General features: G+C 54.4%; 49 protein-coding genes and 2 pseudogenes (2 of these 51 only partly in view). 21 read left to right on the forward strand and 30 right to left on the reverse strand.

Annotated elements, in window-relative coordinates:
- From QN378_RS01310 to gcl, 5 genes are all read right to left on the reverse strand, one after another.
- A protein-coding gene (locus QN378_RS01310; RefSeq protein WP_323547242.1) for an HWE histidine kinase domain-containing protein crosses the window boundary here: on the reverse strand, positions 1–2,199 show its 5' portion. Its footprint begins 318 nt before the window's first position; only the first 2,199 of its 2,517 coding nucleotides appear in the window; it begins with the start codon at positions 2,197–2,199; its stop codon lies off the left edge, out of view.
- Between the two features lie 162 nt (positions 2,200–2,361).
- Entirely contained in the window at positions 2,362–3,198 is an 837-nt protein-coding gene (locus QN378_RS01315; RefSeq protein WP_323547240.1) for an aldo/keto reductase, read from the reverse strand.
- Positions 3,199–3,288: 90 nt separating this feature from the next.
- Complete coding sequence (locus QN378_RS01320) at positions 3,289–4,191, reverse strand: 2-hydroxy-3-oxopropionate reductase (RefSeq protein ID WP_323547238.1); 903 nt, start codon at positions 4,189–4,191, stop codon at positions 3,289–3,291.
- A gap of 84 nt (positions 4,192–4,275) precedes the next feature.
- Positions 4,276–5,058 (reverse strand): hydroxypyruvate isomerase, encoded by a 783-nt coding sequence (hyi, locus tag QN378_RS01325; protein ID WP_323547236.1) that lies wholly within the window; start codon positions 5,056–5,058, stop codon positions 4,276–4,278.
- A 40-nt stretch (positions 5,059–5,098) separates the two neighbouring features.
- Positions 5,099–6,874: a glyoxylate carboligase gene (gene gcl / locus QN378_RS01330; protein WP_322203897.1), complete on the reverse strand. Its 1,776-nt coding sequence runs from the start codon at positions 6,872–6,874 to the stop codon at positions 5,099–5,101.
- A gap of 108 nt (positions 6,875–6,982) precedes the next feature.
- Between gcl and QN378_RS01335 the strand changes: the two genes are divergently transcribed.
- Entirely contained in the window at positions 6,983–7,891 is a 909-nt protein-coding gene (locus QN378_RS01335; RefSeq protein ID WP_323547233.1) for a LysR family transcriptional regulator, read from the forward strand.
- Between the two features lie 41 nt (positions 7,892–7,932).
- Here QN378_RS01335 and QN378_RS01340 read toward each other — a convergent pair whose 3' ends face one another.
- The 3 genes from QN378_RS01340 to QN378_RS01350 form a co-directional block, all read right to left on the reverse strand.
- Positions 7,933–8,697, reverse strand: coding sequence for a 2-keto-4-pentenoate hydratase (locus tag QN378_RS01340; RefSeq protein WP_323547232.1), 765 nt, complete (start codon positions 8,695–8,697; stop codon positions 7,933–7,935).
- A gap of 78 nt (positions 8,698–8,775) precedes the next feature.
- Positions 8,776–10,083 carry an MFS transporter gene (locus QN378_RS01345; protein ID WP_323547230.1) on the reverse strand — a complete coding sequence of 436 codons (1,308 nt, stop codon included), beginning with the start codon at positions 10,081–10,083 and terminating at the stop codon, positions 8,776–8,778.
- 145 nt (positions 10,084–10,228) lie between these two features.
- Positions 10,229–11,440 (reverse strand): pyridoxal-phosphate-dependent aminotransferase family protein, encoded by a 1,212-nt coding sequence (locus QN378_RS01350; RefSeq protein ID WP_323547228.1) that lies wholly within the window; start codon positions 11,438–11,440, stop codon positions 10,229–10,231.
- A 153-nt stretch (positions 11,441–11,593) separates the two neighbouring features.
- Between QN378_RS01350 and QN378_RS01355 the strand changes: the two genes are divergently transcribed.
- Together QN378_RS01355 and tam are read left to right on the forward strand one after the other, a co-directional pair.
- Positions 11,594–12,322: a GntR family transcriptional regulator gene (locus QN378_RS01355; RefSeq protein WP_322203887.1), complete on the forward strand. Its 729-nt coding sequence runs from the start codon at positions 11,594–11,596 to the stop codon at positions 12,320–12,322.
- 10 nt (positions 12,323–12,332) lie between these two features.
- Positions 12,333–13,097 (forward strand): trans-aconitate 2-methyltransferase, encoded by a 765-nt coding sequence (gene tam, locus QN378_RS01360; RefSeq protein ID WP_323547270.1) that lies wholly within the window; start codon positions 12,333–12,335, stop codon positions 13,095–13,097.
- A gap of 445 nt (positions 13,098–13,542) precedes the next feature.
- Here tam and QN378_RS01365 read toward each other — a convergent pair whose 3' ends face one another.
- Complete coding sequence (locus QN378_RS01365) at positions 13,543–13,872, reverse strand: hypothetical protein (RefSeq protein ID WP_322203885.1); 330 nt, start codon at positions 13,870–13,872, stop codon at positions 13,543–13,545.
- Between the two features lie 452 nt (positions 13,873–14,324).
- Positions 14,325–15,368: a zinc-dependent alcohol dehydrogenase family protein gene (locus tag QN378_RS01370; RefSeq protein WP_323547225.1), complete on the reverse strand. Its 1,044-nt coding sequence runs from the start codon at positions 15,366–15,368 to the stop codon at positions 14,325–14,327.
- A 447-nt stretch (positions 15,369–15,815) separates the two neighbouring features.
- On the opposite strand from QN378_RS01370, the gene ggt reads away from it, so the two are divergent.
- Positions 15,816–17,543 carry a gamma-glutamyltransferase gene (gene ggt / locus QN378_RS01375; protein WP_323547224.1) on the forward strand — a complete coding sequence of 576 codons (1,728 nt, stop codon included), beginning with the start codon at positions 15,816–15,818 and terminating at the stop codon, positions 17,541–17,543.
- Positions 17,544–17,715: 172 nt separating this feature from the next.
- Complete coding sequence (locus QN378_RS01380; protein WP_322203880.1) at positions 17,716–18,360, forward strand: glutathione S-transferase; 645 nt, start codon at positions 17,716–17,718, stop codon at positions 18,358–18,360.
- A 361-nt stretch (positions 18,361–18,721) separates the two neighbouring features.
- On the opposite strand, the gene QN378_RS01385 is transcribed toward QN378_RS01380, so the two are convergent.
- Complete coding sequence (locus tag QN378_RS01385; RefSeq protein WP_322203878.1) at positions 18,722–19,162, reverse strand: CBS domain-containing protein; 441 nt, start codon at positions 19,160–19,162, stop codon at positions 18,722–18,724.
- A 554-nt stretch (positions 19,163–19,716) separates the two neighbouring features.
- On the opposite strand from QN378_RS01385, the gene QN378_RS01390 reads away from it, so the two are divergent.
- Complete coding sequence (locus tag QN378_RS01390; RefSeq protein ID WP_323547221.1) at positions 19,717–21,177, forward strand: glycosyltransferase family 39 protein; 1,461 nt, start codon at positions 19,717–19,719, stop codon at positions 21,175–21,177.
- Here QN378_RS01390 and arnT read toward each other — a convergent pair.
- The 5 genes from arnT to QN378_RS01415 all read right to left on the reverse strand — a co-directional run bounded on the left by arnT (position 21,159) and on the right by QN378_RS01415 (position 28,119).
- Complete coding sequence (arnT, locus tag QN378_RS01395; RefSeq protein WP_323547268.1) at positions 21,159–22,826, reverse strand: lipid IV(A) 4-amino-4-deoxy-L-arabinosyltransferase; 1,668 nt, start codon at positions 22,824–22,826, stop codon at positions 21,159–21,161. The genes QN378_RS01390 and arnT overlap by 19 nt on opposite strands.
- Positions 22,827–22,869: 43 nt before the next feature.
- A complete protein-coding gene (locus QN378_RS01400; protein WP_323547219.1) occupies positions 22,870–23,382 on the reverse strand; it encodes a histidine phosphatase family protein in 513 nt (170 codons plus the stop codon).
- A 413-nt stretch (positions 23,383–23,795) separates the two neighbouring features.
- A complete protein-coding gene (locus QN378_RS01405) occupies positions 23,796–25,727 on the reverse strand; it encodes an LTA synthase family protein (RefSeq protein ID WP_322203871.1) in 1,932 nt (643 codons plus the stop codon).
- Between the two features lie 360 nt (positions 25,728–26,087).
- Entirely contained in the window at positions 26,088–27,449 is a 1,362-nt protein-coding gene (locus QN378_RS01410; protein WP_322203869.1) for a sensor histidine kinase, read from the reverse strand.
- Positions 27,427–28,119 carry a response regulator transcription factor gene (locus QN378_RS01415; RefSeq protein WP_322203867.1) on the reverse strand — a complete coding sequence of 231 codons (693 nt, stop codon included), beginning with the start codon at positions 28,117–28,119 and terminating at the stop codon, positions 27,427–27,429. Before QN378_RS01415 ends, QN378_RS01410 begins: the two co-directional genes overlap by 23 nt.
- 141 nt (positions 28,120–28,260) lie before the next feature.
- Here QN378_RS01415 and QN378_RS01420 point away from each other — a divergent pair, with 141 nt between their 5' ends.
- The 7 genes from QN378_RS01420 to QN378_RS01450 all read left to right on the forward strand — a co-directional run bounded on the left by QN378_RS01420 (position 28,261) and on the right by QN378_RS01450 (position 37,603).
- On the forward strand, positions 28,261–28,944 hold the full coding sequence (locus QN378_RS01420) for a response regulator transcription factor (RefSeq protein ID WP_322203865.1): 684 nt from the start codon (positions 28,261–28,263) through the stop codon (positions 28,942–28,944).
- Positions 28,945–29,276: 332 nt separating this feature from the next.
- Positions 29,277–30,713: an efflux transporter outer membrane subunit gene (locus QN378_RS01425; protein WP_323567422.1), complete on the forward strand. Its 1,437-nt coding sequence runs from the start codon at positions 29,277–29,279 to the stop codon at positions 30,711–30,713.
- The gene (locus tag QN378_RS01430; RefSeq protein WP_322203861.1) at positions 30,710–31,897 is read left to right on the forward strand and encodes an efflux RND transporter periplasmic adaptor subunit; all 1,188 of its coding nucleotides are present in this window, start codon (positions 30,710–30,712) and stop codon (positions 31,895–31,897) included. Before QN378_RS01425 ends, QN378_RS01430 begins: the two co-directional genes overlap by 4 nt.
- Positions 31,894–34,989, forward strand: coding sequence for an efflux RND transporter permease subunit (locus QN378_RS01435; protein WP_322203859.1), 3,096 nt, complete (start codon positions 31,894–31,896; stop codon positions 34,987–34,989). The genes QN378_RS01430 and QN378_RS01435 overlap by 4 nt, the downstream gene beginning before the upstream one ends.
- A 126-nt stretch (positions 34,990–35,115) precedes the next feature.
- Positions 35,116–35,790 (forward strand): response regulator transcription factor, encoded by a 675-nt coding sequence (locus tag QN378_RS01440; RefSeq protein WP_322203857.1) that lies wholly within the window; start codon positions 35,116–35,118, stop codon positions 35,788–35,790.
- A gap of 133 nt (positions 35,791–35,923) precedes the next feature.
- Positions 35,924–36,616 carry a class I SAM-dependent methyltransferase gene (locus QN378_RS01445; RefSeq protein WP_323547215.1) on the forward strand — a complete coding sequence of 231 codons (693 nt, stop codon included), beginning with the start codon at positions 35,924–35,926 and terminating at the stop codon, positions 36,614–36,616.
- 135 nt (positions 36,617–36,751) lie between these two features.
- Positions 36,752–37,603 (forward strand): oxidoreductase, encoded by an 852-nt coding sequence (locus tag QN378_RS01450; protein WP_322203853.1) that lies wholly within the window; start codon positions 36,752–36,754, stop codon positions 37,601–37,603.
- A gap of 445 nt (positions 37,604–38,048) precedes the next feature.
- On the opposite strand, the gene gstA is transcribed toward QN378_RS01450, so the two are convergent.
- Positions 38,049–38,678, reverse strand: a complete 630-nt coding sequence (gene gstA / locus QN378_RS01455) for a glutathione transferase GstA (protein WP_323547213.1) — start codon at positions 38,676–38,678, stop codon at positions 38,049–38,051.
- Between the two features lie 150 nt (positions 38,679–38,828).
- Between gstA and QN378_RS01460 the strand changes: the two genes are divergently transcribed.
- Complete coding sequence (locus QN378_RS01460) at positions 38,829–39,224, forward strand: helix-turn-helix domain-containing protein (protein ID WP_323547211.1); 396 nt, start codon at positions 38,829–38,831, stop codon at positions 39,222–39,224.
- On the opposite strand, the pseudogene QN378_RS01465 reads toward QN378_RS01460, so the two are convergent.
- From QN378_RS01465 to QN378_RS01480, 4 genes and pseudogenes are all read right to left on the reverse strand, one after another.
- Positions 39,181–39,463: pseudogene (locus QN378_RS01465) on the reverse strand (transposase domain-containing protein); the annotation flags it as partial. The gene QN378_RS01460 and the pseudogene QN378_RS01465 sit on opposite strands and share 44 nt — an antisense overlap.
- Before the next feature lie 198 nt (positions 39,464–39,661).
- Positions 39,662–40,291 (reverse strand): SagB/ThcOx family dehydrogenase, encoded by a 630-nt coding sequence (locus QN378_RS01470; RefSeq protein ID WP_323547209.1) that lies wholly within the window; start codon positions 40,289–40,291, stop codon positions 39,662–39,664.
- Positions 40,292–40,438: 147 nt separating this feature from the next.
- Positions 40,439–41,593, reverse strand: a complete 1,155-nt coding sequence (locus QN378_RS01475) for a murein transglycosylase A (RefSeq protein ID WP_323547208.1) — start codon at positions 41,591–41,593, stop codon at positions 40,439–40,441.
- 105 nt (positions 41,594–41,698) lie between these two features.
- Positions 41,699–42,328: a glutathione S-transferase gene (locus QN378_RS01480; RefSeq protein WP_323547206.1), complete on the reverse strand. Its 630-nt coding sequence runs from the start codon at positions 42,326–42,328 to the stop codon at positions 41,699–41,701.
- A gap of 96 nt (positions 42,329–42,424) precedes the next feature.
- Here QN378_RS01480 and QN378_RS01485 point away from each other — a divergent pair.
- Positions 42,425–42,544 (forward strand): annotated as a pseudogene (locus QN378_RS01485) (2-hydroxyacid dehydrogenase); the annotation flags it as partial.
- Positions 42,545–42,735: 191 nt separating this feature from the next.
- On the opposite strand, the gene QN378_RS01490 reads toward QN378_RS01485, so the two are convergent.
- On the reverse strand, positions 42,736–43,326 hold the full coding sequence (locus tag QN378_RS01490) for a GNAT family protein (protein WP_323547204.1): 591 nt from the start codon (positions 43,324–43,326) through the stop codon (positions 42,736–42,738).
- A gap of 22 nt (positions 43,327–43,348) precedes the next feature.
- A complete protein-coding gene (locus QN378_RS01495) occupies positions 43,349–43,720 on the reverse strand; it encodes a cupin domain-containing protein (protein WP_322203845.1) in 372 nt (123 codons plus the stop codon).
- Positions 43,721–43,866: 146 nt separating this feature from the next.
- Between QN378_RS01495 and QN378_RS01500 the strand changes: the two genes are divergently transcribed.
- The gene (locus QN378_RS01500; protein ID WP_323547202.1) at positions 43,867–46,230 is read left to right on the forward strand and encodes a DNA polymerase II; all 2,364 of its coding nucleotides are present in this window, start codon (positions 43,867–43,869) and stop codon (positions 46,228–46,230) included.
- A 169-nt stretch (positions 46,231–46,399) separates the two neighbouring features.
- A complete protein-coding gene (locus QN378_RS01505) occupies positions 46,400–46,633 on the forward strand; it encodes a hypothetical protein (protein WP_323547200.1) in 234 nt (77 codons plus the stop codon).
- Positions 46,634–46,705: 72 nt separating this feature from the next.
- Here the strand turns inward: QN378_RS01505 and QN378_RS01510 are convergent, their stop codons facing one another.
- Positions 46,706–47,902: a DUF1501 domain-containing protein gene (locus QN378_RS01510; RefSeq protein WP_323547199.1), complete on the reverse strand. Its 1,197-nt coding sequence runs from the start codon at positions 47,900–47,902 to the stop codon at positions 46,706–46,708.
- Positions 47,903–47,983: 81 nt separating this feature from the next.
- Positions 47,984–49,519 carry a DUF1800 domain-containing protein gene (locus tag QN378_RS01515; protein WP_323547197.1) on the reverse strand — a complete coding sequence of 512 codons (1,536 nt, stop codon included), beginning with the start codon at positions 49,517–49,519 and terminating at the stop codon, positions 47,984–47,986.
- 230 nt (positions 49,520–49,749) lie between these two features.
- Here QN378_RS01515 and QN378_RS01520 point away from each other — a divergent pair, with 230 nt between their 5' ends.
- Both QN378_RS01520 and QN378_RS01525 read left to right on the forward strand, forming a co-directional pair.
- Positions 49,750–50,088: a hypothetical protein gene (locus QN378_RS01520; RefSeq protein ID WP_323547195.1), complete on the forward strand. Its 339-nt coding sequence runs from the start codon at positions 49,750–49,752 to the stop codon at positions 50,086–50,088.
- Between the two features lie 124 nt (positions 50,089–50,212).
- Positions 50,213–50,446, forward strand: a complete 234-nt coding sequence (locus tag QN378_RS01525; RefSeq protein WP_323547193.1) for a co-regulatory protein PtrA N-terminal domain-containing protein — start codon at positions 50,213–50,215, stop codon at positions 50,444–50,446.
- Positions 50,447–50,654: 208 nt separating this feature from the next.
- On the opposite strand, the gene QN378_RS01530 is transcribed toward QN378_RS01525, so the two are convergent.
- The 3 genes from QN378_RS01530 to QN378_RS01540 form a co-directional block, all read right to left on the reverse strand.
- On the reverse strand, positions 50,655–50,975 hold the full coding sequence (locus QN378_RS01530) for a hypothetical protein (protein ID WP_322203833.1): 321 nt from the start codon (positions 50,973–50,975) through the stop codon (positions 50,655–50,657).
- Positions 50,976–51,168: 193 nt separating this feature from the next.
- Positions 51,169–51,801: a response regulator transcription factor gene (locus QN378_RS01535; protein WP_322203832.1), complete on the reverse strand. Its 633-nt coding sequence runs from the start codon at positions 51,799–51,801 to the stop codon at positions 51,169–51,171.
- Entirely contained in the window at positions 51,798–53,177 is a 1,380-nt protein-coding gene (locus QN378_RS01540) for a cache domain-containing protein (protein WP_323547191.1), read from the reverse strand. Before QN378_RS01540 ends, QN378_RS01535 begins: the two co-directional genes overlap by 4 nt.
- 208 nt (positions 53,178–53,385) lie before the next feature.
- Here QN378_RS01540 and QN378_RS01545 point away from each other — a divergent pair, with 208 nt between their 5' ends.
- Positions 53,386–55,446: a carbon starvation CstA family protein gene (locus QN378_RS01545; protein ID WP_323547189.1), complete on the forward strand. Its 2,061-nt coding sequence runs from the start codon at positions 53,386–53,388 to the stop codon at positions 55,444–55,446.
- Between the two features lie 132 nt (positions 55,447–55,578).
- On the opposite strand, the gene QN378_RS01550 is transcribed toward QN378_RS01545, so the two are convergent.
- Positions 55,579–56,277 carry a glutathione S-transferase N-terminal domain-containing protein gene (locus QN378_RS01550; protein ID WP_322203827.1) on the reverse strand — a complete coding sequence of 233 codons (699 nt, stop codon included), beginning with the start codon at positions 56,275–56,277 and terminating at the stop codon, positions 55,579–55,581.
- Positions 56,270–56,887, reverse strand: a complete 618-nt coding sequence (locus QN378_RS01555) for a TetR/AcrR family transcriptional regulator (RefSeq protein ID WP_322203825.1) — start codon at positions 56,885–56,887, stop codon at positions 56,270–56,272. Before QN378_RS01555 ends, QN378_RS01550 begins: the two co-directional genes overlap by 8 nt.
- A 93-nt stretch (positions 56,888–56,980) precedes the next feature.
- On the opposite strand from QN378_RS01555, the gene QN378_RS01560 reads away from it, so the two are divergent.
- Positions 56,981–57,671: the 5' portion of a glutathione S-transferase family protein gene (locus tag QN378_RS01560; RefSeq protein WP_322203824.1), read on the forward strand. Its footprint extends 14 nt past the window's final position; only the first 691 of its 705 coding nucleotides appear in the window; it begins with the start codon at positions 56,981–56,983; its stop codon lies off the right edge, out of view.

The raw sequence follows: 57,671 nt of genomic DNA on the forward strand, positions 1-57,671 counted from the left end.
GTCTTCTAGAACCAATACCCGCCCTTGATAGGTGGACGGCCAGGCTGCCTGCGAAGGCGCTTTTACCAGTGGTCGGCTGCTGGCCAGTTTCACAAAAGCTGATGGAATGACAAAGCTCGCCTCAAGACCATGCCGTGCATAAATCACCTCGGCAGTGCCCTTCAGGTCAAAAGGTATCGAGCGCTCGACGATGGTACTGCCGAAGCCGCGACGGCTAGGTGGTGAAACTGCCGGTCCGCCATGCTCTTTCCACGACAACGTCAAGCGTCCGGCCAGATCAAGACTCCAGTCAATGTGGATTCCACCTTGCGCGGTTGATAATGCGCCGTGCTTTGTCGAGTTTGTCATCAGCTCATGAACCACCAGCGCTACGGTTGAAAAGGCTTGGGGATCGAGCAGCACATCGGGACCATCAATCTTGAGTCGCTCATGACCTTGGGAAAGGTAAGCCTTCCCCTCGGCGTCTATAAGGGCGCGCAGAGGTGCCGCACTCCACTGGTCGGCGGTAATTTGATCGTGGGCCAATGACAGTGCCTGGATCCGGCCGCTAACCGACTGAATAAAGTGTTCAAGAGTTGTTTCGGTATCTCGACTTTGTCCAACAACGGCGCGGATCAGGGTCAGGATATTGCGCACCCTATGGTTAAGTTCATCCACCAGCAATTCCTGCTTTTCATTGGCTTGTTGGCGCTCAATGCTACTGGGATCTTTGACCCTGAGAATCACTTCCAAAAGCGCTGCGCGCAGATGCTGAGCGACTGCATGATCGCTATCCGTCCACGGGCGGCTCTGTCCGTCGACCTGTTCGCTCCACACCGCAAAACTTTTACGAGGCGTGAGCCGTTCACCATTAACTAAAGCCACGGCGTTTTTATCTGGGTTACCCCCCCAATTCACCGAATGGCGCCACTGACGGCGGAAGAAAACCAGGTAATCGCCTGGAGTTAGCGATAGCGGAATCGCCAGTATGCCTGCGGCGCTATCCACGAGGTTTTTGCCCTCGGGGTAGACGCTTGGCAGCGCGTGAGTAGAAAATCCATTAGCCGCCCCCACCTGGTTAAGGAAACTTGTCATGGCATAAAAGGCCTGTTCGTCAGGCATATTGCCGCTGACGCGAACCCTGCCGTGGATACACAACCCAACGCCATCGCAATCGATCAGGCCTGCGAAATCATCGACGGCATTGCTAAGGCTTTTGAAGATTGGGGTAACGGTGCCCAGTTTCGCAATCAACTGGTCGTGCAACGCGCGCTTATATAACGATTGTTTAAGTTCGGTATCACGCTCGCGGCTTTCAAGCATCAGGGAAAACATTTGCCCGAACAACTCGGCCGTCGTCCGAATCTCCAATGGTAGCGGGCCTGATACCCCGTGATGACAGGCGATGAGGCCCCACAACTGTCCTTGGTGAATGATTGAAATGGATAACGAGGCCGCCACGCCCATATTTCCTAAATACTCTAAGTGAACCGGCGAGACTGACCGCAACAGGCTGAGTGACAGATCAAGCGGCGAGTTATCGCGGTCTTGTAGAATCATCGCGCCTGAATCACTGACGTTCGCGATGATGCGCAGGCTGTTGCGCACGTAGAGCGCGCGGGCTTGTTGCGGGATATCGCTCGCGGGATAGCGCAGGCCCAGAAAGCTTTCCATGCCGGTTGCTGCTTTTTCAACAATGACTTCTCCGGTCCCGTCCTGATCGAAGCGATACACCATCACTCGGTCGTAACCAGTTAACGCCCTTATCTGGCGCACTGCTTCTTTACACAGCGTCAGTAAATCTCCTGGTCGCTGAAGGCGCATGATCATTGCGCGCAGCGTGGGCGCTGAATCCGTGCGAAGGCCGATTGCGGGCTCCGCTTCAATCACAATACTTGATCCGCTGTAGTGAATGGCGAAGTCAAACAGCTGATTAGTGAGCAATGGCTTGCCGAAGATGCGCTCGACCGAATCAGAAGTCGCCATGAATTGCAAACCGTTACGCAGGTCGTGAAGCGTCGACAATGAAATGATATCGCCCAAGGATCTTCCGAGCACGGCTTCAGCAGTGAAAGGAAGAAAATCGCTGAGATTGACGGAGGCGTGCGTTATCTGCCAGTCATGGGACACCGCTATCAGAAACCCGAACGTTTGGACCCGAGCAAGCCTATGAATGGGTTCGCGATCACATTCATTGAGATTATTGTTGTAGCGAGGCATCGGTTTGATTACCGGGGAAATAGGCGCTGAGAGTGGAGCGGGCTGAAGACTGGGGCTCGCTCGGCATAATTGGGTTCAGGTTAGTACACGCCTGTGCGTTGCATACTACCTGAGAATGCACTCATAACCGCGTTTGAGTGATGTGTCGGCTCTTGGATGATATTAAGCCCCCAAGTTGAATGTGGCCGGATCAGGTCCCAAGCGTTTAACTTGCTCGATGGCGGCGATCTCGGCCATGTCTTCAGCGCTCAGCTCAAAATCAAATACGCTAAAGTTTTGGACAATTCGATCTGTGTTGCTTGAGCGAGGTATGACGATGTGCCCAACCTGCAAGTGCCAGCGCAGAACCACTTGCGCCACCGTCCGCGCCTGACGTGCAGCGATACGCCTCAATATCGGTTGGTTAAGCAACTCACCGCCTTGGCCCAGCGGGCTCCAGGATTCGGTGTGAATATTCAGGGATTGGCAAAACTGCAGTAAGTTCTGCTGCACGAAATCCGGATGGATCTCAATTTGGTTGACGGAGGGTTTTACGCCGCTGTCATCAATAATCCTTTCAAGGTGATCAGCGTTGAAATTGGACACCCCAATCGAACGTACTCGGCCTTCCTTCTGCAATTGAACCAAGGCACGCCAACTGGCGGGGTAAGCATTCTTGCTCGGCAGCGGCCAGTGGATCAGGTACAAATCAACCTTTTCCAGCCCGAGCAGCTTGAGGCTGGCGTCATAAGCTCGCAGCGTTTTGTCGAAACCGTGGTCGGCATTCCACAACTTGGTGGTGATGAAAATATCTTCACGCGGCACGTCGCTTTCAGCGATGGCACGCCCGACACCGGCTTCATTGCCGTAAATCATCGCGGTGTCGATATGTCGGTAGCCAGCGGCGAGTGCCGCAGCCGATGAGGTGAAGGTTTGCTCGTCGGTGAGCTGCCATACGCCCAGTCCCAATTGAGGAATCTGTACACCATCGTTCAGCGTTATCAGCGGAGCCTGTGACATTGATAGTATCCTTTGTCGGCGAGCGAAAGCGCAGGGGTGCAGCATACGCCCAACAGAGGTACCAGGTCCGCGAACGGACCTTTTTTCATTTCACGCGTTGAGTTCCGCACTGCGAATAGAAAAATTCGCCATGTGTTCAAGGCCTTTGATCAGTGCCGAATGGTCCCACTGGCTGCCACCGATGGCGGCGCAGGTGCTGAACACTTGCTGGGCATTGGCGGTGTTGGGCAGGTTGAGGTTCAGTTCGCGAGCGCCTTCGAGTGCCAGGTTCAGGTCTTTCTGGTGCAGCGCGATACGGAAGCCGGGGTTGAACGTGCCTTTGATCATCCGCTCACCGTGTACTTCGAGGATTTTCGAGCCTGCAAAACCGCCCATGAGTGCCTCTCGGACCTTAGCGGGATCAGCACCGTTTTTAGCGGCGAACAGCAGCGCTTCAGCCACCGCCTGAATGTTCAGGGCGACGATGATCTGGTTAGCGACTTTGGCGGTTTGACCGTCGCCATTGCCACCCACGAGAGTGATGTTTTTACCCATGGTTTGCAGCAGCGGCAGGGCGCGGTCGAAGGTGGCCTGGTTGCCGCCGACCATGATGCTCAACGTGGCTGCTTTGGCGCCGACCTCACCACCAGACACCGGCGCGTCAAGGTATTGTGCGCCGGTGGCGTTGATTTTCTCGGCAAAGACTTTGGTAGCAGACGGGGAGATCGAACTCATGTCGATCACTACCTTGCCCTCTGATACACCCTCGGCGATGCCGTTTTCGCCAAACAGCACGGCGTCGACGTACGGGGTGTCGGGCAGCATAACGATGATGAACTCTGAGGCTTCTGCGACGGCTTTCGGGCTGTGCAACACCTGTGCGCCGCCCTCGGACAGCGAGCCGGGAGGGGCGCTATGATGGTCTGACAGAATCAGTGCATGTCCTGCTTTGAGCAGATTCTGCGCCATGGGCAAACCCATGATGCCGGTACCAATAAATCCGATTGTTGCCATGGTAGTGATCCTTTTATTGTTGATCGCCTGGATTCCATTTGAACGCGTCAGGCACATGGAGATTCTGTGGGAACAAGCTGTGCTTTAAATCGCGTTGTATGTTTTCAGCCAGCCCAATCCCGCTTCGGTGGTGGTCAGCGGTTTGTATTCGCAGCCGACCCAGCCCTGATAGCCGATGCGGTCCAGGTGTTCGAACAGAAAGTGATAGTTGATCTCCCCAGTGCCGGGTTCGTGGCGGCCCGGGTTGTCGGCTAGCTGCACATGCTCAATAACTGGTAGATGGCTTTCCAGCGTGCGGGCCAAGTCGCCCTCCATGATTTGCATATGGTAGATGTCGTATTGCAGTGCCAGGTTTTTGCTGCCGACCTTGTCGCGAATATCAAGGGCCTGGCGGGTGGTGTTCAAGTAAAAACCTGGAATATCCAAGGTGTTGATCATCTCCATGACCAACCGAATGCCAACCGCTTCTAGTTTGTCGGCGGCGTATTTGAGATTGGCGATGAACGTGTTTTCGATCAGCTCAGCGCTGCCCTCGGCCGGACGAATCCCGGCCAGGCAATTGATTTGTGTATTGCCCAGAACCTGGGCGTAAGCGATGGCCAGATCGACTCCGCTGCGGAACTCTTGCACTCGGTCCGGATGACAGGCTATGCCGCGTTCGCCGTTGGCCCAGTCGCCCGCAGGCAAATTAAACAGCACTTGAGTCAGCCCGTTGGCGTCCAGTTGGCCCTTGATTTGCGCCGAGTTGAACTCGTAAGGGAACAGGTATTCAACACCGGTGAAACCCGCTGCCGCCGCAGCGTCGAAGCGGTGCAGGAAGTCGTGTTCGGTGAACAGCATGGACAGGTTGGCGCATAAGCGTGGCATGGTGCGTTCCTCAGTCGAAACGGTTGTCGGTCAATCAGCTTCAGTTCATCAGGCTGACGGAGGTAGGGGCATCGGCGCGGGATTCTGCCAGCGCTTCGAATTCATTGATTGCGTTAATTTCTGTGCCCATGGAGATATTGGTCACTCGCTCCAGAATCACTTCGACGACTACCGGAACGCGGTGCTGCTGCATCAAGGCGCTGGCTTCAGCAAACGCCGCTTGAAGGTGTGCCGGGTCAGTGACGCGGATGGCTTTGCAGCCTAAGCCTTCAGCCACCGCGACGTGGTCTACGCCATAACCTTCCAGCTCCGGTGCGTTGATATTGTCGAAGGCCAATTGCACGCAGAAATCCATGTCAAAACCACGCTGCGCCTGACGAATCAAACCCAGATACGAGTTGTTTACCACGACATGAATGTACGGCAGTTTGAACTGCGCACCCACGGCCAACTCTTCGATCATGAATTGGAAATCATAGTCCCCGGACAGCGCAACAACCTGACGATCAGGATCAGCTTTGGCCACGCCCAGCGCCGCTGGAATAGTCCAGCCCAGCGGCCCGGCTTGACCGCAATTGATCCAGTGACGTGGCTTGTAAACGTGCAGAAACTGCGCTCCGGCGATTTGCGATAGACCAATGGTGGTGACGTAGCAGGTGTCTTTGCCAAAGTAGCGATTCATTTCTTCGTAGACCCGTTGCGGCTTGACCGGCACGTTGTCGAAGTGGGTCTTGCGTTGCAGGGTGCGCTTGCGTTCCTGGCAGCTGTGCAACCACGCGCTGCGGTTCTTGAGCGTTCCGGCAACGTGCATTTCCCGGGCGACTTCGATGAACATTTCCAAGGCCGCACCCGCGTCGGAAACGATGCCCAAGTCCGGCATCAACACTCGACCAATCTGCGTTGGTTCAATGTCGATATGGATGAATTTACGGCCTTCGCTGTACACCGAAACAGTGCCAGTGTGACGGTTGGCCCAGCGGTTGCCGATGCCTAATACCAGGTCCGATTCGAGCATCGTGGCGTTGCCGTAACGGTGCGACGTTTGCAGCCCGACCATGCCCGCCATTTGGGGGTGATCGTCAGGAATAGTGCCCCAGCCCATCAGCGTTGGAATCACCGGAATACCGGTCAGCTCGGCGAACTCAACCAAAGCTGCCGAAGCGTCGGCGTTGATGATGCCGCCACCGGCCACGATCAGCGGGCGCTCGGACTGATTGAGCATCGCCAAGGCTTTTTCTACCTGCTTGCGGCTGGCCTTGGGTTTGACGATGGGCAGCGGCTCGTAAGCGTCGATGTCGAATTCGATGTCGGCCATTTGCACGTCGAACGGCAAATCGATAAGCACCGGACCAGGCCGTCCGCTGCGCATCAGTTGGAAGGCTTTCTGGAATACATAAGGCACTTGCCCCGGCTCCATGACCGTCGTCGCCCATTTGCACACTGGTGCGGCGATGCTAGCGATGTCCACTGCCTGAAAGTCTTCTTTGTGCAGGCGGGCGCGGGGTGCTTGGCCGGTGATGCACAAGATCGGAATCGAATCTGCCGAGGCGGAGTACAGGCCGGTGATCATGTCGGTTCCGGCCGGGCCTGAGGTGCCGATGCACACCCCAATATTGCCCGCGACCGCGCGGGTGTAACCCTCTGCCATGTGCGAAGCGCCTTCGACGTGACGTGCCAGCACGTGGTCGATGCCGCCGAGTTTCTTCAGAGCGGCGTACAAAGGATTGATGGCGGCGCCGGGAATCCCGAACGCAGTGTCGATTCCCTCGCGTTGCATCACCAGAACGGCCGCTTCGATAGCGCGCATGACAGTCATTTGGTAGTCTCCTGAAGTCGATAGTTTGAGTACCTGACTATCCTGCTTCTTCAAGATAACGTTGAGAATTGCTGCTTTAATCCTTTCTATCGGTATCAGGAGTATCGAATGGACCGCTACACCGAATTGCACAGCTACGTGCTGGTCGCCGCCAAGGGCAGCTTCGCGGCCGCGGCGCTGGTTGAAGGGGTGACGCCGGTCATTATGGGCCGTCGTCTGACTGCACTTGAAGACCGATTGGGCATCAAGCTGATTCATCGTTCCACCCGGGGCCTGACCTTGACCGACTTGGGCGAGTCCTACCTGGAGAGCGCCAAAGCGCTGTTGCGTACGTTCGAAGAACTCGACGCCAGCGTCAGCGAGAACCAAAGTGCGGTACGCGGCCATCTGATGGTGTCGGCACCCGCTGGTTTTGGCAGACGCCACGTAGCGCCTCACGCGCCGGAATTTCAGGCGCGGTTCCCGGAGCTTAATTTGTCGTTTGATTTGACCGACAACGTGATCGATCTGGTCCGCGAGGGTTACGACCTGTCGATTCGCATTGGCGAAGTGCTGGACCCCAATTACGTGGCGATTAAATTGTTTTCCAATCAACGGGTGGTGTGCGGTGCGCCGCAGTACTTCCATCGCCACGGCTACCCGCTCACCTTGGAAGACCTGGCGAAGCACAACTGTCTGACGTTCAACCTTCAGGGCGGCCAACACCGAGGCTGGACCTTTCAGCGCGACGGGCGCCAAGTCGCGGTGAAGGTTGCTGGCAATCTGTACTGCAACGACGGTGAGCTGTTGTTTGACTGGGCCAAGCGCGGTCTTGGCGTCAGTTGGCGTTCGGTCTGGGAAATTCAAAGTGCGCTGGAAAGCGCCGAGTTGGTGACGGTTCTGGATAAATTCGCGTTGCCCAGCTACGACATTCAAGGGGTTTATCCGCAACAGCATTATCTGCCCGCCAAAGTTCGGTTTTTCATCGCCTTTTTGAAGGAGGTTTACAACCGCCCCAATTACTGGGTCCAATCCTGAGCGTTGGCGGTTCGCTGCATTCTGACGAACCGCCGGTTGTTTCAGGTAAGACTCAACGACACGGCGGGCAAACCTTTGATCTCGCCAACGGCTAAACCCGGGCCTTCGGCGAAATACATACCGGTAAAAGAACCGGCAGTGATAACCGTTTCCTGGCTCAGCGTCAGGCCCTGGCCGGTGTGATGGTTGACCAGCCACGCCAGCAACCGCCGCGGATCCCCAGCTGGGTTGGCGGCTTTACCCGGCACGATGTTTTGGCCGGCGTATGTGAAGGTCATCTCAGGTTCGGCAAACGGGAAATCTTCCCTGTACTCGACAAATTCGCCCACGATCAAGGCTCCGTGGTTCAGCAAGTCGCCCAATTGCAACAGCGGCTCGACCTTTGGCCAGACCGCAAATCGGCTAGCAACCAGTTCGATGGTCGCCGCCATATAACCGATGCCCTGACGTACTTCTTCATCCGAGTAGGCGTCGGCGCGGGGTGCGAAGTCGCGGTTAAAACGAAAGGCGATTTCCAGCTCCAGGCCCGGCGGAAAATACGCGGCACGTTCGAGGCTGACGCCACTGGGCAACAAGCATTCAATGGGAAGAGGCGCGCCCTGAATCGGTCCGGTATGGGATTTTGAACCGATCTTCCAGCCGCCGACGGTTGATCCCCGCAGCCTTAGAACTTCTTGCTGCAACCTATAGGCCGCCGCCGCGTCGCCCGGCACTTGGTCCGCCGACACTTGGGCGATGGGCTGACGATGACGTCCGGCGTCGACAATCAGTTGAGCGATGTTTGACGCATGAGCGTTATCAGTCATGAGGGGCAGTCCTTCAACTCTTGAATGTGGAGTCCGCGCAGATTCGATCAAAGGCTGCGAGGGGATGAGACGCTCGGATCACTTGCCGACAATAACCGATGGCCGCTGCGGGTGCTGCTCGTCAATATCGATGGGCAAATTGCTCACGCATTCAAACTTGTTCTCGGGCTTCATGCGAAACGCCAGAATAACGCCGATGGCCATCAGCAGCATGCTGCCGACAAAGGGCAAATCCCAGCTGCCATAGCGGTCGATCAAATAGCCGGAAACCACTGGTGAAAGGATTGCGGCGGCGGCAGAGCCGGTGCTCATGATGCCGCTCGCGGTGCCGCTGAACTCCGGCGCGATGTCCATCGGGATCGCCCACATTGGACCAATCATCATTTCGGCGAAGAAGAAACCGCCCGCCAGGCAGGCCATTGAGATGTACATGTTGTGGTTGAACATGACCGGCATCAAGCACGCCAAGGTCAGAAACATGCACACCGCGACCATCCAGCTACGAGACTTCTTCAGCGACCCGGTTTTGATCAACAGCTTGTCCGTAATGACGCCACCCACCGTATCGCCGATCACACCGGCGAAGAATACTGCCGATGCAAACACCGCCGATTTCTTCAAGTCCATGTTGTAGCTGTGCAAAAAGTACTGAGGGATCCACGACAGAAATAACCAGAGCGTCCAGCCATAGCAGAAGTAAACAATGGTCACCGGTGCCATGCGTTTGAACAGGGCTTTCCACGGCACTTTAGGTGCAGGGCCTTTTGGTGCTGGCAACACTGCCAGTTCTGCTTGGGTGATCAGTGGGTGATCTTTGGGGTGTTCGGTAAATACGAAAGCCCAGACCACTACCCAGATCAAGCTGATGGCGCCACACACATAGAACGCCATGCGCCAGTTATACGTGGCCATCACGGCAACGATGACCGTTGGTGCAACCGCGTTGCCGATACGGGCTGCCGAATGGGTAATGCCTTGAGCAAAACCGCGTTTTTCTTTAGCCACCCAGCGCGACATCGCGGCGGTAGCGGCAGGGAAGGTTGCGCCTTCGCCCAGACCCAATAACAAGCGCGCGGCGAGCATGGAATACAGGCCGCCAGCGAAGCCGGTCAGAATGGTTGCCACACCCCATAAGGCGCCGCAAAAAATCAGCGTGCGCCGAGCGCCGTATTTGTCGCTTATCCAACCGCCAATCACCTGGAACACCAGGTAAGGGTAAGCGAAGGCGGAAAAGACCAGGCCGATTTGGGTATTGGACAGGCCGAATTCGACTCCGAAACCGGACGCTGCGGTACTGACGTTAACGCGGTCCAGATAAGTGATGAAGTACATGACGCAGAGCATGAGTAACACCAGACTCGTCGGGCGTAAGCGGAACCGTTTCATGACGCTATCTCCAGTTTCTTATTTTCCGTGCACCGATGCACATAGGTCGGGATAGATCTTTATTGTTCTACTCATTGGGAATTTTGTTGTTAATTAGAGCTTCCCAAGGAGCCAGCCCGTTGGCTCCACAGATTTTCGGTGAGCTTCAAGAGCGGCGCAGCGGGACATCCTGGGCGCCGAGGAAGTCCATCGCCGCAACTACACCGCTGCCGTTGAGCTTCACACCCGCCATTTTCAGGCCCATCTCGCAGCCGGTTAGCGTGGCCATCAACGTCAGGTCGTTACAGTCGCCCAAATGACCAATACGGAACATACGGCCCTTCATTTTGCCCAAGCCGGTGCCCAGCGACATGTCGAAGCGTTCGTAGATGAGCTTGCGCACCTGGTCGGCATCGATGCCTTCAGGGGTCATGACGCCGGTCAATACCGGGCTATAGACGCTCGGGTCGGCGCACTGAATGTTCAAGCCCCACGCGGTGACGGCGATTCGGCAAGCCTCGGCCAGGCGATTGTGTCGGGCAAAAACATTGTCCAGGCCTTCGGCCAGAATCATGTCCAATGCTTCGCTGAGGCCATATAACAGGTTGGTGCTGGGCGTATACGGCCAGTAACCGGTCTGGTTCATTTCGATGATGTCGTCCCATGCCCAGAAACTGCGCGGCAAACCAGCGGTTTTACTGGCAGCAATAGCCTTGGGCGAGACGGCGTTAAAACTGATACCGGGCGGCAGCATCAAGCCTTTTTGCGAACCGGAAATAGTGACGTCTACGCCCCATTCATCGTGGCGATAGTCGGCCGAGGCCAAGCCGGAAATTGTGTCCACCAGCAACAAGGCTGGGTGGCCGGCGGCGTCAATGGCCTTGCGCACGGCGGCGATGTCTGAAGTGACGCCGGTACTGGTTTCGTTGTGCACAACGCAGACGGCTTTGATGCTGTGGTTCAAATCCTGGCGCAGACGCGCCTCAATCATGAAAGGCTTGATTCCGTGGCGCCATCCTTCAACACCGGGCAACCCAATGAATTCGGGTTTCAGGCCAAGGCTTTCTGCCATTTTTTTCCACAAGGTGGCGAAATGGCCTGTTTCGAACATCAATACGCTGTCGCCGGTACTCAGGGTGTTGCATAGCGCTGCTTCCCAGGCACCGGTGCCTGAGGCCGGGTAGATAACCACCGGTTGTCTAGTTTTGAAAATCTGTTTAATGCCGTCCAGCACCTTCTTGCCAAGCTCTGAGAACTCAGGGCCACGGTGGTCGATGGTCGGATAACTCATCGCACGAAGAATCCGATCAGGGACTGAGCTTGGGCCGGGAATCTGTAAAAAATGGCGACCGGCAGGGTGAAAATCGAGTTTTACCATTGTCATCATCTCGCTATTGTATTTTGAATTCAAAATACAATAGCAGGGCTTTGCGTCGCGTCAATTTTAATGGAAACGGTTTTTTGGTCAGCAGTCATCGATTTAAAGCGCTGAAAATGAATTAACATTCATCCCGCCATTTGAGGACTCTGTATGCAAGATCCAGATTTCATGACTGAAAAGGACAAGGTTAAGCAGTTACCGAAGGTCGAACGTCAGCGTTTGCACGACACCGTCGTCGAGCATCTGCGCAGCTTCATTACCGAAGGGGTGCTACAAGCAGGCAGGAAACTGAACGAGCGTGATCTGTGTGAAACCCTCGGCATTTCAAGAACGCCGTTGCGTGAGGCGTTGAAGGTATTGGCCGCAGAAGGGCTAATTGTAATATCGCCTAACCGAGGAGCCAGTGTTGCGCGCATGTCGGAGCTGGAAATTCGTGAAGCCTTTGAGTTGATGAGCGGCCTGGAAGGTTTTTCCGGGGAGCTGGCATGTGAGCGAATTACTGATGGAGAACTGGCGGAAATCAGAGCGCTGCATTCCGCCATGATTGTTTGCAAGAACCAAAACGACTTGCCGGGCTATTACCAACGCAACCGTGCTATTCACGACTTGATCAATCAGGCCGCGCGTAACTCGGCGCTGTGTCAGGCCTATCAATCGCTTAATTCCAAGTTGCAGGCATTGCGGTTTCGGTCAAATTACCAAGCCCCAAAATGGGACCGAGCAGTCCACGATCATGAGCAAATGATCGAAGCGCTTCAGGCTCGTGATGGCAAGCGCTTGAGCTCGATCTTGCGAGCTCATTTGTTGGAAAAGCGCGATGCTCTGATGTTGATGGTCCGTCAGGACGATGAGCATGATGCGAAGTCGATCCGCAGTTGAGTGCTCAATGATGACGTGGTCAGCCAAACAATATTCTGCTTTTGAACGTGAACGTACCCGCCCTGTGCGTGATCTTGTTGCTGCGATTCCACACCATGAAGTGCGTTTCGCCATCGACTTGGGTTGCGGGCCGGGAAATTCAACCGAAGTGCTTGCCAAGCGCTACCCCGATGCCTTTGTAAGTGGCATCGACAGTTCTGAGGACATGGTTGCCGCTGCCAATAAACGACTGCCCTCAATGCAGTTCGAGGTCAGCGACATCGCGGGCTGGAAGCCGACTCGCCAGTACGACGTGATTCTGGCGAACGCTTCTTTGCAGTGGGTGCCGGACCATGAGCGGTTATACCCGTTTTTGGTCAAACAGCTTACACCCGGTGGCAGCATCGCCATTCAAACCCCGGACAACCTGGAAGAACCCGCTCACCGAATGGCCCGAGAAATTGCCGCGAACGGCCCGTGGGCCGGAAAAATCAGTGGCCAAATGCATCCTCCCCGCCATGAAGCCGAGTATTACTACAACCTGTTGACGCAGCATTGCAGCAAGGTTGATGTGTGGCGAACCACGTATTACCACCCACTTGCTGGCGGCGCAGAAGCGGTTGTCGAGTGGTTCAAAGGATCGGCGTTGCGCCCGTATCTCGGTCCGCTGGACGATGCCGAAAAAGCGGCGTTCCTCGCGCAATACCTGGCTGCCATGGAAGCAGCCTATCCGGTTTCGACGGACGGCAAAGTGTTGTTGCCATTTCCAAGATTATTTATCGTGGCCAGTCGATAGCGTGGGTCGAAGAGGCCGGAGCTAACATCTTAAAAGATCGCTTCTTAAGCTTTTTTATAGCGAAAGGCTTACACGAAGAAGGGAATTTCGCTCTAACCACGTTGCCGCTGTGAGCGATACTATTAACTCATCAACGCAGGCGCTTGGAGCGCCAGTGGATCAAGGATGATCGACCATGGCTCGGATGGCCACCGACAGGATGTTGGGATGGTCTTGGATAAACCCGCTCAGGCGGGTTTTTTATTGCATGCGAGAAACGACGTGGCTTTAGTCAATTTTCTTTAAGTTCATGCGTCTTGTGATCGTCGCGCACAAGGCTCGGCAGTCAGCGTGCCAGCAATGAAGGTTGAGCCTGAAATCAGGTTTACAGTTGCGCCATCAAACACTCAAAAAAACTTCGCCGGTAAGCGCTTGGGGCGGTTACCGGCGAAGCGAAGTTCAAGCTTTAGCAGTAGCTGTCAACAACACGAACTTCTGCAGTTTTACCTAAGGACTGCCATTCCCGGGTCAGTGTTTGCAGTACCTGTCCCATGAAATGCTCATCAGCGGCGGCTTTCTTACCAACATAACCTTGGCCCCGGCGGTACATCTTCAGCCTGGCGCGCATGCTCGGGTTGCATTGCTCGAATTCACCTTCCCCTGCGCTACTCGACAGCCGGTCGATGTGAACGTCTCCGGCTTCGCCAACCCAGAGAATGTGGCTGTCCAAACTGTCCTTTTGTGATGCGAACAGTCGGGCGAGTTGGTCAACAGTAGGCTGATTGTTCAAGTTCATCGGTATTCCCCTAGACCATTCGTTGATCTGTCAGTGGTTAGTTCAATGGACCCTATGGTCGATCGAAGGCACATCAGGCAGGGGTTTGATGAGGGCAGGAGGGCAAGCGGAAATTCAAATAGATGATGGGCGACAGTAATACGGTCAACCACAAGCATCATGAGAACGTTTCGCCAGCTTTCTCGTCCTTGCGGAACGATCCTGCCAGTCAACTTCATCAATCTGCCTTGTGGGCAGTACACATCCGCTAACGACTCGACGGCTCGTCGAGTGTGTTTGGAATACCTTTGCCGGCGCTCCCGATCGGGGAGACAGGGCCATCATGCCGGGACGAATAGGGGTCGTCAACCGTTATGTAGTGTTTTTTTTAAGGCACTACATAATTTTACACTCCGTCGAAGGCGGGCCAGAGGGCCTAAGCTAGAGGCTCGCTAGCGAATCTACTCGGTGGGCTATCGATTTTCGCGCGATGCCGGTTGGTAACCTGAATTGAAAAACTCCAGCAGGGGTTTGCCTTCCCGGTGGCTGCTTGCGGCATCAGTCAGTGCCTGGCCGATATCATTGATCGAGTGACGTTTTGCCGGAGGAAGTTGCAGACGTCCGGTTGCCATCCTGTTGAGCACATCTTCAAGCAGTGATCGAGTTTGCTCGATGGGCGTGACGGCCAACCAATGGAAAAGGTACCAGCCTTCAACGGTGATGCTCTTGTAGATGAGTTGCGGCGTGAAGAGCGGTAATTCAAATGCTCTGAGTTCGGTTTGTCGGTGCGATGAAAGTGCGCCGTAGACCAGCATTTGACCGCCTGGCGCCAAGTGGCGGGCAATGGTTGCACCGACGGTCCCAGCCACCGAGTCAATCGCGAATGACGGGCCTGTGCCTGCGGTCGCCGCCAGTAGCTGTTGCGGCCAATCTTCGTCTTCGGTACAAATAACTACGTCACCACCCAAGGCAATGATTTGAACCATTTGCTCTTTGCGTCGGATCAGATTGATGGTGCGAAAACCTTCGCTGCGTGCCAGTTGTAAAACCATGCGTCCCACAGTTGACCCAGCAGCAGTTTGCACCAACCAGTCGCTGGCTTTGAAACCACGTAAATTCCGAGTCAATGCCAGTGCTGTAAAGGGATTGATCATGGCTTGCGCCGCGTCGTCGTCCGAGATTGTGTCGGGCACAACCACCAGCCGTTCTGCCGGGACAACGATGAACTCTTGCCACGTACCTGGAACATTAAGTGGAATCACGCGGGTGCCGATGGCAGGACTGAGCACCCCGGCGCCGAGCGCATCAACAGTGCCCATGCATTCCAGTCCCGGGCTTGCAGGTAGCACAGGTTGACGTCCGAATTTACCCCGCAGCACGTGCAGATCACCCGGATGAACCGGTGACAAATGCACCCGTACCCGAACCTCGCCGGGCGCCGGAATTGGCTTTTCCGCATTCTCCAGCATGAGGACTGCTGACGGCTCACCGGTGGCGCGGAAAACAAAGCGCTTCATTGGATTTCCTTGATCAAAAATAAACCCTGCTGCCAGTAGTAGATGGCAGTAGGAGCGATTGAGTAACCAGGCGCAACTACCGTTAGTTGGAAGGGCTCATGGCGATTCGCCAAGTTGAAAAGCCTACAAAGAGCGTGGGCTTAAGAGCCGATCCCCGGGCCACGGCCCAGCGATGTTCTATCTACAGATAGATAGCCGTAGATTAAGTTTGGTAGGTTAAAACGTCAATAGCTATCTACTGATAGAGAGTTTTTTGGCTGCCGGTCCCATGATTTCATTTTCATAAAGGCATTCCTCACAGGGCCTGATATCGGTCACTTCTCCGAATAGGCACTGTATTCGGCGTCTAAGAGCCGGTACTTTGAAGCACGTGTCTCAAGCACCGACCATCGCAGGTCATGAATTGCCTTACGACTACTCCAATTTTCAAACAAGAGAATCGACGTCATGAAATTCGAGCCCTTCGCCAAATCGCTTATTGCGACGGCATTCGCCGTTAGTTACACCTGCGTTCAAGCAGCGTCACAAGCCCCAGTCGCCGCTGAAAACGGCATGGTGGTCACAGCCCAGCACTTGGCGAGCCACGTCGGCGTTGATGTGTTGAAGGCAGGTGGCAACGCGATTGATGCCGCAGTGGCGGTCGGCTATGCGCTGGCGGTGGTTTATCCCGCAGCGGGTAACCTTGGCGGTGGTGGATTCATGACTGTCCAGATGGCCGACGGTCGTAAGACGTTTTTGGATTTCCGGGAAAGGGCGCCATTGGCGGCCACTGCGGACATGTACCTCGATAAAAACGGCAACGTTATCCCGGATTTAAGCACCAAGGGCTACTTGGCGGTTGGAGTTCCCGGCACTGTGTCGGGTATGGAATTGGCGCTAACGAAATACGGCACCATGAAGCGCGAGCAAGTTATCGCGCCCGCGATCAAATACGCTAATGAGGGTTTCGTGCTCGAACAGGGCGACGTCGATATGCTTGAAACGGCCACCGACGAATTCAAAAAGGACATCCACGACTCGGGTTCTATCTTCCTGAGCAACGGCGAGCCGCTGAAGGTTGGCCAGAAACTGGTGCAAAAAGACTTGGCCAGGACGCTAAGGGAAATCTCCAGCAAAGGCACGGATGGCTTCTATAAAGGCTGGGTAGCGAAAGCAATCGTGTCCTCAAGCCATGCCGGTAAAGGACTGATTACTCAGGCAGACCTGGATAAATACCAGACCCGAGAATTGGCGCCGATTGAGTGCGATTACCGTGGTTACCATGTAGTGTCAGCGCCGCCTCCGAGTTCGGGAGGGGTGGTTATATGCGAGATCATGAATATCCTTGAAGGCTACCCGATGGCGGATCTAGGATTCCGCTCGGCCCAAGGTATGCAATACCAAATCGAAGCCATGCGTCACGTGTATGTCGACCGCAACAGCTATCTGGGCGACCCGGATTTCATCAAGAACCCGGTCGCGCATTTGCTTGATAAGAACTATGCGGAAAAAATTAGGGCGGCCATTGACCCACATAAAGCCGGTATCTCTCGCGAGATTAAACCTGGCGTCGCACCCCATGAAGGTAACAACACCACTCACTATTCAATCGTAGACAAGTGGGGTAATGCCGTTTCGGTGACCTACACGCTTAATAATTGGTTTGGTGCAGGGGTAATGGCTAGCAAGACCGGGGTGATGCTCAACGACGAAATGGACGATTTTACGTCTAAGATCGGTGTTCCCAATATGTACGGTCTGGTGCAAGGAGAGGCCAACGTTATTGCTCCAGGAAAAACCCCGCTGTCTTCAATGAGCCCCACTATTGTTACCAAAGACGGGAAGACGGTCATGGTGGTGGGCACGCCAGGCGGCAGCCGGATTATCACGGCTACGCTGGAAACAATGCTGAACGTGATTGACTACGGGATGAACATTCAGGAAGCGGTCGATGCTCCCCGTTTCCATCAGCAGTGGTTGCCTGAAGAGACCAACTTGGAGCCGTTCGCGATCAGCCCGGATACCCAAAAAATTCTCGAGAGTTGGGGGCAGAAGTTTTCGGGCGCGCAGCCCTCTAACCACGTGGCAGCCATTCTAGTAGGAGCTCCCTCTCTCGGTGGCAAGCCGGTCGGTAACAATCGGTTCTATGGTGCAAATGACCCCCGTCGTAACACGGGGCTTTCGCTAGGATATTAAATGTGTAGACGAAGCCCTGCTGCAGGGCTTCGCTGTCGGCCTTCTAAGGAGGTTCACCTCCTACCCATGGAATCATGAAAATAAGCCTACCTAGTGATAGATAATCGTTGACGATGTGTAAGGCGCCGCCTAGTATCTATCACTCGATAGGTAGATACCAACTGGTGCTCACATGAAGATTTATGATATCCCCGGCTTCCCTAGTCCTTTGCGTATCCGAGTTGTATTGGCCGAAAAAGGTCTGGCGTCGAGAGTCGAGTTCATCAACATTAATTTGCCGGGCGCTGAACATAAGCAACCGGCTTTCTTGGCGATGAACCCGGCCGGCACCGTCCCAGTATTGGAACTTGACGACGGTTTCTACTTGTCGGAATGCACTGCCATCACCGAATACCTCGACAACCTGGATGGCAACCCGACGCTTACCGGCACCACGCCAAAAGAAAAGGGCATCATCCACATGATGCAAAAACGTGCGGATGACCAACTCATCGACGCAATCGGCATCTACTTTCACCACGCCACGGACGGCCTGGGCGAGGGTTTGAAACCGTACAAAAGTCCTGAGTGGACTGATCGCACCGTCTGGGGTGAGATGCATCGGGACAAGGCCATCAAAGGCATGAAGTACTTTGATTCGGTATTGAAAACCCAGCCTTACGTGGCTGGCGACCAATTCTCGATGGCGGATATTACGGTCTGGGCTGGCTTGATCTTCGCCGGTTACGCGCAAATCAAAGTGCCGGAAGAATGCACGGCGCTCATCGCGTGGAACGCCAAAGTTGGCGAACGTCCAAGCGTGAAAACGCCTGCCTAAAACTGGCTGACTTTCTCAGCGCCCCGCCCGATGACCTCGAGTGGGGCGTCTGCTTTTAGCCCGTGGTGACTTTCAAGAAGTGAGAACAACTTGATAGGAACCTTAGTGCGCTGTGCAGGGGTGTGCGACTGTCTCTTCAGTTGTTCACAACGCATTCGCAAGAGAGCGGAAGTTAATAAGTGCGGCCAGGTATCAGTCGCCATCGGCAATGATCGGCGCAGCGGTTGCGTCTCGTATTACCGCAAATCCGAGGGCCGATATCATTTGCACGTTTTTTCAGTTTCGCCAGCAGTCTGATTATGTTTTGTCGCTAGGCCTGACCGAAACATAAACTTGGAAATTGATGGTGAGAAAAATAGTTCTATTCACCCCGAATGTACTGCTCCAACTGCCGAATCAAATCAGCCTGTTCGGCAATTGCTTCCTTAACCAAGTCACCGATCGACAACAATCCTACTAGTTGCCCGTCCTTCACCACCGGTAAATGTCGCAGGTGGCTATCGGTCATGATGCCCATGCAGGTTTCGATGTTCTCACTGGGGCTGACGGTAATAATGCGCTCGCTCATAATCGTGCTTACCAGCGTATCGGCTGACGAGCGGCCCTTCAGCGCCACTTTTCTCGCATAGTCGCGTTCACTAATAACCCCGATCACTTGGTCATTCTCGACCACTGGCAACGCGCCGACATTTTTCTCTGCCATCAGGCCAAGCGCCATCAATACAGTCTGATGGGGAGCAATGGTGTACACCTGGCGATAGTTTTCGGCTTTAGCATTCAGTAGTTGCGCGACGGTCTTCATTAAGGTCTCTCCAGCAGGCTTCAAGGAGGCGACCGCGAATCGCCCGAATTGTCGCTACAGAATCGTAGAGTATGGCCAATTGGGCAAGGTCGAAACGGATACTTAGGGGATAGAAAAATCTGATTAGACGTTTATCTGGCAATAGGATGTCGTTCTCACCACTAAATCCGCAGCAGCCCGGGTTTAAGCAATTTACTGGGTTCGCTTGCTCAATAGTATGAAGCGGTCGAGACAGTGGTTTATGTTCAATATGGTCGCTGCCTCCGAACAGAAAGCCACCTGACCAGATCGTCTTCATATGGACTTCACCGCTTTTTCACACACCCGCCCATAAGCTAAACGTTGGATACAGCCACCGGAAGATGCGCTTAGACCGCAGGCAAGTGCCTGACAACGTTTGCCGCTGCATTTGGGCAGTGATCGGCCCGGTCAAGCGGAGCCGATCTGGGTCAGTATCGCCAGTGGAGGCAATGATGTCGCCGTAATCCAGCCACTTTGCGTTACGCTAAACCCCTGTATCCTTCGCTGATCGTCTTTGTGAGTCGCACACGCCTATGTCAATTCGTCCCGTCTTCCTGTTGTTTGTACTCGGTTGTCTGTTGTTCTTCGTCGGGTTGGGTAATCACCAACTGCAAGGTTCCGCCGAACCCCGCGTCGCTGGCATCGCCATGGAAATGTACCTAGATAACGATTGGGTGACACCGAAGCTAAACGGAGAACCGTTTCTCGAAAAGCCGCCGCTGAGTTTATGGCTGGACGCGGGCGCCATCAAAGTGTTCGGTGCAAACACATGGTCGGTTAGGTTGGCCTCTGCGCTGGCGGGATTGCTGAGCATACTGGTGCTTTATGGCGCGCTGCGTAAATTAGGACGTCCGGTGATGATATCGGCTGGGGCGGCCGTTTTACTGGCAACCATGGGCAGCTACTGGAGCAATGTTCGGCAGGTCGGGGAAGATTCGTTGCTCTCGTTAGGCGTCACCTTGGCGCTGCTCGGGTTTTTTCTCGCTAACCGACATTGGACTTCGCAGCATCGTCATTCGATTGCGCGCTGGTCCATGTTCGCGCTGGGTATAGTCATCGCTACCTTGAGCAAAGGTGTACTGGGGTTGGCGCTGCCGGGCGCGGTAATTTTTGCGTTTCTGGTCGCGCAAAGCCTGATCGATAAACGCTTTGTGCTTGCCGATTGGTTATGGCCGGCTTGCGTTACCTTGGTTGCCTTGGTGCCATTGGCGGTATGGCTCGGATTTTTGTATCAGGCCGGCGGTTCATCAGCGATTAACGAAGTGCTCTGGGCTAACAGCGTAGGGCGTTTCGGTGGCGGGTTCTCAGCGGCCGGACATTTCGAGCCGTTCTATTACTACTTGGCTAAGTTGCCACAGTCATTTCTGCCTTGGAATATTCTGGTTTATGTCGGCCTCTGGCACTTTTGCAAAAAAATGCGCGCCAGTCCGTATCTGCTTTTTTTCGGACTGTGGTTGTTGGCGCAGTTTACCTTGCTGACGCTAGCGTCCAGCAAACGCATGGTTTATCTGATGTCGTTGACACCAGCTGCCGCGGTCATCGCGGCTGAGTACACGTCAGTGCTGTTGGAGCGACTGCGTGAACGATCCGCTACGTCATTAAGAGCGCAGAAGCTCGTACATCACCAGCGCGCATTGATATTGGGTCTTCTGGGCCTGATCGTTGTCAGTTATCTGTCAGTGGCGATCTGGGTCATTCCACGGGAAGATCGTAAAGAAGCTTTCACCCCGATCACCGAGCAGATCCGGGCGTTGCAGGCAAATGGTCAACGGGTTGTATTGTTCACACCCAGTGAACGACTGGCGGGAGCGGGAGTGTTTTACACCCAAACCTTGTTAGTGGCTCTTCAATCCGAGGATCAGCTCAATAGCTTCCTCGCGGAGTCACCCACCAATGTCGCGGTGATGGAACGTCAGACTGACCCGGTCGCGCCACTTAAAATCTTGAAGAAAATTGTAGTGGGCAACCGCGCCTATTACTTTATGGTGATGTGAGCAGGGTCAGTTTGCGGGTAGAGCAAGATCACTTCGGTGCCTTGCTCATAACGCGTTGCGTCGGTGGGTAGCTGTTCGAACTCATGCCGCTCATCTTCGCTATTGACCCGCATCACTACACCAACTGACCCTTCACGTCGCGCCTGCGTCAGCCATTGCTGCACATTGGCAGTTTTGACGGTTCGGTCCGCAACGTCCGGGTAGGCAAGGCCATATTTGGCCTCACCTACCGTGTTGTAGAGCGTCACTCTGGGATTCGCTGTCCTCCAGGCCAGTGCCGACGCAACAGCCAAATCGTTACTCATCAACGAGTGGCTTAGGCGAAGTGCCTGCGCATGCTCGGCTATAAACTTGCCAGGCGTCTTGTTGTCGACGACGTTGTCAGGCAACGCCGTAGGCAATAGCGCGACTGCCAACCACATACCTACCGCCGGGGCGAGGTAAAAAATTTCAGGCTTACTGATTTGCAACGCATTGGCCAGTATCCAGCAAGCCAGTGCAACGATCAGCAGAGCCAAATGCAGTGGTTCATGGACGAAGAGGGGATGGTTGATTTGCAGATAAACCACCGCTACTACAGCGGCCAAACCTAATACCAAATTGAAGACGGCATTGGTGCGTATAGCGAGGGTTTTGGCCTGTTCGAGCCAATTGATCAGCGCATCGCCAATTAGTAAAGCTAACGGCAACATGCACGGCAAGATGTAGGGTGGGAGTTTTCCTTTGCTCAGGCTGAAAAAAAACAGTGGTATGCACAGCCACATCAGCAGAAAAACGGTCTTCGGTTGTTGTCGGTTTTGCCAGGCGTGCTTCAACGTGGTTGGTAAAAGCAGCGCCCATGGCAAGCTCGATGCAATGAGCAGCGGACCATAGAACCACCAAGGCTCGGCATGCTGCGCGTCATCGCCTGCGAAACGGCGGATGTGTTCGTGCCAGAAAAAGAATCGCCAGAAGTCAGGCTCGCGCACATGAATAGTCAATACCCACGGCAGTGAGATTAACGTAGCGACCAGCACAGCGATGCCACCATACCGCAACAGTTCTTTAACGCGCCTCTGCCAGATCATGTAAGGCAGCGCGATCAACACCGGAAGCAACAGCGCCAGAAACCCCTTAGTCATGAAGCCCATGCCACAAGCCAATCCCAACACGACCCACGCAATAACTTTTGTTCGGCGTGCTGCACCGTCGATGGCATACCACAGCGCGACAATGCTGAGGTTTACCCATAAGGCAAACTGCGGATCTAGGTTGGCGTAACCGGCTTGGCTAATGATTAGCCCAAAACTCATGTACACCGTCGCACACGCCAAGCTTGTGCGTGGCGAGTTCCACAACCGCTGGGCAATCAGGTAGGCCAGCACGGTACTCAGTCCGAGACTTATTGCCGAGGCAATACGAACGCCGAATAGGTTGTCGCCAAACAGGGATTGGCCAAGGGCAATTATCCAGTAGCCAAGCGCAGGTTTTTCAAAGTAGCGCAGACCCATCAGATGGGGAGAGGCCCAGTTACCACTTAGAAGCATCTCCTGACTGATTTGTGCGTAGCGAGTTTCGTCAGGTATCCACAGGCCGTGAGTCGTCAGTGGTAGCAAATAAAAGATAACAAAGGCCAGCAACAACAGAATAACGGCCTGGGGTTTGACCATGAAATTGGGCATCACGTCGTGCTCGATGTTGATCGCTGAAAACTTACGGTTTCTTATTCAGAGTGGCTTCCCAGTCCTGATAGTTAATCAAGCCGAGCACTTTCGGGTGGCCGTCGGCGCTAATGGACACAAATAACGTACTGGCATACTCGCTGGTCTTAGGGTGGGCAAAACCCAATTCTTTTTCCAGTGTGCTTATGCAACCGCTGTGGGTAACCAATACCATGTTGCGATGAGCGGTCTTGTGGGCCACTAAGTCGTCGAGCATGGCGTGCTCGCACTTGGCCAGCCATTCTTCATCAGGGCTGGCTTTGCCAAACATGGCGAATGAGGTTTGCTGGGTGCGGTGAAGGGGGCTGCTCATGACGTCTGTATTTGCCATGCCCAGTCTGTTGAAAGCCTTGCCAACCAAAGCTGCGGTGTCGCTGCCTGCTTTAGTGATGCCGTCTTCTGGGCCCAGGCATGGATTAGCAGACCGATCACAGCGTTCGGCATGTCGCACGAGAGCAACAATGTCACCTTGTTGCCAATGGCTGTAGACGTCAGAAGTCATCATGTTTTCGTGCTTGCCCAGATCTGTTGGAGATTTAGGCCACCAGAAAAATCCTGCAATTAATGCAATGCACAGTACGAGAACTATGCCGACCACGATCTTTTTAAGCCTAGTTGCGGCCGCCGTTGTTAATGACGATGCAGGTACTTCAGCTGATGATTTCATCTGCTTAGTGCTCCGAGAGAATGATTTTACGATGCGTAGGTTTTGCGACCCTGAAAGCTTGTTAGTCGGCTTTCAAGGAAATGTGTGCAGTTCGTTATAGCAAGAATCGTAGGGTGTGCGACGTGGTTTCGCGGTAAAAAAGATGTGAAAATTTAGCGAAGCTGGCCAAGTCATTAACGTCCAGCGAAAGTTTATTACTGTCCATAAAAAAACCGACGCCACTGAGTCACAAGTGGCGACGGTTTTATATTTTACGGTGCGGCGGTGTGGGGTACCCAGTTCAGCAAGCGCTGCTTGTAGTCATAGCTAGCGCCTTGGTAATAGCTGATAGCACGAATGATCAATGGGTCTGTATCGTTGACCCTTGACTCTAGGCTCTCGGTCAATGCCTGGTCATGACGGCGAAGCAATTTCTGAGGGCTGAGGATGGCCAGGTTAGTACCGTCAAACAGCCCAAGATGCTGATAGTTACCTACTAGCACGCGAGGGGGCAGCGGGTTGTCCTGTAATAAGTTACGGCCAAAGAAGGTTGACTGATAACTCTGATTTAATAGCCCGAGGAGGGTTGGCGCCAGGTCGATTTGGCTTGCCAGTTGCGATGATTCGCGCGCTTTTATCAACGTGGGCGCATAAATAAATAGCGGGATTTGATAGTTGGTGATCGGCAAGTCCTCTCGGCCTGCGCTACCAGCGGTATGGTCGGCCACGAACACAAAAATAGTGTTGTTGAACCAAGGTTTCTGTCGCGCTTCTTCAAGGAATTTGCCAATGGCGTAATCGGTGTATTTCACCGAACCGTTGCGACCGTCACCCGATTTAATGTCGATCCGACCCGCAGGATAAGTGTAAGGGCGGTGATTCGACGTCGTCATTAACTGCAGGAAAAATGGCCTGTGTTTGGCGAAGCCGGCATCCGCCTCGTTCAGCGATTGCTGGAAAAGATCTTCGTCGGCTATGCCCCAGGCATTTTTAAAGTGGATGTCTGATTCCTTAATACTGCTCTGATCAACAATGCGATAACCGTTGCCGCTGAAAAACGCGTTCATGTTGTCGAAATAACCACGGCCGCCGTACATGAATACGCTGTCGTAACCTACCGCGTTAAGTTGTTGGCCCAAGCTGCCGTAGCCGCTCTCACGACCGATACGCTTGACGATAGAACGGCCTGGCGTCGGTGGAATGGACAGGGTAATGGCTTCCAGCCCGCGATCCGTACGCGTCCCGGTGGCGTAGAAATTATTGAAGTAGAGGCTGTGCTTTCGTAATTCGTCGAGATTGGGCGTTAAGTTATGCGGGTCGCCGTTGCTGCCCATGTACTTGGCGCTAAGGCTTTCGATGGTGACCAGAATAATATTTGGCGTTCGAGGCGTGCCGGGGTTGGCAATGTTGCGGCGAATATCCTGCGGGTCTTTGCCAATGAACGTGGCATTGGGCTCAGCCAATTCAGCGCGCAATTGATGAGCGACTTCTTCGTTAGACAGGCTTGCAAAAAACTGTTTGTAATCGAGTTCGTTATTCCGGAACGCCGCGAAGAACTGAAACGGTCCGTTGGTACCCAATTCATGTTGGTAAGCATTGCCGCCTTCGCCGCGTGGGCTTTCTTGATCGATGAACTGCATATTCAGCCCGGCGAGCACCAGAAGCACCGCAAAGCTGATCAGCCGTTGCCGTGCTTTAGGCAATGGCGCACTCACGGCAGCTTTGACCGGTTTGTACAACAAAGTACTTAGGCCAATAGCAGCGACAGCAAGAATGCCGAGCAATGCACCAATGGGGTAAGACTCAAGAATGTTGTTCAGAACTTCTTTGGAATAAACCAAATAATCCACGGCAATAAAGTTGAAGCGAACGCCGAACTCATCCCAAAATAACCATTCGGCCACTGAAACAAATAGCATGACGAAAATGCTGACGGTCATGACGCCGTGCAAAAACCAACGGTGTCCGCGGGTGCGCCACAGAGCCGGAGGGCAGAAAAGCGCATAAAAAGCCAAGGGCAATGCTGCGTACACAAGGAACGCTATGTCATAAATAGCGCCGATCCCGAAGATAGACACGAATCCGTTGCCAGCCTCGTGTAAATGGGTGGCCAAGAGCACGCCGCGAGTAATTAAAAAAATCACGAACCAGGTAGCGGTCAATAAGAATAAATAGCGGAGGGGTGCGGTGTGAGAAGCACGCATTGTTGTTTCCTTACGCATGGCGTTGACGTTGTGCAACGCCAAGGGTGTCTCGAATAACTAATTCGAAGGAGGGTATGCTTTTTATTGTTGCGGCGTGAGCATGGTGCAATTCGATGACATTAAAAGACTCGCGCGTATGGGATAAGAATCAGCCGTTAACGATTTCGTACTAACGTCCATCGCTAATCGGTATCCGTTTGAACCGATTAGTTGTTGCGAGAGGCCCGGATTAGAGCCTTTAAATCACGATTAATGCAGGCGAGCGGACAACGCGATTCATCGCGTGCGCAATCATCCTCTAGTCTTTGTCAAAAAAATGTGAGGCCGTTTGAAAAAACACCTGGGCGAAAGTGAAAGCGTCTAACGCTTGGCACCTCTCAAGATAATCTGACACCCCGGTTTGGCATCAGACACCTCAAGCGTCATATCGTGCAAACGAGCCACCGCCGCGACCATGCTTAGCCCCAGGCCGTTGCCCGGCGTATGCCGACTGGATTCAGAACGGTACAACCGCCTGAATACAGCTTCTCGTTCGATTTCTGGAATGCCGGGACCGTTGTCGCTGACGATCAAGCACGGGCCGCCAACAGCACTTCCCACGGTGACCCGAATACGGCTGTTGTCGGGTGAAAACTTAATGGCGTTATCCAACAAATTACACGCCGCATCGAATAGCAGTTGCGCATCGCCCGCTAGAGTTGCAGGCGTTGGTGCGGGTTCGAACGTTAGGGTCATACCTCGCTCTTCGGCCAGTGGCTCGAAGAACTCGGCGGCGTCAGCACCGATGCGGTTTAGATCGACCTTGGCGAAACTACTGCGGCGTGCACTGTCTTCGATTTCGGAGATCCTTAGCAGCGCACGAAAGGTGAGCAGCAACCCGCGGGCCTCATTAAGCGCCGAGTCCACGGTCAATGCGTAATCCTCTTCCAATAGGCCACGTCGTTGGGCCCTTTCCAGTCCGGCAATCAACCGTGTCAATGGCGTGCGCAGGTCATGAGCAATGTCGTCACAGACACCCTTGACTTCGCTCATCAGTCGTTCTAGCTCATCTAGCATGCCGTTGACCACATTGGCCAAGCGATCGATGTCATCGCGGTTGCCCCGGGTCGGCAAGCGTCGGCTAAGGTCACCTTCTACGATTTGTTTAATCGAGGAGCTGAGGGTGTCAAGCCTGCGACGAGCCATGTACCCCAACCCAATCGATCCGATCAGGCCCACGACCAGCAACAGGCATCCACCGGATACCAGTGCATTGACCAGTAGTTCGTCAAATTCATGAATGTCGTGCATGTCCTGGGCGACCAGAAGCGTCTTACCGTCTTCAAGTTTATGAACCATGAAGCGAATGGGGCGTTTACTGCCGTTAGGTTTTTCCCAGAGAAACTCGTCAGGTTGGTCGTACGCTTTGAACGCGGGCAGTGTTTCTATGGCGCCTGCAATGAGATTGCCTTGTCCATCGAACAACGAGTGGGGGAGGCGTGCGTTAACGTCTTGAAGGTCGTGTTTGCGGATTTCCTGCTCACGCAACTCAGGCGTCTGTCGGCTTCGATTATCAACTTGGCGTATTAGGGCGGTGTCCGCCTCGGCCTTGAGGTAGACCGCAGTTTGCCAGTAGATGTAGCCAAATAGCGCCAGAAACGAAAAGCCGAACAAACCCAGAAACATCAGGCCAGTGCGAAAGCTGATAGTGCGTGGAATTTCACTCAGGTGAACGGAGAACATAGCCAGCTCCACGTACGGTATGAATCATTGGATCGTCGCCTTCGCCATCGACCTTTCGACGTAATCGACCGATATGCACTTCAATGACATTGGTTCGCTCGTCATAACTGTAATTCCAAACCGCCTCAAACAGCATGGTGCGGGTGATGACTTGCCCAGCATGGCGCATCAGGTATTCAAGCAGGGCGTACTCGCGAGGTAACAAGTCGATAGTTCTCTCGCCCCGCCGTACCGTACGGGCCAACAGATCGACGTCAAGTTGACCGACCTTCAACCGACTTTCGCGCTCTTGGCCTGGCGGCGAGACCCGACGACGGATCAGAGCATCCAAGCGCGCGGTCAGCTCGATAAACTCGAAGGGCTTGGTCAGGTAATCATCGCCGCCCGCCCGTAACCCGCGGACGCGCTCATCCAGCGCATTCAACGCGCTCAAAATCAATACCGGCGTGGCAATACCTGCGGCGCGTAAAGCGGTTAGCACCCCCAATCCATCCACTGCTCCGGGCAGCATTCGGTCCAGCACAATGATGTCGAAATCGCCACTGAACGCATTCATCAGCCCGTCACGACCATTTTCAACGCAGGTCGCTTCGAACCCATGGTCTTGCAGCGCGGCCTTGATTTCGTTGGCAGTAGGTGCGTCGTCCTCGACGATGAGTACGTGGGTCATGGGCGATGCCGTCCTCGATAGATGGGCGGTGAGGATTGGGTACAGTTTTCCTCAGTGGTGGCATAGTGTGCCAATGCGCGATGAACGGGAAGGTCGCGTCAACATGAACAAAAGTTTAGCTGCGGTTCCATTGAGGTCATTGTGCGGATACTGGTAATTGAAGACGACGCTCGCACTGCGGCTTACCTGGTGCGTGGCTTGAATGAGAGCGGGCATGTTGCCGATGCTGCCGACGAAGGCGTCAGCGGCTTGGCCATGGCCCTGGAAGGTATTTATGACGCTTTGATCGTTGATCGGCGTTTGCCGGGCGTGGACGGTCTGGTACTCGTTCGCACGTTACGAGATAGGGGCCTGCGTACACCAATCCTGATGCTTAGTGCGCAAGGTTCGACGCAACACCGTGTCGAGGGTTTGCAGGCTGGGTGCGATGATTACGTGACCAAACCTTATGCGTTCGTTGAGGTATTGGCGCGCCTTGATGCGTTGCTCCGCACCGCTGATAGACCTGCTCCAAGCTCGCAAATCGTATCCGTTGGGGAGGTGCAGCTTGACTGCGCCACGCGTTCGGTAACGCGGCAGGGTCGGGTGATCGTTTTGCAATATCGGGAGTCGCTGATCTTGGCCAAACTCATGCGCCATGCCGACCAAGTGGTGACACGCGACATGCTATTGGAGAGCGCGTGGGATTACGCGTTTGACCCTAATGACAATGTTATCGATAAACATATTTATCGCCTGCGTCGCAAGCTGGATGAGGGGTTCGACCGCTCTCTGATCCGAACGGTAGCGGGGGCGGGGTATCTATTTGAATCGTGTGACGAGTGATCAAGTCTTTTTAGAGGCAACCTGAACGGGTGATATTCCCTTTCAGCGGCTTTGGGAGTGTCGGCTTCTTCTGCCATGCCCCGCTGCATGCGTTTTACAAAAAGCGTGGGATTGAAGAATTAAAAACCTGTTTGGGCGAGCGCGAGACCCTTTATGGCCATCCGAAGTCTCCAGTGTTGTGGCCTGTGAGGTCCGTACTTAGGCCCTTGGCTTATTAAATAAATGTTTAGGTTCCGAGGACTGCAGTGACAGTCGCGGCTGGTTATCCTTCATTCGTTGGTGGGATGTCCCACTAAGAAATTGGGAATGATCAGCACATGTCAGGTGCATCTATGCCGTCGAGAGTTGTAACGCGTTTAGCGTCAGGGCGAGTCCCAAGGTCACTGGCGTTCACCGCAGGATTATTGCTCGGTGGTTGTTCGTTGGTGCCTTCGTATCATCAGCCCCAGGTGCCGATTGCACCCGCTTGGGATGCTGTACAAGGTTTGACTGGCGCCTCGACGCCGGGTGGTCCCTGGTGGGAAGAGTTTCACAGTGACGAACTCAATGGCCTTGTCGCTAAAGGGTTAACGGACAATTACACGCTTAAGGCGGCGGTCAGTCGGATCGACGAAGCGCAAGCCTTAGCTCAAGTTACGGGCGCCGCGAAATACCCACTGCTGTCCTTGGGCGGCAACTTTCAGCGCCAGAATAACTACGGCACCACGCAAAAGCGCAGCGCGTTTGCTGATGCGACCTATGAGGTCGATTTCTGGGGTAAACAACGGGCCGCAGCAGATTCCTCGGCCGCGTTAGCCCATGCTAGTGCTTTCGATGCTCAAACGTTACGCATGACTCTCGGAGCGAATATTGCCAATACGTATTTCCAAGTGTTGTCCCTAGACGATCGGCTGCGCTTGGCCCAGTCGATTGCCGGTGACGCGCAACAGGTGCTGGATCTGGTGAACGTTCAAGCGGCCCAAGGCGCCGTTTCGAACCTGGAAGTCGAACAGCAACGTAATGCGCTCCAGACGTTTCAAGCTGCAGTCCCACCACTGCGGCAGCAACGTGACATGGCGCTGTATCAGCTCGCAGTTTTGGTTGGGGTACCGCCACAGGGTTTCAAGGTCACTAAAGTGGGTCTTAACAATTTGGCCGTACCTAACCCCCGCGCTGGCCTGCCGGTCGGCCTGTTGCGTCAACGCCCCGACATTCAAGCGGCCGAAGCGCGTTTGAGATCCGCCAACTTTGATGTCGGCGTCGCACGAGCAGCCTTTCTACCCAATCTTTCACTCGATCTTCAAGGCGGTATCGACACCCTCAGCGGCAGCAACATCTGGAGCATGCTCGGTACCTTGGGTCAGCCGGTGTTTGCCGGAGGACAGCTCAAGGGACAATTGCATTTGGATCAGGCTCATGTTCAGGAGTTGACCTCCAGCTATCGCGAATCGGTGATTGAGGCCTTGCAGGACGTACAGACTCAACTGAGCGCGGCACATCAGCTCGACCAGAGTTATACGTTAAATGTGGCGGCCGTCACTTCCGCCCGAGAAGCGGCGAGATTGGCGCAAGTTCGCTATCGCCTGGGATCGACTGACTTCCAAACATTGCTGATCGTCGAACGCACCCAATACCAAGCTGAAGACACTTTGCTGCAAGTAAGGCTGCAACACTTGCAAGCCGCTGTAGGCTTGTTTAGGGCTCTGGGCGGTGATTTCAGCCCCGCCAGCGTTGCTAGCGACGTCACGCCATCCACTTCCTTTTCCTCTCTTCAGGCCTCCCGTCCATGACTTCGGTGCAACCTGTTTCCTCTCGTCGTCGATTTCGACTTATTGCACTGATCGTTGCGGTGATCATCGCGGTCTTGGTTCGCCAGTTCTGGCCAGGCAGGGTCCAGACTATCCCAAGCGTGCCCGCTGATGCGGTGGTTCCGGTGACCCAGCAACAGGTGCAGCAGCAAGACTTACCGATCTGGCTTGATGCCATTGGTAACGTTCAGGCTCTCAACACCGTCAACGTACGGGTCCGGGTCGATGGAGAGTTGCAAAAAGTATTTTTCAACGAAGGCCAGATAGTGAAATCCGGCGCGCAGTTGGCGCAGATTGACCCACGGGTTTATCAGGCTCAGGTGGCGCAAGCCCAAGCGTTGGTCGCCAAAGACCAGGCACAAGTTGCCAATCTGCGCGTCAATCTGGACCGGGCCAGTAAGCTGGCAGCGGCGAAGGCGGGGCCGACTCAAGATGTTGATACGTTTCGCGCCGAGCTGGCGGCGCAACAAGCCACGGTTCAGGCCGATCAGGCTGCATTGGACAACGCTAAGTTACAGTTGAGTTTCACCCAAATTACCGCACCGCTGACCGGCCGCACCGGCCAGCGTTTGCTTGACGTAGGCTCCATCGCCCATGGCGCTGACGCGACTGGATTGGTCACCATCACCCAGATGAACCCCATTTCCGTGGCGTTCTCAGTCAGCCAGGATGCCTTGGCTGAAATTCTCGAAGAGAACACCCGTCATCCGCTGCAGGTAGTTGCAATGAGTCGCGACGGCAAGCAGGAAATTGCAACCGGCCAGCTCAGCTTTATCGACAGTCAGGTCGCTGCCGGCAGCGGCCAAATCCAGCTCAAAGCCCAGTTCAACAACGACACCTCGCAACTGTGGCCGGGTCAATTGGTGAGCGCCAGAGTCTTGCTCCACACTCAGCGCGATGCCACGGTTGTGTCCGTCAATGCGGTGCAACAAGGGCAAAAAGGTTCATTCGTATACGTGGTCAATTCCGATCAGCGTGTAGAACCACGCTTGGTGGATGCTTCTTCGGTAGTTAATGGCCAGCAATGGATTCGTAAAGGCCTGGCGCCGGGAGAAACCGTGGTGGTCCAAGGTCAGTCAAGAATTGCCGCAGGGGTGAAAGTCTCAGTGGTAAAGACTGATGTGGTGACCGCTCAACCTCCGGCCAATGCAGAGGTCAGTCGATGAACGCCTTAGCCGGTTTGATCAAGCGCCGCGTGGGCCTGTGCCTTCTGGCTATCGGGATCATGCTGCTCGGTGGTTTTGCTTACTTCCAACTGCCGGTTGCACCGCTACCGACGGTGGATTTTCCGACCATTCAAGTTACGGCCAAGTTGTCCGGCGCCAGCGCGGACACCATGGCGACCTCGGTGGCGACGCCTTTGGAACGAGCGTTCTCAGCAGTGCCGCAGGTTACTTCAATGACCTCGACCAGTGCTGCCGGTAAAACCCAGATCGTGTTGCAGTTCGATTTGAGCCGTGACATCGACGGTGCTGCTTTAGATGTTCAAACGGCAATCAACACCGCGACCCCTAACTTGCCGAAAACCATGACCAGCGCCCCGACCTTCAACAAGGTCAATCCTGCTGAATTTACGGTTTTGTCATTGGCCCTGACGTCACCGACCAAAACCTTGCACCAGTTGGATCTTTACGCTGATAACTACTTGGCGCAGCAGTTGTCGCAAATGCCCGGAGTCGGCTTGATCGATTTCCATGGCGAACAAAAACCTGCAGTACGGGTGCAAATCGATCCTGATGCACTGGCTGCTCGCGGTCTGACACTTGAAGACGTGCGCAGCATCATAGGGGTCAGCACCCTGGATCAGCCTAAGGGAAGCCTGGATGGCGAATATCGCTCGATCACCTTAGGCGCAACCGATCAGTTGCTAGATCCCAAAGGCTATCGCGAACAAGTGGTCGCTTATAAAAACGGAGTGCCGATCAAGCTGGGCGATTTGGGGAGCGTCATTGATGGTGCAGAAGACACTCAACAAGCTGCGGCCATTGAGGGCGAACCCGGCATCATCGTCGACATTCACAAGCAGCCTGGCTTCAACGTCTTGTCAACCATCGCATCCATCAAAGCAAAGCTGCCGGTTTTAACCGCGCAGTTGCCAAAAGACGTCCATGTTCAGGTGGTGGGTGACCGCACGCAAACCATCGAGGCCTCGGTTAACGACGTGCAATTTACGCTGTTGCTATCGATCGCCTTGGTGGTGGTAGTTATTTTTGTATTTCTGCGCAAGGCAACAGCGACGTTGATACCGACGCTGACTATTCCGTTGTCGCTGGTAGCAACATTTGCCGTTATGTATCTGCTGGGTTATAGCCTCGATAACCTCTCGATCATGGGCTTGGCGATTGCAGTCGGGTTTGTGGTCGATGATGCCATCGTGGTGATGGAAAACATCGTTCGTCATCTGGAAATGGGCAAAACGAAAATACAGGCGGCAGTGGAAGGACTACAAGAAGTAGGTTTTACAATTATTTCAATGACCATCTCGCTGATTGCCGTGTTCCTACCGATTCTGTTGATGGGCGGCATTGTCGGCCGGCTGATGCGCGAGTTTGCGGTGACGGTCAGCGTTGCCATTTTAATGTCATGCATTGTCTCTCTGACGGTCACACCGATGCTCTGTGCATGGCTGCTTAAACGCGAAGAGGAAGAGCCTGAGCCAGGGCGTTTTTCGCGGATTTGTGAAAGCGCGTTTAACCGCGTTCATGACAGCTACAGCCGCAGCCTGGATTGGGTATTAGCTCACCAACGGCTCACTCTGGCCGTAGCGATGGCGACATTTCTGGCCACTGCAGCGCTTTATGTTTACATACCCAAGGGCTTTTTTCCGCAACAGGACAATGGCCTGATTCAGGGCATTGCGGAGGCGGCGCCGGATATATCACCCAAAGCCATGCGTGATCAGGTAGCGCTGCTGTCGAATATCGTGGGTGCTGATCCGGCGGTGGCAAAGGTCTATTTCTGGATAGGGCCTAACCCGACTATCAGTCAGGGTAAAGTGATGATCAACCTCAAGCCATTTGCCCAGCGTACCGCTTCGGCGCAACAAGTCATTGCACGTTTACAGCCACAACTGGACAAGATTCCCGGCATCAAGATGTTCATGCAGGCTAACCAAGACATCCAGATTGGTGGCAGGGCCAGCAAGACCCAATATCAATACACACTTCAAGACCCGGACAGCCAAGAGCTGGATCACTGGAGCGGCGTATTGTTGGCCAAACTCAAGACCCTGCCGCAGTTGCAACACGTAACGTCTGATCAGCAACGCGCCACTACCCAAGCGACATTGGTCATCGATCGCGCCACCGCCTCGCGGATGGGCGTCACAGTTCAAGCCATTGATGACGTGTTGTATGACGCATTCGGTCAGCGCCAGATCGCGACCATGTTCACTGCGCTGGACCAAAATCACGTCATCCTGGAACTCGATCCGAAGTGGCAATTGTCGCTGGAAACGCTTGGCCACTTGTACGTGCGGTCGAACAGTGGCGCATTGGTGCCGTTGAATTTGTTAGCTGACCTCAAAAGTGAGTTGGTCCCGATTATTATCAACCACCAAGGCATCTTTCCGGCCATCACCCTGTCGTTTGACCTAGCACCAGGACATGCATTGAGCGAGGCCGTCAATGCTATCCAGCAGGCGTCGTTAGCAGTGGCTTTGCCGGACAATGTTCGCGGCGGTTTCCAAGGCACGGCCCAAGCTTTTCAGGATTCCCTGAAGTCCCAACCCTGGCTGATTCTCGCAGCGATCCTGACCGTCTACATCGTGTTGGGAGTGCTGTATGAAAGCGCCATCCACCCGCTAACGATTATCTCCACCTTGCCATCGGCCGGATTTGGAGCGCTCCTGGCGCTCATCATTTGTGGTCAAGACTTATCGGTGCTGGGCATGATTGGGATCATTTTGTTAATCGGCATCGTGAAAAAGAACGCCATCATGATTGTCGACTTCACGTTGGCAGCCGAAAAACAAGGGATGTCTGCGGCCGACGCAGTGCGCGAAGGGTGCTTGTTACGATTGCGGCCGATCCTCATGACTTCGTTGGCGGCGTTGCTGGGCGCGGTGCCGCTGGCATTCGGACACGGAGCTGGTTCGGAATTACGCCAACCGTTGGGCATCGCCATCGTGGGTGGTTTGCTGGTATCCCAAGTACTGACGCTATATACCACGCCAGTTGTTTATCTTTGGTTTGATCGTTTTCGCCGCCGTCGTGCTGCCGTTACCGGACCGCTACTGCTTGATAAGCGCTTGATTTAGGAGGGGTGGTCGACTCTTGCAACGGTCCTATTACTAAAATAAGAAGAGTTTTGACGTTATTTTCATTAGCCACCCTGAACACTAAGCGTCAAGGTGGCTTGTATAACGAGCAGTGTAGGAAAAACCATGCGAATTCTTGTTGTCGAAGACCATAAAGATATTTTAGATAGTATCTCTGAGTACATGGTGCTCAAAGGCTGTGAAGTAGTAGGGGCGGCGGACGGTTTGACCGGCTTGCACCTTGCGGCAACGGAGACGTTTGACGCGATTATTCTCGACGTCATGTTGCCCGGGATGGATGGGAATCAGCTGTGTAGGAATCTTCGGGAGCATGCGCGATTGGACACGCCAATTTTGATGCTGACTGCCCGAGATGATTTGCCTGACCGCCTTAAGGGGTTCAAGTCCGGAGCTGATGATTACATCGTCAAACCGTTTGCATTGTCAGAGTTGTTGGCACGTATTGAAGCCATTGCGCGGCGCAAAAAGGGCGTGCAGAAGCGCGTTATCCAAATCCATGATTTGATCTACGACTTGGACGCGCTTGAGGTTACCCGTGCCGGGCGACCGTTAAAGTTAAATCCGATAAACCTCACATTATTAGCAGTTCTGATGCTAAAAAGTCCGGCTATCGTTCGCCGGCAGGAGCTTGAAGAGGCAGTCTGGGGGAGCGATCTGCCGGACAGTGACAGTTTAAGAAGCAATATCTACTTGCTGCGTAAAGTTGTCGATAAAGGGTTCGATATTCCGTTGCTGCATAACTATCACGGGGTCGGTTACAGGATTCACACCTCAGCCTAGTTGTATTGTTTTTCAGGTTCATGTAACGTTTTGAAATAGTTGATTGTCATTCTATGAAATTTTCACACTGGATTAACTCCTTTGTGACGCTCCGTTAGTTACGGTTTTTATCAATGACTAGCGGAGAAGAATCATGACTAATCCGGTAAAGCTCAACGTTCTCCAAAAGTACGGCGAAGCCAATGCGCAGCATTATTTTCGCAGATGTCAGGGCGACGCCGTACGGCGATTGTCGCACTGGCGAGACGAGCAGCTTGCCCGTAAAGCCCTTGTGCTAGCGGGTGAGCCGACTACCGTTCTAGACCTCCCATGTGGTTTAGGCAGATCCTGGCGGTTACTCGCAGAGAAAGCCAACCGCGTGATTATTGCGGCGGATAGTTCGGCAGTAATATTGCAAACGGCCTGCGATTCACAACCGTTGGCGGTGGTAAAGCGAATACGTACATTACAGATATCGTTATTCGATATTGAACTGCCCGAAAACTCGGTGGACTGTATCTTTTGCATGCACTTGCTGCATCACATTGGCGATGCCAGACACAGAGCGGCGTTACTTGAACAATTGAACCGTGTCACTCGTGACACCGTGATCATTTCGTTATGGGTTGACGGTAACTTCAGCGCATGGAAGCGTAAGCGTCAAGAGCAATTACGACTGGCGCAGGGAAAACAAAGTGGTCATCAAAACTGCTTCGTGATTCCTGTAAAGATAGCGGAATCTGAGTTCGTGCAAGCGGGCTTCGACATTCAAAATCGCCTGAATTTTCTTCCGTTATATGCGATGTGGCGGGTCTACGTACTGCGCAAGAAAATGGAACCAGAGTAAGCCTGTTTTTGAACTTTCTGGTTGTTTTGACTATCAAGCCTACTTAGGGTGTCCACGCAATTAACGGCCACCGATACAGGTTTTTAATACCCGGCGCCCTTTGAGCGCTACGGAAATTTTATAGGACCATAATTTATGATGACTAAAGATAAGCCCGTATGGCTGATTACGGGTTGCTCCACCGGTTTTGGTCGCGAACTGGCGAAGTTGGTATTGGCGCGTGGCTGGCGTGCTGTGGTGACGGCTCGTGATCCCTCGACGCTTGCTGATATTGTCAAAGGCCATGAAGATTCCTCATTGGTGCTTGCGCTCGACGTTACTAATCGACAGCAGGTCATTGAGGCGGTGAGCCAAGCGAACGAACGCTTTGGCCGCATTGACGCGCTGGTTAACAATGCCGGTTTCGGCTATTTGGCTGCGATTGAAGAGGGCGAGGACGAGCCCGTACGGGCAATGTTCGAGGCCAACGTTTTCGGTTTGGTGGACATGATCAAAGCGGTGTTGCCTACGATGCGAAAGCAGCGCAGTGGGATCATCATCAACGTATCCTCTATCGGCGGCCTCACCAGTTTTGGCGCCACTGGTTATTACCACGGCACCAAATTTGCGGTAGAGGGCATTTCCGAATCGCTGGCGATCGAAGTCAAACCGTTGGGGATTGATGTATTAATCGTTGAGCCCGGTCCGTTTCGCACCAACTGGGCCGGTCCATCAATCAAGGCATCGGCCACGGTCATTGATGATTATGACGCCACCGCCGGAGAACGCCGCCGCCAGACCTTTAAACGCAGTGGTAGCCAGGCAGGCGATCCGGTGCGAGCCGCCCAAGCGATCATCGACGCTGCCAGTTCGAAAAACCCACCACTGCGCTTGCTGCTGGGCAAAGCCGCACTGGAATTGGCCCGCAAAAAAATCGAATTGTTGCGTCATGATTTCGACACGTGGGAAAACACCACACTGGGCGCTGATTTTCCAGAAGGGCACTGAAGTAAAACAGGTAGTAGTCGCTCTCAGTAGCAGCTAGCGCGTTGGCAAAGGATCCTTCGCGGTGCGTCTGGCACGTAAGCGTCCGGCTAAGTCAACTACACAGACCCGCAAAGCTAAGACATGGTGTGCACTTTCATTTAAGTGGACACCAGTTGCAGCCTTTAAGCGGCATTTCATGCAATCAAAATGCCGTCCCTACGCCAAATCCTTTAAAGTCCAGATCATATGAAGTGCGCCCAACCGGGTGCTTAAGCTGCTAGCGGCGCACTGAGCAACCGTCTCAACGCGACCCTTCTTCATAAATACCGTCTGAGCAACGCATCTTCCTAAAACAGTGTCCTGTGGCCTGAGCGGCTGATCTTTGTTGCCTACGTTATAGCGATCAACCACGAGCAACGTGAGCCCTTCCATTCTCGATAACTATTTGATTGGCATGTGCGTCCCTTTACGCAAGACCTTCTTCTCGCAACGCTTTCTGAACCGCAGGACGAACTTTGACCCGGTGATACCAGGCACGGAGGTTATGCAAATTGTTGAAATGGATGTCGGCTTTGTAATAGCTGGTCAACCAGGCAGCCTGGCCCCAGCCGGTCAATGCGAACAGATAGGCGTCCGCCACAGTGAAGGAATTACCCATGAGGTATGGGCGGGTAGTCAATTGTTCGTCAATCCAGGCGAAGCGCTTCTCCAACTTTGGCTTGGCAGTGTCTACGTATTTACCCGCGAGTGTTGAGTACAACAGCGGAATGTACCCCTTGTGGATCTCAGACGTAAGGAAGCTCAGCCATTCTTGAAGTCGGTATCGATCAAGGGTGCCATGGGCGGGAACAAGTCCAAGCTCCGGCCTCAGGTCACCCAAATACTGCACGATTGCTGGGCCCTCACGCAGGAGAGTTCCGTCGTCCAGCTCGATTGCAGGTACGTAGCCAAAGCTGCTGACCTCGAAGTAATCGGCGCCCAATTCGGTGATGTGCTTCTTGTGATCGACTTTAATCAGTGTGGCATCGAGACCAAGCTCATTCAGGACGATATGGGGCGAGAGGGAGCAAGACGCGGGGATGTAGTACAGCTTCATTTGCAGACTCCAGAGCATTAGTGAGTGCTGTCAACTCCAACAGAGAGACGGCCTCAGCTCATTCTAGATGTCAGGAATAAAATAGGAAGAACGCACTATTTTGTAGTATAGGTACAAAAAATATACCTACATCCCTCAAGGATTCTGACCATGAAGGACAACATATCAGGCTGCTCGGTCGAAGAAGCGATGCGTTTGCTAGGTGGCCGCTGGCGCCTGCTCCTTGCGTCCTACCTGCTCGATGGACCAAAGCGCTTTAATGCGCTTAGGCGGGACATTCCCGCTATTTCGCAACGAATGCTGACCATTGATTTACGCGCCCTTGAGGAAGCAGGACTCGTAAAACGTACAGTATTTCCCACCGTGCCCGTTACGGTTGAATACGAACTCACCGTTGATGGACGGCGGTTAGAGCCTGTTGTAGAGGTAATGAAGCAGTTTGGGCTATGGGTCAAAAGCCGCCAATCCGTTGATAGCGTCTGTCCAGATCACATTGCGTCAGTTAGCAGTGTTTCCATTGATGCGGCATTAGTTGGTCGAGCTTGATTGCCCGCTGCGTTGGCAGATGCGTAGAACTTCCTTCAAATAAACATTGGATCATGTCCGGTTAGTCGTGCCGATTGGATCGAACTCATTTTGGCCGCCGCCCGTTTTCCGCTGCGCAGTGACCCAGCGAATGCCAGATTTTGCGGCCCAAGTGCCCAAGGCCGGATCTGGTTTTCGGCCCAGTTGTCTATGGGTACGGTCCTGTCGTCAAGGTAGCGCGATACCGCTGGACGGCGCTTTCACGCTATTTCGAGGATGGGTGCTACCCATCGACAGCAGCCATTCGAACAGCAAATAAGGCCTTGGCACTTGGACGCAACAACCGGCTATTTGCTGGATCGTTAAACAGCGGCAAACGTGCGGTCGTGCTATCAGCCTGGTTCAATCGACCAGGCTCAATGGCCGCAAGACTGGCTGCTCGTGGCTCAGGACAACGGTCATAACCCAGAAGTATATTCTTGAGGATGTCCCACGCAGAAAAGGGCAACCGGAAAATGAGAGAGTTTAAGCCCTAATACGTCCTTCATCTTAATATCATCAAAACCCATTACTACCACCCCGCCCAACCCCGCTGCAGTGGTAGCTAGATACATGTTCTGAGTAACTGCTCCAGCTTCAAAATCAACATAGCGTGCACCCCTAAGGCCGTCGGCTTGTTGATCTGCGAAATGAAGGATTGCGAGATCTCGGTCAGCAGCTATGACGATGACGGCCGGAGCTTCTTCCAACCATCTTTCATCTCCTAAAGCGGCTGCATTCAACAATCCATTTTTGATTGGGTCTCTGTTGCGGGAGATCCTCCCTGATTTTGAATCAAACGCGTACACACCTGACGAAAGACCTTCCACTTGATGTATAACTACCGTCAACATAAGTGGGTGGAGGGCGTGAGCAGAAGGTGCAGAACGCTTTCCGTCCACAGAAGTACAACCCTGTCCGGCGACAAGAATACTTTCCAAAGCGGCCAAGCTCAGTTTTTCTTGACTGAAACTTCTAACACTTCGTCTCTTGGAAAGGAGGTCGTTTAACAGCGCGGTACTTTGAGTACCCATTAGCTTTTCATCCATGTTGAATTCTCCTGAAGGTAGCAGACTTCGAACTCCGATCATGGAAGCATTCCTTCCTCTACTTCAATGCTTAAGACGATGACTATTCGAACGCAGATGCAAGGATAGATAGCCACCACAACGCTGTCCCAATGCGCTCGCCCTGTCTTATTGAACCGTAGGCATCGCCGTGTCTTTTGGCCACAGCAACCAGATTTGCCCAGCCTGTTTCATATTTCCCGCCAGTTCGCCTGCTGCCACACCGGTACCGGTGAACAAATCCGCGCGGACTTCGCCGGCAATTGCGCCGCCGGTATCCTGTGCTGCAACGGGACGTACGATAGGGCCGCCGCCGTTGGGGCGAGTGGTCGAGAGCCAAAGCAAGCTGCCCAGTGGAATAACTTTGCGATCAATCGCCACGCTGTAGCCGGCTGTCAGAGGCACGTTAAGAGAGCCGCGTGGGCCTTCGTTGCTCTCGGGCCGTATACCGAAAAACACATAGCTTGGATTACTCGCTAACAACTCTGGAACCTGGTCCGGGTTGGCCGTTGCCCAGTCCCGAATGCGGCCCATGCTCAGTTCTTCTTTCTTGAGCTGATCATGATCGACCAGCCAACGTCCTACGGGTTTGTAAGGATGACCATTCTGGTCGGCATAACCTATGCGCAATTGTTTGCCACTGTCTAATTGGATGCGGCCGGAACCTTGGATCTGTAGGAACTGCAAGTCCATCGGGTTGCTTAGCCATGCCAAGACCGGCGCGCTTGCTCCCTGACGGTCAATTGTTGCGGCGTCGTCATACGGCTTAAGTGTGCGACCCTCAAGCCGTCCACGCAGCCGTTTACCCTTGAGTTCGGGGTAAATGCTATCGAGCGCCACCACCACAAGGTCATCTGGCACGCCATATACCGGCACCGTGGTCGTATCGGTGCGCTCAAGACTGCCCTTATAAATGGGTTCGAAATAACCGGTTATCAAACCCTTCGCGCCTTTGTCAGCCGACCGCAGGCTATACACCTGCAGGTTTGACTTAAGGAATTCACGAACCGCTGCTGCATTAGATGGAATCTGGGCGGCGGCGCTGCAAGTGGTTTTCCAGACTTTATCGTTGGCCATCCGTGCGCACGCCGAATACCAGGCATTGAAGCCCGCGAGCAGGTCGTCATCGCTGGTGGCTGGCAGGTCCTCCCACTTGACACTGACATAGGTAGTGACCACGGGCGGGGTGACTTTCGGGACGCCATTATCGCAGGCAGCCAGCAGGGCAAAAAGAGGCGCGACGCAAAACAAAAACCGGCGCCAGCGGCAGCAAAAATCAATCACACGATGTGTTCCTGGTGAAATTTGAAGGCATCAGCTTGGAGAATCAGGGAACCCGCGTCAAATGCGCAACGCCGCCACTCATGTTTGCGGCGGCTTTGCGACTGATCAGCGGCGCGCGAAGACGTATTCGCCGCCTTTCTTCAACGCGGCTTGATAAGCAGGGCGCGCCTGAGTGCGGTCTACCCATGCGGCGAGGTGTGGGTAAGCGCCCAATTTGCCGAATTGCTTGGCCACGTCGCCGATAAAGCTTAACTGGACATCGGCGCCGGTCAGCTCATCGCCAAGCAGGTAGTTGGAGTGGCTCAACGCATCGTCGATATAGCTCAGGTAGTTGGTCACTTCTGAATCAATACGTGGGTGCAAGGGCTTGCCTGCTTCCCCTAAACGAGCGACGTACAGGTGAAGCATCAACGGCAACATCGCCGACCCTTCGGCGAAGTGCAGCCATTGCACGTATGTGTCATACGCCGCTGTCGACGGGTCTGGCTGAAGCTGCCCGTGGCCGTGGCGCCGAATCAAGTAATCAATAATCGCAGCAGACTCGATGAGGACATTTGTGCCGTCTTCGATGACTGGCGACTTACCCAGCTTATTGATTGCTTTCAGCTCTGGGGGCGCCAAGTTGGTCTTCGGATCGCGTTGGTAACACTTGAGTTCGTAAGGAATTGCCAGCTCTTCCAACAGCCAAAGGATGCGCTGCGAGCGCGAGTTGTTCAGGTGATGGACGATGATCATGGGTAATTCCTGTGTAAGGGCAGTTTCATTCACGAAGGGTCTGACCCGTCGGGGGAGGGGTTGTTCAGTTTTAGGCGGCAACGGGGCTAAAACTATAAAGAAGCTTATTTGAAAGAACACGCGGCGAATATTCGCGGCGTTATTTCCGGTGGCCATACCGGGATCACCAAGGCAATGATGGAACGCTTGCCTGCTCTGGAAGTGGTGGCGGTAAATTGGTCAATGAAATTGACTTGGTTGCCGCCCTGATCGAGGGCCGGATTGCCGGTGCATGCATGCCTGGATGCGGTGCTGCCAGCCGCACCGCACCAGCGCAACGCTTGAGACCTGCAGTCACTTCCAATTCTGTGACCTGAAGAATTAACGGTGTTAAATGAGCCAGTAGCGCGATAGTGCAGTTCGTATGTTTAACGACGCATCTTTGCTTCCAGCAATGCTTTCACATTTGGCCACTCCGAATCGATGATGCTGAATCGCACCGAATTGCGTTTGCGACCGTCGGGCATGATGCGTTCATGACGGACTATTCCCTCCTGCGTCGCACCAATGCGCAAGATAGCCGCCCGAGATTTTTCATTTAGTTCGTCGGTGGTAAATTGCACCCGCACGCAGTTCATGACGTCGAAGGCGTACATCAACAGCAGGTGCTTCACTTCGGTATTGATCCCCGAGCGCTGCACTGACTCGCTCAACCAAGTGTGACCAATTTCCAGCTTTCGATTCTTGCGGTCAATTTTCCAAAACCGTGTACTCCCCACCAGCCTGCCGGTTTCGCGCTGAATGATCGCGAAGGGCATCACCGTGCCAGCCTGTCGTCCCTCCAGCGCCGTCGAAACATACTGCTCGACCGTGCCCGGTCCGGGCACTACGGTAAGGGTCATGTTCCAGAGCTGGCCATCGGCTGCGGCCTCCAGCAATCGCGAGGCGTGGCTCAGTTGCAAAGGTTGAAGTTCGACGGTATTCCCGATCAGGAAGGTTTCGAGGGGCAGGGCGTTCATGGTTGGCAGGAGGGCCTCAGGATTAAAGTTGCGCGTCGATGGGCACGCTGCGTGAAGTGATTTCGGTGCCGGTGTGGAGCGTGGTAACTGTTTCGATCAGCATCACCCCGCACTCTTGTTCGGCCACCGGGTTGTGGCGAACCCCGCGCGGAACGGTAAAGAACTCACCGGGATTGATAACGACTTCCGAGTCCGGGAGCTGAATTTTCAAGCTGCCGTACACCACCATGAATGTTTCGTCTTCATCGTCGTGAGCGTGCCACATCAGTTCGCCCTTGAGCTTGGCGACCTTGATGTATTGATCGTTGACCCGGCCGACAACTTTGGGTGACCAATGCGCGGTCAGCGAAGCCAAGGCCTGGGCGATGTTCACTGGGTGGGAAATAGTCGGCATGTGTTTCGCTCCATGGGTTCGCAAAGGCATCACAGTAAACAAAACGCAGTCACAATCGTAACGAATCTTTATAGTGTGGCCGTTTATGACGCAGATGACTCAGCGCATGAGAAACATCGTGGATTCAAGTGATCGAGGTTGCAACAGTGGATTTACAGCAGGGTTTCGTTCTGACCCGGCATTGGCGCGATACGCCCTCCGGTACCGAAGTCGAGTTCTGGTTGGCTACCGATGATGGCCCTCGGCACCTTCGCCTACCGCACCAACCCTCGGTGGCGTTCATTCCGGCTGAGCAACAAGAGCGAGCCTCCTCATTACTGCGCAGCGAACTTAACCTCCAATTCAAGCCGTTAGGCCTGTGTGATTTTCGCCACCGCCCTGTGCTCGGTTTGTATTGCCAGCAGCACCGGCAGTTGATGAATATCGATAAGCAATTACGCGCTTTCGCGGTCGATGTTTACGAGGCGGATGTTCGGCCGCCGGAACGCTACATGATGGAACGGTTTATCACTGCACCCGTGGCGTTCAGTGGAGAGCCAGACGCTAAGGGCCTGCTGCTCAATGCGCAGATGAAACCCGCGACCGACTATCGACCGTCACTGAAGCTGGTCTCTCTGGACATCGAAACCACCGCCCGTGGCGAGCTGTATTCCATTGCGCTAGAGGGGTGTGGCCAGCGTCAGGTTTACATGCTCGGGCCACCCAATGGGGTGGATGATGAGGTCGATTTTCTGTTTGAGTACTGCGCTACCCGGGCGCAGTTGCTGGAAAAACTCAACGAGTGGTTGGTCCGACACGACCCTGACGCAATCATCGGCTGGAACCTGGTGCAATTCGATCTGCGAGTGCTGCATGAACATGCGCAACGGCTGAAAGTGCCGTTACGCCTCGGACGCGGCGGCGAGGAAATGGGTTGGCGTGAGCACGGAACGCGTAACAATCATTACTTTGCGTCTGCGCCCGGGCGCTTGATCATCGATGGCATTGAAGCGCTGCGTTCGGCGACCTGGAGCTTTCCATCGTTCAGCCTGGAAAACGTCGCCCAAACCTTGTTGGGTGAGGGTAAAGCGATTAACAACGCCTACCAAAAGATGGACGAAATAAACCGCATGTTTGCCGAGGACAAGCCGGCGTTGGCGCGCTACAACCTTAAGGACTGCGAACTGGTGACGCGAATCTTCGCCAAAACCGAGTTGCTGACGTTTTTGCTGGAACGGGCCTCTGTGACGGGTTTGCCTGTTGACAGCAGCGGGGGATCAGTTGCGGCCTTCAGTAACCTCTATATGCCATTGATGCACCGCCAAGGATTTGTTGCGCCAAACCTGGGTGAGCGCCCACCTGAAGCCAGCCCTGGGGGATTTGTCATGGACTCGAAACCGGGTCTTTACGAATCGGTATTGGTCCTGGACTACAAAAGCCTGTACCCGTCAATTATCCGCACCTTCCTGATTGACCCGGTGGGGCTGGTTGAAGGCCTGCGCCACCCCGGTGATACCGAGTCGGTGCCGGGTTTTCGTGGCGCACGTTTCTCTCGCACGCGGCATTGTTTACCTTCGATCATTGCGCGCGTGTCCGAAGGCCGCGAAATAGCGAAGCGTGAGCGTAATGCGCCGTTGTCTCAGGCACTGAAAATCATCATGAACGCATTTTATGGCGTGCTCGGGTCCAGCGGCTGCCGCTTCTTCGACCCGCGTTTGGCGTCGTCCATCACCTTGCGCGGTCACGAAATCATGCGCAGGACTCGCGAGCTGATTGAGGCTGAAGGTTACGCCGTGATCTATGGCGATACCGACTCGACCTTCGTCTGGCTGCGTAGCACCCACTCCGAGGAAGATGCCGCCCGGATCGGCCGGGCGTTGGTCGCACGTGTGAATCAGTGGTGGCGTAAGCATGTGCGGGAGGCTTTTGGACTGGAGAGCGTGCTTGAGCTGCAATTCGAGACGCACTTTCGGCGCTTTCTGATGCCGACCCTTCGTGGTGCCGAGGAGGGCAGTAAGAAACGTTACGCAGGCTTGGTTACGCGAGCGGACGGTCGCGACGAGATGGTTTACAAGGGGCTGGAGACCGTCCGTACGGATTGGTCGCCATTAGCGCAGCAGTTCCAGAAGGAGCTTTATGAGCGAATCTTCAACCGGCAACCGTACCAAGACTACGTTCGCGATTACGTTCGCAAAACTCTAAAAGGCGAGCTTGATGACCTGTTGATTTACCGTAAGCGGCTGCGGCGTAAACTGGACGATTACCAACGTAACGTGCCACCCCACGTCCGCGCGGCGCGGATCGCCGACGAATACAACGCCCGGCAAGGTCGACCGCGGCAATATCAAAGCGGCGGTTGGATCAGCTATCTGATGACCACCGCGGGCCCTGAGCCACTGGAAACCCAAGCTGCACCCATCGACTACGACCACTACGTCACCCGCCAACTGCAACCTGTAGCGGACGCGATCTTGCCGTTTGTGAATGACGACTTCAGCACGTTGATTGGTGGTCAGATGGGCTTGTTTTGACGGCCGCAGGTGCTTTAGTCGGTAAACATTTGCTCAGACTTTAGTATCAGATCATCGCCGTCGATAGTAGGTATCTATGCGGGTAGTTTTTCATTTCAGGGTGCTGGCAGTAACTTAGCGCCATCAACTCGAACCCACCTTCCTTTGAACTACCTACTGGAGCTTAACCATGAAATGTACCCTTGCTTTCGGCTTTGCCCTTTCGGTTCTGGCCGCAACCTCAGCTTTCGCCAGCCCTCAGACCACCACCTCAGTTGCCAAGCCGGCAGTTGCTGAAGCGATACAGGCTCGCGTCGCTGACAACTCGGGCAAGACCTTTGATCGTCTGAGCAGCGACCTGCACAGCAACGTTATCGTTGCAGAAAATCGTAAAGAATTCGGTTCTCAGTATCAGCGTTATTGATCGACTCAACGCTAAAAAAGCCCGGTTGATCCGGGCTTTTTGCGGTCTGGGGGTTGGCGGACATACACATCGTCAGACCAATTGCAGCGCATTGGGTCGTGCGCCTGGGAACACGGCTTGAAGCTGCGAATTAGATAAACCCCAAGTGCGCCCCAATAACCCCCCGAGCAAGTCGCGGTAATTGTTGAGCACCGGATAGTCACGGTTTTGCAGCAATGTTTTTTGATTCACCGCTACTTGCTCACCAACGATTCGCCCGCCGCGAACGTTACCGCCAAGCACCCAATACACCGTGCCATGACCGTGATCGGTTCCGCGGTTGCCGTTTTCGCGAAACGTACGACCGAACTCGGACACCACAACTACCGTAGTGTTGTTCCACTCGTCACCCAGTGCTTGGGCATACGCCACCAAACCTTGGCCGAGGTTGGCCAAGTTGTTGGCGAGATTGCCCGTGGTGCTACCTTGATTAACGTGGGTATCCCAACCACCGACATCGACGAAACCCAACCGGTATTGGTCGCGCATCAAGGTGGCAATACGTTGAGTTTCGGCGGCGAAATTTTTCGCCGTGGCTGCGCCGCGATTGGCCCGCATCATCTCTTCCTCAAGGTCTTTTGACACGTGCTGGCGTAGCTCAAGGCCGTCAGACGCCGATGCGGCGAGTGGGGTGCCTTTGTACATACTGGCGAGGATCGAGGATTGTCGATCATCGAAAGCCGGTTTCGAAACACCTCGCAACGACAGATTCGGGATGTCTTTACCGCCTTGAAAACTCAGGGGCAATGCGTCAGTGAATGCAATCGGTGCACTGCCGGGAGCGGCCTGCGCCAGTCGGGCGAGAAAGCCCGAGCCGTAACCGTTGCGCTGCTGGCTCGGCTCACCCGATTCGATGTTGTCTTGGGTCTCGAAGTGGCTGCGCGATAGGTCGTCGGTGCCTGCAAACGGGACAAAGGCGACTTGTTTACGTTGCCATAGCGGGTAGATCGAGTCGCGCAACACTGGGTTTAGACCCCAATTAGAGTCGAGGGCGATGGCGCTGTCGAGGTTGCCTGTGTCAGGTCGGGCAATGGCCAGTGTTGGCCGCGATTCGTAATAGAAATCGCTGTTGTACGGCACTAGCAGGTTATTGCAATCATAGCCGCCACGTAGAAACACAAACAGAAACCGGGGCGCGGAAGGCGGCGCGGCAAATAATTTTCCGGAAAACGACAAGCTCGGCAACGCCGCAGCTGCGGCAGTCGCAATCAGGAATTCTCGACGGTTCATTAGGCACCTCCTGACGCAATGGGTCGTGGTGGAATTTCAATGATTCAGTCTGCCATGGCCATACTCGGGTGATCGGCGTTGTCATCGGCTGTTGAAATCGGGCGAGGACAGCAAATACGTGTTCCATTCCTGTTGTGAAGCTGCTTGTTCCAGCGCCCCTCGTGTTGCAGTACTCAAGCCTGGGGCCACCGCGTCGTAAAAAAGTCGGGTAGTGATCATCGGAAATCCTATACCTGCTTTTGGGCTGCCGTCGGGGGTGAACAGCCGGTTGTCGCCCCTGCCGATAATTCGGGCAATTTCAAACCGTTTAGACATCTGCCCCGAACTGGTCCAGCCGCTGGAGTTAAGCGGCCATCCGTCCGGGGTGACACGCCCGAACACGGGTTCACCCAGTTGGTTAAGCCAATTGACCATCGGCCTGGCATTGGCCAGAGGTTTACCGTCGTATGCCAGTCGGACCGATGAAGCAACGAACTGGATCGGATCCTTAAACTTCGTCCCGGCCGTCTGCTGCAACTCCTTGGATTGAAACAGCGTTCGCATAACCTGGGCTATGTCGCCATCTGTACGCTGGAAGGTTGCAGCCATGCGGTCGACCAACGCTTGCGGTGGATTGTCAGCTACAAAGTACTGAGCCAACTGACGAGAAATAAACACGGCACACGCTTTCTGGCGAGTGATCAGCTCAACAGCCTGGGCGATTTCGTTGAAACCTGAACCTCTGATGGGCTGCCCCAGCAGAACCTTGTCACTGAAGTCGTGACGCTTAGGATTGAACTCGAACAGGCCCTCATGAACCACGAACGGCGCCATTGCAGGTGGAAATTTTTGTTGCTTGCCATCAAGCGGTGCAAGTCCGGCGCCGGTCAGTATTAGTGCTAGTTGCTGCACGTCCTGCTGGGTGTATCCCGAACCCACACCGAGCGTATGCAACTCCATCAGCTCACGGGCATAATTTTCATTAACTTTACCTTGCGCGTTTTGGGCATTGTCCAAAAACTCTAACATCGCCGGACTTTTGAGCGTCGCCATCACTAAGTCCTTGAACTTACCGAGTGCATGCGGGCGGATAACTTGCTCCTCATAATCCGCCGCCATCCAGCGCACGCGCCCCTTGCCCATGTAGATGCTGAAGTGATTAAGCCAAAAGCTAATCAGCTGTTCCTTCAACTGATTAGGGCCATAAACCGCCCGCAACATAACGATTTCCTGTGCTTGCTGGCCGAACTCATTGGCCGCTTGTTGCGCGGCATTCTTGGCCGCTACTTTATCGTCGCCGTCAGGCATCGCGTTGAGCTGCTCCTGCTCCTGCTTGCGTGCGAGCAACGAAGATTGGAGCGAGGAAGTCAGGGCTGGGTAGCCGTGCAGCAACGTATTGATAGCCGATGGTAAAGAGTCAGGAATGCGGTCGCTCAACTGTGCTTCCAGCAGGCCCGTACGTCCCATCGAGCGCAAGCGCGCCAAGCTTGCTGCATCAAGATCGAAACCGTCCCGCCGCAGCCATGCGATGTCGCCAGTATTCAACGCAACCGGGGCGCTTGCCGTGACGTGGGTGGGAGCAAGCAACAAGCAAACCGACACACACAATGGGCGTAACGCGGTGCTGGATGCAGACATTTTAGAAGTTTCCCAGATAAGTTTTTCGTACCGTCGAACCGACGATCACAGGCGCATCTGGAAACATAGTGGTCGTATATTCACGCACCGGCAAGCGGCCTGGCACGCCCGTTAGACGTGGCTTGCAGCCGAATGTAATGGTCCGGTAAAGCTTCTGTTACTGACGAGCAGAGTGCGGTACGTTTCAAATTGTGTCTTAAAATTATTGAAGATTTGATCGAGGGATCGCTATGTTTTTACGTTGTGTTGCCGTTATGGCTGTGGTCGCTTTAACCAGCGGTTGCGTTGAACGTGTCGTCCATGAGCGCGTCGTTCACGAGCGTCCGGTACAGCCCGAATACGTTGAAGTCATCGCGCCACAACCCCCTCCTGAACGTATCGTCGAAGCGGTGCCAATTCGTCGTGAAGGTTTCATCTGGGCACATGGTTATTGGCGATGGGATGGGGCTCGTTACGTAGCCATCGGCGGACACTGGGAAGCGTTGCGTCCGGGTTATCGTTATGTACACCCGCATTGGGAACACCGTCCCGATGGCTGGCACTGGCGCGGCGGCAGCTGGGTCAATTAATTACAAACCTGTCAAAAAATTCATGTAGCGGGGATCGGGCTGAACACCCTTTTCCCCCAATATGGGATCGAGCTTAAAGCTCCTGTTGGCACAACGGTGTCGGCAGACCTAATTGGGCAATCTTATGAACACTTTGAAAACATTATTTATCATCGCTTTGCTCGGCACTTCTGTAAGTGCAATGGCCGAAGGTGGCGGCGATCAGGCCATGGCGCGGATGTTGGCGCTGAACGATACTGCGATGCAGCAGCAACACCAAGAAGAACAAGAGGTTCAAACACTCGGACATTCGGATCATTCAAAATCAGTGGCTAGCGCTGATGATGATGAATCCAATGAAACCGATCGCTCAGAATAATTTGATTCGGGCAAGGAGCCGGATTAGCGCTAGGATTTATTGATCCGGCACTGTGCCATAGACCCTGGATAGAAACGGCATCTGCACATTTTATTTGATCGGTTAAGCTTGCACTTAAGCAAAGTGGCACTCCTTATACCGAATGCGCAGACGCCTTATTTCTTGGAACTAACATTATTTTTTAGGGGTACTAGGCGTGGGCCAAATTTTATTTAATTTCGTTAGTGGTGTCGCCGTCCGCTCCACTGCCTTTGCCTACACCGGTTGATGTTGATTGATCGGCGCCGTTGTTATTCGACCCTTTGGTACCGGGAACATGAGTGGAGTTCTGATTCATCTTACTGGGCGGATTTAAGGTCCTGTCCGATGGAACTGTGCCCTCATCATTGGTAGGGTCAGCGCCCATGCCGGTTGTTGACGGCGTTTTGTTCATCGGATCGGCCGTGCCGGTTGTTTGTGCCATCGCCTGCAGCGAGCCAGTCAACAGTAGGGCAGTGAGTGCAAAAGTTGTCACATATTTGGCAGTCATGAGTTGTCTCCGGTGATTATCGGTCGTTACATGACTTGGGTGCTGCGCTATCAAATTAGTGCTTGAGATGACGACGAACGGCAATGGTAAAGGGGTGATACCTCAGAACGGTAAATGGGGCGAATGCCATCAACGGGCATGTTGACGAAGTTATGACTCCCGGGTTGGAGTTACGAAAGTTGCTTAGCGCTTTTCAGCGAGAAAGCAGCCCATGCTCCATCGCGTATTTGACCAATCCTGCTGGCTTATCAACGTTCAATTTGCGTCGAATACTCAATCGGTGGGTCTCGACGGTGCGCACGCTGATCGCCAGTTCCCGGGCGATCGTCTTGTTATCCAGGCCCCGAGCCAAACCCACCAACACCTGGCTTTCCCGGGGCGTAAGTTCCGTTTCGTCCGGCTTTTTGCTTGCCAGCTTTAGCGCGACTTCAGCGCTGTAAAACGTTCCACCTGCCGCAATCGCTTCAATGGCGGCGACGATTTCACGGGAGGGTGCGTTTTTCAATACATAACCGCTGGCGCCCGCTCGGATTGAGGTGGCGATATATTCCTGATTGTCGTACATGCTCAAAATCAGGATTTTGATAGCCGGGTACTGGGCTCGCAGCAGTCGGGTCAATTCCAGCCCGTTCATGTCCTTCAAACCGATGTCTACCAGCACTATATCTGGCGATACCTGGCCACACAGCTCGATGGCTTCGGGGCCATCTTCCGCTTCTCCCACCACGTTAAACGAAGGCCTTACGGCCAACAGCGCGCGTATACCGTCACGAACTAACGCATGATCGTCCACCAGGGCAATACGAATGGGGTGTGCAGGGGTCATGAGTAGACTCGGGTTGGGGGAAACGATGAACGGGGTCGAGTGGGCAGGGTCACGCTCAGTTCGCTGCTGCCAGGCACCGACGTCAGGCTGAACTGGCCGTCGAAATGGTCAACCCGCTCGCGGATGTTACGTAAGCCGATGCCCCCCTGTATCGACTCCAAACGGTTGATCTTGAAACCGACCCCATCGTCGCAGACCGACAATTTTACATGGATCGAGTCACCTCCAAGGTCGATGTAGACGTTCTTGGCTTGGGCATGGCGTTCGATGTTGGTCAGGGCTTCCTGAAGGATACGGAACATTGCCACGGGTGCACCGTCCACCAACTGAAAGTCGCCTAGGTTGTTTTGATAGTGCACGGTCAAACCGCTGCGGGCTTCAAACTCGGTCACCAACTGCGCGATGGCGGCAGCAAGCCCCAGGGTGTCCAGCAGGGAAGGGCGCAGATCATGGGAAATACTTCGGACTTCGCCAATCGCATCGGCCAGCCGGTCTATACCTTGGCGCAAAATATCCGGGCCTTTGCCGCTCGCCGCTTCCAGTTCAAGGCCAGCCAATTCGAATTGAAATTTGATCGACACCAGCACTTGGCTGATGCCGTCGTGCAGCTCGCGGGAAAGTCTTGAACGCTCTTCTTCTTGCAGGCTAACGATCCGTTGGGTCAAGCCTTGGAGTTTTTTATCCGCCAAGCGATGTTCACTGGCGTTCAAGGTCAGGCCGCAGGCAAATACCAGCAGCACCGCGATCAACGCCACAATGCCGATGGCCAGCATCGTGGTGTGTATGCCCCGCGCCACTTCTTCACGGGTTTGGCGGGTGGCGTGTTTGACGTCTTCCAGGTAAATCCCGGTGCCAAGCATCCAGCCCCAACGGTCGAGCATGACCACGTAGGCGAGTTTGTCGGTGACTTGGCCGGTAGACGGTTTCTTCCACGCATAGGGCTGAAAACCGTCGCCGCTTTGTGCGCTTTTCAGCAACGCCTGAATTACCAGCAGCCCATGCGGGTCGGTCATATTCCACAGATCGCGGCCCACCAGATCGGCTTGCCGAGGGTGCATCAGGCTGCGGCCGTTGTGGTCGTAAACGAAAAAATAGCCGTTGATCCCGAAACTCAGCTTTGCCAATTCGTTGAGCACTTGTTGCTTGGTTTGCTCGTCGTCGCGGCCGCTTTTATATAACGGTGCCAGTGAGCTCATGGCCATTTCTACGTAGTTCTTCAGCTCTGCGCGTTTGCTGGCAAGGATGCTGTCTTCGATCAATTGCGCTTGCTGCTCGCCCAGTCGTTGGTTCTGAAAAATCACCAAGGCGCTGATAATCGCGACGGCGAGTATCAGCGGCAGAATGCCGAGCGCGACAATTTTGTGTTTGAGCTGCATGACGGGTGAAGTCCGGGTGATAGGCCGTGAAGGGGCACAAGGTAGCTGCATATGCCGGCATTTTATCCACGTAGTACTACGTAGGCGCGCCGGTAGTATTGCGGATGTCTATGCAGGCACGGTGCGCGGATAGTAGCCGGGCTCATTTCACAGAGCACACAATAACAATTATCGCCGCAGGATTACGGTCCTCGGCAGGAGACCCACAATGACCCGACTGACCAAACATCTTGCTTGGTTTGCCGTTGCCTGCTTGGGGGCATTCGCACTGGGTGTCGTCGCGCTGCGCCGCGGTGAAGCCGTCAATGCCCTCTGGATCGTGGTTGCTGCAGTCGCAATCTATCTGGTTGCCTACCGCTATTACAGCAAGTTCATCGCTACGAAAGTGATGCGGCTGGACCCCAATCGCGCCACCCCCGCAGTTCTCAATAACGATGGTCTGGACTATGTGCCGACCAACAAACACATCCTGTTTGGTCACCATTTTGCCGCCATTGCAGGCGCTGGCCCTTTGGTCGGCCCGGTGCTTGCCGCGCAAATGGGTTACTTGCCTGGAACCCTGTGGCTGATTGCCGGCGTGGTATTCGCAGGTGCGGTGCAGGATTTCCTGGTGCTGTTCATGTCGACCCGGCGCAACGGTCGTTCGCTGGGCGAAATGGTTCGTGAGGAAATGGGCCAAGTCCCAGGTACCATTGCACTGTTCGGCTGCTTCCTGATCATGATCATCATCCTCGCGGTGCTGGCGCTGATCGTGGTCAAAGCCCTGGCGGACAGCCCGTGGGGCATGTTCACCGTCATGGCAACCATTCCGTTGGCGATGTTCATGGGCGTGTACATGCGCTACATACGTCCCGGGCGAATTGGTGAGATTTCAGTGATCGGCGTGGTTTTGCTGCTGGCGTCGATCTGGGCGGGTGGTCACGTGGCTGCTGATCCGGTGTGGGCCAAAGCGTTCACGTTTACCGGTATCCAAATCACCTGGATGTTGGTGGGTTACGGCTTCGTCGCCGCGGTATTACCGGTCTGGCTATTGTTGGCGCCACGGGATTACCTGTCGACGTTCCTGAAAATTGGCACCATTCTCGCGTTGGCTATCGGCATCCTGGTTCTTGCTCCGGAGCTTAAAATGCCGGCATTGACTCAGTTCACGGACGGCACCGGTCCGGTGTGGAAAGGTGGCTTGTTCCCATTCCTTTTCATCACCATTGCCTGTGGCGCGGTGTCGGGTTTCCACGCGCTGATCGCGTCGGGGACTACGCCGAAGCTGCTCGATAGTGAAGCCAATTCCCGTTACATCGGTTACGGTGCCATGCTCATGGAGTCGTTCGTCGCCATCATGGCCATGGTCGCAGCTTCGGTTATCGATCCTGGCGTGTACTTCGCCATGAACAGCCCGGCAGCGATTGTCGGCGGTGACGTAGTAACTGTTGCGCACACCGTCAGCAGTTGGGGCTTTGCCATCACACCGGATGCGTTGATCGCTGTAGCAAAAGACATCGGCGAAACCACAGTGCTGGCCCGAGCGGGCGGCGCGCCGACCCTGGCGGTGGGTATTGCGCAAATTCTGCACCAAGTGCTGCCAGGCAAAGACACCATGGCGTTCTGGTACCACTTCGCGATTCTGTTTGAAGCGCTGTTCATTTTGACGGCGGTGGATGCTGGCACCCGAGCGGGTCGTTTCATGCTTCAGGATTTGCTCGGCACCTTTGTTCCGGCGCTCAAACGGACGGAATCGTGGACGGCCAACCTGATCGCCACCGGCGGTTGCGTCGCGATGTGGGGTTATCTGCTGTACCAAGGCGTGATCGATCCATTGGGTGGCATCAACACCTTGTGGCCACTGTTCGGTATTTCAAACCAGATGCTAGCGGGCATTGCATTGATGCTTGCCACCGTGGTCTTGATCAAAATGAAGCGCCAGCGCTACATTTGGGTGCCGATGCTGCCAGCCGTTTGGTTGCTGATCTGCACCACAACCGCAGGCTACATAAAGCTGTTCGACCCAAGCCCGGCGCTGGGTTTCCTCGCTTTGGCGAGCAAATACAAAACGGCACTAGATGCAGGCCAGGTACTGGCTCCGGCCAAGACTATTGACCAGATGCAGCACGTAATATTCAACGCGTACACCAACGCCACGTTGACCGCGCTGTTCCTGTTCGTGGTGTTCGCCATTCTGTTCTACGCGATCAAGGTCGGCGTAGCGGCATGGGGCAGTAAAGAACGCACCGATAAAGAAGCGCCATTCCAGGCCATGCCGACAGCTCGCTAACGCTTTGTGCCGCTTCCTGTGGGACCGAGTAAATTCGGATCCCACAGGGATCGGGCGATTCACACCTCTTTTGTAGCTCGCTGCCGCAGGCCGCGATCTGCGGTTCTATAGCAGCCTTTGGCACCTACATGCTTACGCACGCGGCACTGAAGTTTGTCCAAACAGGATTTTTTTGCCTTCTTCGGTCACTGCTGGACGACTTGAAAAAGGTTCGGCCTTGGCATACGCACGAACCGTTGCTGGTCGGGCATGAATAGCATCGAACCAGCGGCGCAAGTCGGGGAAGTCATCCAGGTTCTGTTGCTGGTTTTTCCACGGCACGATCCACGGGTAAGCGGCCATGTCGGCAATACTGTAGTGATCGCCGCCAATGAACTCACGGCCCACCAATCGCCGATTCAGCACGCCGTACAAACGATTGGTTTCGCTGACGTAGCGATTGATCGCGTAAGGAAGCTTTTCGGGCGCATAGAGACCAAAGTGGTGATTTTGCCCAGCCATAGGCCCTAGGCCACCCATTTGCCAGAACAGCCACTCAGTCACGGTCTTGCGTGCCCGTACGTCAGTGGGCAGAAACTGTCCGGTTTTCTCGGCCAGATACAGCAAAATCGCGCCGGATTCAAACACGGTGATCGGTTCGCCGTCGTCAGCAGGTTCGGTGTCGATGATCGCTGGCATTCTGTTGTTGGGTGAAAACGCCAGAAACTCGGGCTTGAACTGATCTCCAGCGCTGATGTCGATTGGATGAAGGTTGTAGGCCAGGCCCGACTCTTCGAGAAAAATCGTGATTTTGTGGCCGTTAGGGGTTGGCCAATAGTAGAGCTCAATCATGGTCAGGTGTTTCCTGTGCAGTGAATTGGCAGTCGAGTAACGCAAAGGCCGGTCGTACCATACCTTGTAATAAGTCTCGCTCTGGCCGGACGCGCGCCAGCACGCGAATGCCTAACAACAGACCTAATAACAAGCGGGCCAAATCTTCGGCGGTTTGCACGATAGAAATGTTACCGGCACGTTGGCCGGCGGCGACGCAGCGGCAGAAAAACGCTTCGATCTGAATCAGAACATCCGCAACGATTTGCTGGAAACCAAGATCATGTGGGGCGACTTCAACCGCTGCGTTGACCAATAAGCAGCCTTTGCGCTGCGGATCGTCGAGCGAGCGCTCAATGATCTCTTCGAAGAACGCTGCAATTGCTTGATGCGGTGGCAATTGCGCTTCAAGTTGTTTGATCCAGTCCAGTGACCCGCACTCGACATAACGATCCAGCACGCGCTGGTAAAGCGAACGCTTGTCGCCGAAGGCGTTGTAGAGACTGGCGCCGGTGATCCCCATGCTTTGCGTGAGGTTTCGAATGGAGGTAGCCTCATAGCCACGGGCCCAAAAGCACAAAGTCGCTGCGTCTAGTGCCGCGGCTTCGTCGAATTCTCTTGGCCGAGCCATTAAGTATTTCCTCGCATTGGGAACGAAGCCGTTGCCCCTTTTTTCGTTACCGATTATTCTAAATCAATCGTTCTAAAATACAAAGGTGAAGCAATGATCCGTTTCTATTTCCACCCGACACCGAATCCGGCAAAAGTCGCGCTGATGCTAGAAGAAACCGGAATCTCCTACGAGGTGGTTCCGGTTGATACCAGCAAAGGCGAGCAGCACACAGCCGAGTATCTAGCCATCAACCCCAATGGCAAGGTTCCCGCCATCGTCGACACGGATGGACCGGGTGGCGTTGAAACGCGGGTATTTGATTCCAGCGCAATTCTGTTTTACCTGGGCGAAAAGACCGCTCAGTTCATGGGTTCGCCCGCAGACCGGCCAGAACTGCTGTCCTGGTTGTTCTTCATTGGCACTGGCGTGGGACCTTTTTCGGGCCAAGCGGTGCATTTTCAATACGCGGCGCCAGAAGGTAATGAATACGCGATCAATCGCTACCGGCGTGAAATTGAGCGGCACTATCAGGTATTAGATGAGCGCTTGGCAGGGCGTGATTACCTCGTCGGTGATACTTACACGATCGTCGACATCTCGGCATGGGGCTGGTTGGGCATGGCTTCGCGCGTGCTTAAAGGCGAAGCCGATCCGTTGGCAGCATTCCCTAACCTCAAACGCTGGTTCCAGGCCATCGACGCGCGCCCAGCGGTAGTACGCGCCCGTGCAGTCGGCAACCAGCATGTGTTCAAAAAAGAGATGGACGAGGAAGCGCGGCGTGCGTTGTTCCCGTTTAACTATC

The sequence above is a fragment of the Pseudomonas sp. 10S5 genome, from assembly GCF_035019745.1.
Lineage (GTDB): Bacteria > Pseudomonadota > Gammaproteobacteria > Pseudomonadales > Pseudomonadaceae > Aquipseudomonas.

Coding starts and splice junctions, on each gene's coding strand:
- arnT (WP_323547268.1), bottom strand. CDS start 22,826: ATGGTCAAACCCCAGGCCGTTATTCTGTTGTTGCTGGCCTTTGTTATC.
- QN378_RS01530 (WP_322203833.1), bottom strand. CDS start 50,975: ATGACTGCCAAATATGTGACAACTTTTGCACTCACTGCCCTACTGTTG.
- QN378_RS01520 (WP_323547195.1), top strand. CDS start 49,750: ATGTTTTTACGTTGTGTTGCCGTTATGGCTGTGGTCGCTTTAACCAGC.
- QN378_RS01365 (WP_322203885.1), bottom strand. CDS start 13,872: ATGAACTTGAACAATCAGCCTACTGTTGACCAACTCGCCCGACTGTTC.
- gcl (WP_322203897.1), bottom strand. CDS start 6,874: ATGACTGTCATGCGCGCTATCGAAGCGGCCGTTCTGGTGATGCAACGC.
- QN378_RS01370 (WP_323547225.1), bottom strand. CDS start 15,368: ATGAAGCGCTTTGTTTTCCGCGCCACCGGTGAGCCGTCAGCAGTCCTC.
- QN378_RS01400 (WP_323547219.1), bottom strand. CDS start 23,382: ATGATGACTTCTGACGTCTACAGCCATTGGCAACAAGGTGACATTGTT.
- QN378_RS01495 (WP_322203845.1), bottom strand. CDS start 43,720: ATGCCGACTATTTCCCACCCAGTGAACATCGCCCAGGCCTTGGCTTCG.
- tam (WP_323547270.1), top strand. CDS start 12,333: ATGACGTGGTCAGCCAAACAATATTCTGCTTTTGAACGTGAACGTACC.
- QN378_RS01425 (WP_323567422.1), top strand. CDS start 29,277: ATGCCGTCGAGAGTTGTAACGCGTTTAGCGTCAGGGCGAGTCCCAAGG.
- QN378_RS01415 (WP_322203867.1), bottom strand. CDS start 28,119: ATGACCCACGTACTCATCGTCGAGGACGACGCACCTACTGCCAACGAA.
- QN378_RS01335 (WP_323547233.1), top strand. CDS start 6,983: ATGGACCGCTACACCGAATTGCACAGCTACGTGCTGGTCGCCGCCAAG.
- QN378_RS01490 (WP_323547204.1), bottom strand. CDS start 43,326: ATGAACGCCCTGCCCCTCGAAACCTTCCTGATCGGGAATACCGTCGAA.
- ggt (WP_323547224.1), top strand. CDS start 15,816: ATGAAATTCGAGCCCTTCGCCAAATCGCTTATTGCGACGGCATTCGCC.
- QN378_RS01540 (WP_323547191.1), bottom strand. CDS start 53,177: ATGCAGCTCAAACACAAAATTGTCGCGCTCGGCATTCTGCCGCTGATA.
- QN378_RS01480 (WP_323547206.1), bottom strand. CDS start 42,328: ATGATCATCGTCCATCACCTGAACAACTCGCGCTCGCAGCGCATCCTT.
- QN378_RS01410 (WP_322203869.1), bottom strand. CDS start 27,449: ATGTTCTCCGTTCACCTGAGTGAAATTCCACGCACTATCAGCTTTCGC.
- QN378_RS01505 (WP_323547200.1), top strand. CDS start 46,400: ATGAAATGTACCCTTGCTTTCGGCTTTGCCCTTTCGGTTCTGGCCGCA.
- QN378_RS01320 (WP_323547238.1), bottom strand. CDS start 4,191: ATGGCAACAATCGGATTTATTGGTACCGGCATCATGGGTTTGCCCATG.
- QN378_RS01350 (WP_323547228.1), bottom strand. CDS start 11,440: ATGGTAAAACTCGATTTTCACCCTGCCGGTCGCCATTTTTTACAGATT.
- QN378_RS01430 (WP_322203861.1), top strand. CDS start 30,710: ATGACTTCGGTGCAACCTGTTTCCTCTCGTCGTCGATTTCGACTTATT.
- QN378_RS01535 (WP_322203832.1), bottom strand. CDS start 51,801: ATGACCCCTGCACACCCCATTCGTATTGCCCTGGTGGACGATCATGCG.
- QN378_RS01450 (WP_322203853.1), top strand. CDS start 36,752: ATGATGACTAAAGATAAGCCCGTATGGCTGATTACGGGTTGCTCCACC.
- QN378_RS01470 (WP_323547209.1), bottom strand. CDS start 40,291: ATGGATGAAAAGCTAATGGGTACTCAAAGTACCGCGCTGTTAAACGAC.
- QN378_RS01355 (WP_322203887.1), top strand. CDS start 11,594: ATGCAAGATCCAGATTTCATGACTGAAAAGGACAAGGTTAAGCAGTTA.
- QN378_RS01460 (WP_323547211.1), top strand. CDS start 38,829: ATGAAGGACAACATATCAGGCTGCTCGGTCGAAGAAGCGATGCGTTTG.
- QN378_RS01550 (WP_322203827.1), bottom strand. CDS start 56,277: ATGATTGAGCTCTACTATTGGCCAACCCCTAACGGCCACAAAATCACG.
- QN378_RS01345 (WP_323547230.1), bottom strand. CDS start 10,083: ATGAAACGGTTCCGCTTACGCCCGACGAGTCTGGTGTTACTCATGCTC.
- QN378_RS01380 (WP_322203880.1), top strand. CDS start 17,716: ATGAAGATTTATGATATCCCCGGCTTCCCTAGTCCTTTGCGTATCCGA.
- QN378_RS01385 (WP_322203878.1), bottom strand. CDS start 19,162: ATGAAGACCGTCGCGCAACTACTGAATGCTAAAGCCGAAAACTATCGC.
- QN378_RS01515 (WP_323547197.1), bottom strand. CDS start 49,519: ATGTCTGCATCCAGCACCGCGTTACGCCCATTGTGTGTGTCGGTTTGC.
- QN378_RS01340 (WP_323547232.1), bottom strand. CDS start 8,697: ATGACTGATAACGCTCATGCGTCAAACATCGCTCAACTGATTGTCGAC.
- QN378_RS01555 (WP_322203825.1), bottom strand. CDS start 56,887: ATGGCTCGGCCAAGAGAATTCGACGAAGCCGCGGCACTAGACGCAGCG.
- QN378_RS01525 (WP_323547193.1), top strand. CDS start 50,213: ATGAACACTTTGAAAACATTATTTATCATCGCTTTGCTCGGCACTTCT.
- QN378_RS01405 (WP_322203871.1), bottom strand. CDS start 25,727: ATGCGTGCTTCTCACACCGCACCCCTCCGCTATTTATTCTTATTGACC.
- hyi (WP_323547236.1), bottom strand. CDS start 5,058: ATGCCACGCTTATGCGCCAACCTGTCCATGCTGTTCACCGAACACGAC.
- QN378_RS01445 (WP_323547215.1), top strand. CDS start 35,924: ATGACTAATCCGGTAAAGCTCAACGTTCTCCAAAAGTACGGCGAAGCC.
- QN378_RS01510 (WP_323547199.1), bottom strand. CDS start 47,902: ATGAACCGTCGAGAATTCCTGATTGCGACTGCCGCAGCTGCGGCGTTG.
- QN378_RS01315 (WP_323547240.1), bottom strand. CDS start 3,198: ATGTCACAGGCTCCGCTGATAACGCTGAACGATGGTGTACAGATTCCT.
- QN378_RS01545 (WP_323547189.1), top strand. CDS start 53,386: ATGACCCGACTGACCAAACATCTTGCTTGGTTTGCCGTTGCCTGCTTG.
- QN378_RS01440 (WP_322203857.1), top strand. CDS start 35,116: ATGCGAATTCTTGTTGTCGAAGACCATAAAGATATTTTAGATAGTATC.
- QN378_RS01390 (WP_323547221.1), top strand. CDS start 19,717: ATGTCAATTCGTCCCGTCTTCCTGTTGTTTGTACTCGGTTGTCTGTTG.
- QN378_RS01435 (WP_322203859.1), top strand. CDS start 31,894: ATGAACGCCTTAGCCGGTTTGATCAAGCGCCGCGTGGGCCTGTGCCTT.
- gstA (WP_323547213.1), bottom strand. CDS start 38,678: ATGAAGCTGTACTACATCCCCGCGTCTTGCTCCCTCTCGCCCCATATC.